The organism is Flavobacterium daemonense, assembly GCF_007341385.1.
In the GTDB taxonomy this organism is placed as follows: Bacteria; Bacteroidota; Bacteroidia; order Flavobacteriales; family Flavobacteriaceae; genus Flavobacterium; species Flavobacterium daemonense.
Map to the genome: position 1 here is coordinate 1 of NZ_VJYD01000012.1, position 57,671 is coordinate 57,671.

The window sequence follows — 57,671 nt, forward strand, 5'->3', positions numbered from 1 at the left end:
ATCGTGTTTTTGCAGTAATAAAAAACCAAACCTTTTATGAAAAAGATTTGGTTTTATCATAGAAATCGGAATGACAATATTGCGATTGCTTATCTAAAATTTGAAAAAAAACTTAGAGTCTTAGCGACTTAGTAGCCAGAATCTTTCGAAGAAAACAAAAACTCAATCACTTTATCATACAATTCATCATCATGCATACCATGACCTAAACCTTTTGTTTCAATAAACTGACTGTTTTTCCAGTTGCTGGCTATTTTTTTTCCTTCTTCAAAAGCAACAATTTTATCTGTAGTGTCATGGGCAATCAAACCTGGAACATTAAATTCGGAAGCAAACTTTTGTCCTGAAAAATCTTCCAGTTTAAAGTTGAAGCGTTCCATGAATTTGCTTTCTAAAAGAGAAAACATTTTAGTGTTCAGACTCAGCATCGAAACATAATTGTCAATCAAGGTTTTTAATTCTGATGGAGCGCCTAAAATGACCATTTTGTTGATACTGGTGTTCGGAAATAAATATTGATGATAAACGCAGGCTGCGCCACCAATTGAATGCCCAATAATAATTTCCGGCTGATATTTTTCGACAGCTTTATTGATGAATTCAGCGTAAAGAGGCACATTGAATTCTTTTCCGCTGCTTTGTCCATGAGCAGGAGCATCGATGGCAATAATCGTACTTCCTGATTTTTGAAGGTGGGGCAGCGTTTTTTTCCAGCGTGCTGCATTGCTTTCCCAGCCGTGAACTAATAAAATTTTGGTTTCATTTCCTTTCCAGATATAAGTCTGAAAATGATGCTCGTTGTGATGAAACGTTTCTGTTTCTGTATTTTTTAAAACTTTTGGAAGTGTTTCTTTTTGCAGTCTGCCAATTCTAGGCTGGCTAAAAAGTGCGTATGAAAGTTCAACAGCTTTTTGTGGACGAACGTAACTCAGAAAGTTAATGTATGATCCGACCGATTTTAATGTAATAAAACGAATTCCTTTTTTAATTCCCAAAACTTAAATTTTTTCTAAAGGTAAAAAATGTTTTGCCACAGATAAAAATGATTTTTACAGATTAGTAAAAATTTTCGCCACGAATTTCACGAATTGCCACTAATTAATTCGTGCTAATTCGTGAAATTCGTGGCGAAAAAATAATTGTGCAAAAAAAAAGTCCCGATTTAATCGGGACTTGATATTTAGAATTTAGAGAACAATTGTTCCATTTTTTCTTTTTCTTCTTCAGCTAATTGAGTGTCAACTAAAATTCTTCCAGAATGCTCATCAGTGATGATTTTCTTTCTTGAAGCGATCTCAACTTGAGTTTGTGGCGGAATAGTGAAGAATGATCCTGCAGAAGCTCCTCTTTCGATAGAAACAACAGCTAAACCATTACGTACACTACTTCTGATTCTGTTGTAAGCAGCTAATAATCTGTCTTCAATTTGTGCAGCAAATTCAGCAGATTTCTCAGACAAGAAGATTTCTTCTTTTTGAGTTTCAGCCATAATTGCATCAAGTTCAGATTTTTTATGTTTTAAATGTGAGCTTTTTGCGTCAAGTTTTTCTTTTAAATTAGAAATAACTTCTTTTTTATGTTCGATAGAAGCTTTCATTTCTTTGATTTGCTTTTCAGCCAATTGAATTTCTAATTCTTGAAATTCAACCTCTTTAGTCAAAGAATTAAATTCTCTGTTATTACGAACTGATTCTTGTTGTTTTGTGTATTTTTTGATAACCTCTTTGTGCTCCTCAATAGCAATTTTCTTTGCTTTGATTTGCTCCTCAATCACTTCAAGTTCACCTTTCAGTTTCTCTGAACGAGTGCTCAAACCTGCAACTTCATCTTCTAAATCTTCAACCTCTAAAGGAAGTTCTCCTCTAACGTTTCTGATTTCGTCAATTCTAGAGTCAATAAGCTGTAAATCGTATATTGCTCTTAACTTGTCCTCAACACTTAATTCTTTCGTATTCGCCATATTCTATAAGTTTCTATAAGTACTTAACTGGATTTGTATTTTCTTCTGATAAAATGATGGCAAAATTAAGGATTTTTTTTCGAAGAAAATCAACAATATAGTTTTTTGTATAGCGTTCGCTCTCAAAATGACCAATATCTGCCAAAAGTAATCGATTTTCGGCTTCATAAAATTGATGATATTTTAAGTCGGCAGTCAAAAACGCATCGGCTCCAGCCTGAATTGCATTTTTTATCGCAAAACTTCCTGAACCGCCCAGAACGGCAACTTTCTTAATTTTTTTTCCTAAAAAAGCAGAATGTCGAATTCCGTCGGCAATCATTTTATTTTTTACGAAGTGAAGAAATTCCTTTTCATCCATTTCATTTTCAAATTCGCCAATCATTCCTAAACCAATATTTTGATGGGAATTTTGAAGATCATAAATTTCATAAGCGACTTCTTCGTAAATATGATTAGAGAATAATGCTTTTAAAATTTTAGATTGTAAATGTTTTTCAAAAGTAACTTCGATTTTTATTTCCTGAGTCTCGGTTAATTCGTGGCGTTCTCCAATAACTGGATTACTTTCGGAATTTCCTTTATAAGTTCCAATTCCATCCGAATTAAAACTGCAGTTGTCATAATTTCCAATCGTTCCCGCGCCAGCATCAAACAATGCCTGACGAACTTTTTGAGCGTTTTCCGGAACGGTATAAGTCACTAATTTTTGAATGAAATTTTGTTTTGGAATCAAGACTTTAGTATTTGTCAATCCCAAAGCATCGCAGAATATTTTATTTACCCCAGCAGAATGATTGTCTAAAGCAGTGTGAACGGCATAAATCGCAATGTCATTTTTAATGGCTTTTAAAATCGCGCGTTCAACATAATTTTTGCCTGTAATTTTTTTAATTCCCGAAAATAAAATAGGATGGAAGCAAACAACCAAATTGCAGTTTTTAGAAATCGCTTCGTCAATTACATTTTCTAAAGCATCGTGACAAACTAAAACTCCGGTACTTTCTGTTTCAGCATTTCCAACTAAAAGCCCAACATTGTCAAAATCTTCGGCGTATGCTAAAGGTGACATTTTTTCTAGAACTGATATTATATGTGCTATTTTCATTGTTTCAAGTTTCAGATTTCAAGTTTCAGGCTTCCAAAACTTGAAACAAATTAACGAAAAAAATTATACTTTCGTAAAATGAACTTACTCCGAAAAATACTTTTCCCATTTGCCATTTTATATGGCTTTATAACTTCAATCCGAAATTTTCTTTTTGATAAAGGAATTTTGAAGTCAACTTCATTTGATATTCCGGTTATTGCAGTTGGGAATTTGAGCGTGGGTGGTACTGGAAAAACACCACAAATTGAATATTTAATCCGATTATTATCAGATCAATATAAAGTAGCAACGTTAAGTCGGGGTTACAAGCGGAAATCAGAAGGCTTTGTTTTAGCTGATGAAACTTCTAATGCTGAAATTCTGGGCGATGAGCCGTTTCAATTCTATCAAAAATTCCCAAATATTCAAGTTGCAGTTGATGCCAACCGAACAAACGGAATTACGCAATTGCTTTCGCAGAAAAATAAACTAGAAGTTATTTTGCTCGACGATGCTTATCAACACCGGAAAGTAAAAGCTGGTTTTTATATTTTATTGTCTTCGTATGATGATTTGTATGCGGATGATTTTATGCTTCCGACAGGAAATTTACGAGAAAGCAGAAGTGGAGCAAACAGAGCAAATATTGTTGTGGTGACAAAATGCCCAAAGAATTTATCAGATGAAAAACAGGCTGAAATAGCATCAAAACTAAAGTTAAAAGCTTCTCAACAATTGTTTTTCACTTTTATAGATTATGATGATGTAATTTTTGGGAAAGAAGAAAAAGTTGTGGTAAGCGAAATAAAATCGGAATCGAAATTGCTTCTTGCAGGAATTGCAAAACCAAAACCTTTTTTCGATTATCTTAAAAATGAAAGCGACGACTGTTTGACTTTTCCAGATCATCACCATTTTTCTGAGGCCGATTTAGATTCGATTCAAAACAAAGCGAGCGGAAAAAAAATCATAACAACAGAGAAAGATTACGTTCGCTTAAAAGATTCAAAATTGGTTTCGCAGCTTTATTATCTTCCTATAAAAAGTACGTTTATCAATAAGCAACAAAATTTTGATGAAACAATTTTAGAGTACGTCAAGAAAAACTTAACAACTTAGTATCTTAGCATTTCAGGACCTTAGTTAATCAAAAAACTTCGCAATTGTGCTGTAAAATTCGTCGGGAACAAATGGTTTTGTAATTACATCGTTCATTCCGAAAGATAAAAGCATATCTCTGTTTTCGTCAAGCGAAATTGCCGTTAGTGCTATAATTGGAGTAGTTTTATCAAATTCACGGATCATTTTTGTGGCTGTTGTTCCGTTAATTCCTGGCAAATGCACATCCATCAAAACCATATCAAAACGATTAATTTTCAAAAGTTCTACAGCTTCTTCGCCATTATCAATTATCTGGCACTGAATTGCTTTGTTTTCAAGCATTTTTCGAGTAATCATCTGATTGATTTTGTTGTCTTCAATCAATAAAATCGATTTGTGTTCCAATTGCTTATCGCTGTATAATTTTGCTGTTTCTTCTACAACTTCTAAAGGTTCTTTATTGATGTTGAAATTCAGCTTAAATGTAAAAGTCGATCCTTTGCCAACTTCGCTTTTTAGTTTTATTTCGCCACCCAAAAGCTCAATTAATTTTTTTACAATCGTAAGTCCAAGTCCTGTACCGCCATATTTTCGGTTTACTTCGATAGAACCTTGCGAAAAACTTTCAAAAACAGATTGCAGTTTATCTTCAGGAATACCAATTCCGGTGTCAACAATTTCAAAATAAACAGTTGCACTTTCTTCTTCAATTGCATACAATTTTGCAATTACATTTACATGTCCGTTTTGGGTAAATTTTAAAGCGTTATTGATCAAATTAAGGATAATCTGAGATAATTTTGTTGGGTCGCCAATTAGATTATCGGGAATCGCTTCGTCAATTTCTAGGTTGAAATAGTTTTTATTGGCTGTAGCCAATTCTTTCAGCGAACTTTGAATATTGAATAAAAGCTCTTTTAAATTGAAACTGATATATTCAACTTCAACTTTTGTGGAATCGATTTTATTGATTTCTAGAATTTCATTGATAAAAGTAGTCAGATAATTTCCTGAAAATTTCAGTGATTCTAAATATTTCAACTGATTTTTTTTTGGATTATCTTCTAAAAGCAAATGCGTAATTCCGTTGATGGCATTCAAAGGCGTTCGAAGTTCATGGCTTACGGTTGATAAAAATTCAGATCTTGCTTTTGATGCTTTTTCGGCCTTGTTTTTGGCGAGAATAAGTTCTTTGTTTTTCTCTCTTAAAAGTAAATTATTCTGATTTCGAATGATATTGTTTTTGTACAGAGCCAAACTCAAAAGAGATAAAATCGAAATTAAGGCAATGGCCAAAATACTTACCAATTTTGAATACCGATACGTTTTTAATTGAATTTTTTGATCGCTTTCGCGTTTCAGCGTATTATTGATTGACTGCGTTTTTTTGAATTTCTCAAATTCATTGAAATCCAATTTCGCATTTTTAAGTTTTAAAATATAATTCTCAATCTGATAATGTTCATCAAGATATGAATAAGCAAGATCAAAGTTTCGGTTCTTTTTGTAATACTGACTTATAGCTAGAATAATTTTCGATTTTTGAAATAAGTCGTTGTTTTTGGCGCTGTAATCCAATGCATTGTCAAAATAAACTAGAGCCGAATCATTTCTTTTTAAAGTAGTCTCGATCAATCCAAGCTGATAATAAGAATCTGCTTTGGTTTTTATAATTTTTGGATTGTTTGGTTTCTTTATTATTTTTTGGAAAGTTTTCGCGGCAAGCGGCAGATTTTTTCCAATTTTAAGCGCTGTCGCTTTTTGGTAATCTAAAATTTCGGCATGATCTACAAGTTTCAGCTGTTTTAAAAGACTGTCTGCTTTTTTATAGTAAATGTTGCCAATTTCAAAGTTTCCCTGTGCCGTATTTGTTGCTCCAATATAGTGTAAAGCCAAAATTTTGGTACAAGTCGGTTTTACTTTATCAAATAAGGAAACACTTTTGTGGAAATTTTTTAAAGCGGCATCATATTTTTGCTGATTGTAGTAAATTTTTCCAAGCTTAAAAGTCTGATTGGCTAAATTTTCAGTTTTGTTGTTGGTCTGGCAAAAATCAATAGATTTTTTGGTAAAAAAAACGGCCTGATTATACTTTTTCTTATCAAGATTTGAGTTCGCTAACTTATTGTAATAGGAAACACTATCTGTATTCTTTTTAGTTTGAGAATACAAAAATGAATTTAAAAAACAAACAAGAATAAGAATGCGGTATTTCATGTATGGCAATGCTTTTACAATGAATTCTATGTTTTTCTTGTCAGTAAAATCAAATCTATTAATCTTGATGAATAACCAATTTCGTTATCGTACCAGCCCACTACTTTTACCATTTTATCAATGACTGAAGTAAGTTGTGCATCAAATAAGCACGAATGCGTATTGCCAATTATATCAACAGAAACGATAGGATCTTCTGTGTAATCTAGTATTCCTTTTAAATTTGTTTTTGAAGCCTGTTCAAATGCTTTATTAATTTCTTCGATAGTAACAGCACGTTTTACATTGAATGTAATGTCTGTTAATGAACCATCAGGAACAGGGACACGAATCCCGCATCCTCCGATTTTTTGATGCAATTTAGGAAAAATTTTTGTTAATGCCTTAGCTGCACCTGTAGTTGTTGGAACAATTGACTGACTTGCGCCTCTCGCCCTGCGTAAATCCTTATGTGGCTGGTCATGAAGACTTTGGTCAGTTGTGTATGAATGTATGGTAGTAATGTATGCTTGCTCGATACCGCACAATTCATCAATGATTTTGATCATTGGTGCGGCATTGTTTGTTGTACAGCTTGCATTTGAAACGATATTTTCAGTTCCGTCTAAAATATTTTCATTAACCCCTAAAACAACCGTTTTAATCGTGTCAACTTCTGACGGAGCTGAAAGAATCACTTTTTTTGCTCCAGCTTCTAAATGCGCATTTAATTCTTCGTGTGTTTTATATTTTCCAGTAGATTCAATTACAAAATCAATATTATGGCTTTTCCAATCTAAATTTGAAATGCTTTTTTCATGAAAAAATAAAAATTTCCTGCCGTCAACAATAATCGATTCTTCGTCATGACTTACTGCATAAGGCAAAACGCCATGAATGCTGTCATATTTTATTAAGTGCGCCATTGTTTTGTTATCGGCAATATCGTTGATGGCAACAACTTCAATTTCTGAATGATTTAAAAGCAAACGGAATAAATTTCTTCCGATTCTTCCAAAACCATTTATAGCAATTCTTGTTTTCAATTATTTGGTTTATTCGTTTAATCGTTGAAATCGTTTAATTGTTTTAAACCGTTTTACTCATCTTTGATTAAACGATTAACCAATTAAACGATTAAACTTTTTTATAAAATATGTTTTTGTGCTTTGTATGAAGAACGAACTAGCGGACCACTTTCAACATGGCGGAAACCTAATTCAAGACCAAATTTTTCATATCTTTCAAACTGCTCAGGAGTAATAAATTCCTTAACAGGCAAGTGTTTTTTACTTGGCTGCAGATATTGTCCAATTGTTACAACATCAACATTTGCATTGCGCAAGTCAGTCATGGTTTGAAAAACTTCCTCTTCAGTTTCGCCAAGGCCAAGCATGATGCCAGATTTAGTTCTGTTGATGCCTTTTTCTTTTAGATAACGCAAAACTTCAAGACTACGGTCATATTTCGCCTGAATACGTACTTCGCGAGTCAAACGGCGAACCGTTTCAACATTGTGCGAAACCACTTCAGGATTTGCTTCAACAATTCGGTCAAGGTTTCTTTTGATTCCCTGAAAATCCGGAATTAAAGTTTCTAAGGTAGTATTTGGGTTCATTCGGCGGATTGCTTTTACTGTTTCTATCCAAATGATAGAACCGCCATCTTTTAAATCATCTCTGTCAACACTTGTAATTACGGCGTGTTTGATGTTCATGATTTTAATAGAACGTGCTACTTTTTCAGGTTCATCCCAATCAACTGTTTCAGGACGGCCAGTTTTTACACCGCAAAAGCCGCAAGAACGCGTGCAGACATTTCCCAAAATCATAAAAGTTGCTGTTCCTTCACCCCAGCATTCCCCCATATTTGGGCAGCTTCCAGAGGTGCAAATAGTATTTAAGCTGTATTTGTCAACTAAACCGCGGAGTTCAGTATATTTTTGTCCAATAGGAAGTTTAACCTTTAACCACTTTGGTTTTCCTGTTGGTATATTCTCAATGACTGTTTCCATATATCAAAATTCAAAACACAAAGATAAGGAATGTAGTTTATTTGGACATTTGTTTCTGGGTTAATTTGATGCAATGGCTTTTTTGTAAAACCAAAGTTTGTTTTATCTATTTTTTACCTGAAATGTTAAAAACGAAGTTTTTCAGAACTGCATCGGTAAAAATTTTTCTATTTTGATTTATTTGGAGACTCAAGACTGATAATTATGCTATCTAATTGGTTTTTAATCTCTTAAATTTTATACCTTTATTTGATATAAAATAGCTTTTTTCAAATTAAAATTAGAAATTTAATGTAGTACATTTGTTGTTAAATTGTAATAAATAAAAACATGAAAAAGAAATTAATAGTTTTTGGAATTTTATTTGCCACATTGGGTTTTACGAAAATGAATGCGCAAATTAATTTAGGTGATAAAGCGATGGGAGCGTTGCAAAAAGGTGTTACTAGTTTTACCTTGACGAGTGCCGATGCTGCGGCCTTATCAAAAGAAGCCGTACGTAAATTAGACTCTACTAATGAAATTGCAGGACCAAATGACGGCTATACTTTGAGATTAAACAGGGTTTTTGGAAAATATACTTCAGGCGAAGGATTTACACTGAATTATAAAGTTTATAAATTGAAAGAAGTAAACGCGTTTGCAACTGCAGATGGAAGTGTTCGTGTGTATTCTGGTTTGATGGATATTATGGATGACAACGAATTACTAGCAGTTATTGGTCACGAAATTGGTCACGTTGCTAATAATGACACAAGAGATGCCATGAGAGCAGCGTATCAAAAAGAAGCCTTGATTGATGGCGTATCTTCACAGTCTGCAAAAATTACTGCTGTTACTGACAGTCAGTTGGGGAAAATTGGAAGCGCCATGGTTGACAGCAAGTTTAGCCGTAAACAAGAAGCTGAAGCCGATTTGTTTTCGTACAATTTCTTGAAGAAAAACGGATACGATGTAAATGCTGAAGAATCTGCATTTAGGATTTTGGCTAAAATGAGTGAAGGAAGTGAAGCTTCTTTCCTTGACAAAATGATGAGTTCGCACCCTGATTCTGCTAAAAGAGCTGATGATGCAAAAAAGAGAGCCGAAAAAGATGGTTTATACAAACCTTATGTACAACAGAAAATTGTAAATACTGCTCCAGTTGCAAAAGCTACAACAACTAAAAAAGCAACGACGACAACCAAGAAAACAACCACAACAGCTAAAAAGAAATAAAAAAAAGCGGCAAATTTAAAATTGCCGCTTTTTTTATTTTAAAGATTATCCTAAAACATGATGTGCCAATACTTTTTGAACATCATAAACATTTACAGATTTGTTGAATTGCTTTACAATACTTGGGTTTATTTCGCTTGAAACCCAAATTTTTAATTCGGCATCCAAATCAAAAGTACCTGCAGTTTCAACGCTGAAACGAGTAATGCTTTTATAAGTGATAGATTTATATTCTGTTTTGCTTCCAGTAATTCCTTGAACATCAACCAGAATTAATCTTTTGTTTGTGAAAATAAAAGTATCGCGAATTAATTTGAAACCCATTTCAATTTGCTCGTTGTCAGTCAAAAGTTGACCGTATTTTTTCAATAAATCATCTTGGCTAACAGTACCTGCGTTGCCTATAAGTGCAGAAAATATTCCCATTTTTTAGTTTTTAATTTTAATAAAATTGTTTTGGTTTTAAGGAGGCGTAAAGGTAGTTAAAATTAAAAAAGAAGCTAAGAAATGCTATTAATGAATTTTAAATTACCGAGCATAAAAAAAGCAGAACCAAAGTTCTGCTTTTTCTTTTTTTTCGATTTATATTTTATTCCGGTTGCGTTTTAATTGTAATCGGAAGATTATATGCTGTTCTAACAGGTTTTCCGTTTAAAATTCCTGGCGTCCATTTTATTTTTAATGATTTCAATACTCTAATGGCTTCTTTGCCCATTCCATAACCAGGATCTTTTTGTACCATGATGTCAGTTATTGATCCGTCTCTTTCAATTACAAAAGAAACATATACTTTAAGAGTCATTTCAGTTTCCAAGTCAGGTCTTTTGAAGTTGTTTCCAACATAGCTGTAAAACTTGTCCATTCCTCCAGGAAAACTAGGCATTTTGTCTAATGCTGCAGCAATTACCGGCTCGTTAGTCGCTACCGGTTCATTGATGGTTTCGTCCCCTGCGCCTCCACTTCCTGGCAACACATTTGATATTGTTCCATCACCAGTTGTAGCATTGTCTACAGTAGCATGGTTTTCAACATTAGTTGCAATATCTGGTGTAGCTTGATCAGCAGATGTAACAACAGGATGTGCTAATTGCGCAGCAGTAATTGGTGCTGCTGCAGGTTGTTTTTGTGCAGGAGGTGCAGTTGGTTTTGGTGTTGTTGGTTTTACAAGATCGGGTACAATGCTAACCGGCGTTATTGGACAAGAAATTATTCCGGGGTCATTATTAACTGGCGTCCTAAATTTATTAATCAGCATCGATACGCTTCCCACAGCGGTTATTAACAATAATGCCATAAATAAGGCAGTAATTGTTGTTTTAGAATTTTCTTGGCGTAATTGATACGCTCCGTACTCTTTGTTTTTGTTTTCGAAAACAAGATCGATCCACTTGTTTTCATAGATGCTTGATTTAGACATGATTTTTGGATTTTAAGGTTAAGTAACTTTAAATCATACGCGATAAAATTGGGTTTTAGCAAACAACGCAGAAGTTGTTGTTTTATTATGTTAGAAAATAGGTTTTTTAAGAAAAAATATGATTATATTTTATTCTTTACCTAAAGATAATGAATTATCTGTTACGTTCTATAATTTCTGCTAATAATTTTTTAGCGCGTAAAAGTTTTACTTTTACATTGCTTAAAGGCTCATCAATCTTGAGAGCAATTTCCTGATAGGTCATTTCCTGAAAATAACGCAGCTGAATAACTTCCTGATAATGGGGTTTCAGTTCTTTGATGCACAAAAGCAAGCGGGATAAATTTTGCTCTTTAATTAAAGCATCTTCAGCAGATGGAGTAGGGTCGGCAATATTATAGGCCTGTTGGTCTTCACTGTCTGTGATTTCGATAAAAAGATTAGTTTTCTTTTTTCGGAGCAAATCAATATAGACATTTTTTGCTATACTGATTAACCATGTATTGAATTTAAATTCGGAGTTGTAAGTAGCGATTTTATCGAAAGCTTTTGAGAAGGTTTCAATGGTAATATCTTCTGCAATTGTTTCGTTTTCTGTGCGTTTCAGCATGAATCCGTAAACTTCATTCCAGTAAAAATCTAATAAAAAAGTAAAGGCGATCTGATCGCCTTTTTTTGCTTTTTCTATTTTAGAATTTATTTCCAATGTACCGGTTTTGAAAAGATATTAGTTATAAAGATATTAATTTGTGTTAATATAAGCACTATCTCTACAATTGGAAACCAAATTTTCAAGTCTTTTTCTTTTAATTTTCCAGCCGAAAATCCCATTACGGTCCACGCAACTGTATAACGCGTTGCTATAATTGCCAGTACAGCAATCCATTGAAATTGGAAAGCTAATAAAAGAATAAAGGATATAAAAAAGAATAATTGGGAAGTGTAGAAAAAGCCCAATTGCATTTTGTCAAAAAATTTATAATATTCTGCCGTCGATACATGTCTTCTTTTTTGGCTGAACCATTCTTTATAAGATTCCTTTGGTTTTGAGTAAGTGAAACTTTCCGGATTATATGAAATTGCAGTATTTGATTTGTTTGCAGCTTGATTTACAAATAAATCATCATCGCCAGAACGCACTTGAATGTGGTCTATAAAACCGTTTACATTAAAAAATTCTTCTTTTTTGTAAGCTAAATTTCTGCCAACTCCCATATATGGAGCGCCAATTTTTGCCCATGAAAAATATTGAACAGCCGTTAAAATAGTTTCAAAACGAATGATTTTATTTAAAATTGAACGGTCAATTTTTTCATATCCGCCATAACCCAAAACGATAGTTTTGTTCATAGTGAATTGTGAAGTCATTGACGTGATCCAGCTTTTAGAAGTAGGATAACAGTCGGCATCGGTAAATAAAAGGTAGTCTTTTTTTGAAGCTTTGATTCCTAAAGTTAGAGCGTATTTTTTATTTCCCCAGAAAGCTTCATTGTTTTGAACTTTTACTAAACGAATATTTGGATACTGATTTTCAAACTCTTCAAAAACTTCTAAAGTTTCGTCGCTTGAAGCATCATCAATCAAAACAATTTCAAAATCAGGATAATCTTGTTCTGCTAAAAGCGGGATAAATTTCTTTACATTTTCTTCTTCATTTTTAGCGCAGACAATTACTGAAACGGGAAGTTTTTTTTGTGTAATCTCTTGAGGTTTAGCAAAAGCGAACTTTCCAAATACGCCTAAGTAATAAAAAAGTTGTACAACAACGATAGCAATAAAAAAGTAAAATAAAATTGTAAGCATCTGATTTTAATATCTTTTAATTTCTGAATCTTGCGAGTGCAAATGTACTTATGAATTCCTAATTTTCAATGTTTAAAAACGATTTACTTTCGGCATTTTGACATTTCTTTTGCAACAGCAATAGCCTGAGGGTTTTCGGTTTTTTCTAACTCCGAAATTATGTTTTTATAATTAAAATCATCACGATTTTGAGATAGTTTTTTAGTTGCTTGAATTTCATTGATTTCAATCTCAAAACCGTAGATTCCTCGGGCTTCGCGCATGGTTTTTTCAGATAAATTTTCTACTCGTACAGGGTTTTCTGAATTCGCTTCGTATTTGTCGACTAATTTTTTTAATTGCTCAACCGAAGTTTCATAATCTACAATCTTGATTTTTCCATAAACATGTACGGCTATATAATTCCAAGTTGGCACATTTTCATGGTCGTACCAAGAAGAAGAAATATAACTGTGCGGACCCGTAAAAACTGCCAAAACTTGATCATTTTCTTTAAAACCTTCTGCTTGCGGATTCAGTTTTGAAATATGCCCTTGTAGGATTTCGTTTCCATCTGCATTGATTTCAAGTTCTATCGGAATGTGGGTTGCGCACAATTTTCCGTTGGTCTGATTGATCAGGATGCCAAAGCTGTTTTCTTTCAAAAAAGCTCTGATTTCCTCCTGATTTTCGTTTCTATATAAATCTGGTGTGTACATTGATGAATTAGCTTGGGATTGCGGTTTTTCTAAAAGTAAATAAATCCGGATTAACGCTTACATATAAAATGGTTAATCCTATAATAGTAAAAATGATTCCTTCAAATAAGCATTGTACTGCAAAATCATCAGAAAATGCTGTTCTCACAGGGCGAAAAAATTGTGATGCAATTTCTCTCCTGAAAAATTTAAATCTTAAAAGTATGTATAGCAATACAGCAATAAAAATACTGTTTAACGGCGAAAGTTTGCTTTTCCAATTCAAATAAACTACGATGAAAATACCCATTACCAATCCAAAGAAAATCCAGATATAGACGCTTGGCCAAAAACTTAAAACTTCTTCTTTATTTGGAAATAATCGATTCCATTGTGATGATTTTTGATCTTCAAAATGATTTTTTGCACAAATAATTTTTTCGGCAACAGTATAAAACCTAAGCTGCAGAATTCCATTAATCAAAAAAATCATTCCGAAGAATTGCAATAAAAGAACTCTGATGTTTAGTTTTTTCATCCAAAAAAAAAATAATTAATGGAAATTAGTGAATTTTTTGTTTCAAATCACATTGACTTCGGCTTCAATTTGAATTCCGAATTTTTCTAAAACAGTTTTTTGAACCTCTTTTGAAACGGCTAAAATTTCCTGACCGGTTGCTTTTCCATAATTTACTAAAACCAAAGCTTGATTTTTATGAACTCCAGCGTCGCCAAAACGTTTTCCTTTAAATCCAGCTTGCTCAATCAGCCATCCTGCGGGAACTTTTACTGCGGTTTCTGAAACTTCGTAAAATTTCATTTCTGGGAATTTTTGATGGATTTTTTCAAAATCAGATTTCAATAAAATCGGATTTTTAAAGAAACTTCCACTGTTTCCTAATTCTTTTGGATCTGGCAATTTGCTTTGTCTGATTGCAATTACAGCATTGCTGACATCTTTTAATGTTGGTTCAGAAATGTTGTTTTTAGCCAATTCAGCCAAAATATCGCCGTATGAAGTATTGATTTTGTGATTGCGTTTGGTCAATTTATAAATCACAGAAGTTATAATAAATTGATCTTTAACTTCATTTTTAAAAATACTTTCGCGGTAGCCAAAATTGCATTCGGCATTTGTGAAAGTTTTCATTTCCTGAGTTGTAATATTCATTGCTTCGCAGGAAACAAAAGTGTCTTTGATTTCAGTTCCGTATGCCCCAATGTTCTGAACTGGTGTTGTTCCAACATTTCCCGGAATCAACGACATGTTTTCTAATCCGCCGAAATTATTTTCAATTGTCCAAAGAACAAAATCGTGCCACGTTTCGCCAGCCTGACTTTCAACCCAGACAAAATCATCATCTTCTTTGATTATTTCTTTGCCTTTTAAATCAATATGAATAACCAGAGCATCAATGTCTTGGGTTAAAAGCATATTGCTTCCGCCACCAAGAATGAATTTTTTCTCGTTTTTGTTTTCTTCTAAGATAGTTTTTAATTCGGCAACAGAATGTACTGCAACAAATTGTTTGGCTTTGGCTTCAATGCCAAAAGTATTGTAGTTTTTTAAAGAAAAATTGGATTGGATTTCCATATATAAAAGGCTTTTTAATCTGAGTTCAAAAGTAAGGATTATAATTTTTGGTTTAACCGCAAAGACGCAAAGTTTTGTGCAAAGTTCGCTAAGATTTTTATTAAAATATAGAATTTTACTTACGATTAGTTCAATTGGGTTTTGGTTTTTTGTATGTTTGATTAATTATAAAGACATAATTATGTTAAAATCTATTCTGAGCTTCAAGATTATTATTTTCTTGTTATTCAATATGTTTCTACCGTTTGTTTCTTATGGTCAAATAAATATGGTAGGAATTTGGGAAACCAAAGAAATAATTGGTCTTAGTAATGTTGCTGAGTATTCTTTAAAAGAACAGAAAAGCCTAGCCTTCGGCCATTATTTAGCACTTAAAAATGACGACACTTTTTCTAGTTATACTTTGGAAGAATGTTTGAGTGGTTGTTCTTTGTCTACTTCTGGTACTTATAAAATAATTGACGATTATCATATCAGTATGAATGTTCAAAAAGTTAGTCGTAGCGGACTTACTTGCGGAATGATGAAAGTTGATGAGTCACAGATTATTAAGGATTTAGGGATTTTTTACATCTATAAGGAAGGAGGTTTGATTCGGCTAATTCCAAGTAATGGTATTTTGCAGGATGATAAAGATAAAATGCTTTATACTCAACTGCTTGATTCTTTTGATAGAGAATGGAAAAAGTATAATTATGTATGGACAGATACTAGTGGAAATTTGCCAGAAGAAATTGTGAAAGATTGTGAGAGCAAAAATAAGTTGATCGATTTATCTGCTTATAAAATTGTTTTTTCCAAAACCGAAGGCTATGGAAGTATCTTTCTTCTTAGGCAGAATGAAGATTTTCATTATGTCCTTTATGATGCTTTTAAGAAAAAGGTTTCTTTGGCTTATCCAAAATAAGGTTTTTCTAACCGCAAGATCGCAAAGTTTTACGCAATGAACGCAAAGCTTAGCGAACTTAGCGCTAAACCTTGCGTCTTTGCGGTTAAATTACTTTTAAGTATCAAGAAGGCTATGATATTTTTCCGAAATAACCTTCATATTAATATTATAATTAGCATTTTCTTCAATAAATTTTCTATTTCGAATAATAGCTTCATTTCTAGATTCAGAATTTTCAAAAGACCACATCAATTCTTCGGCTAGCATTTCGATATTGTCAATTTCAATTAATTGTCCGTTTTCACGATGTTTTATCCAGCTTTGATTTCCCGGAATATCTGAAACTATAGGATAACAATTGCAAGCCATCGCTTCAAATAAAGATGCCGAAACGCCTTCGGTAATTGGCATGCTGATGTAAATATTAGATTGTTGTAATAATTTAGGAAGTTCTGTATTTGGGATTCTTCCGGTGAAAATTACTTTATTTTCGATTTGTAATTCTTTCGCTAAATCTTTTAAAAATTGCAAGCGAGTTCCACCTCCAACGATCGTCAATGAAAAATCAATCCCTTTGTGATTTAAAATTCCAAAGGCTCTCAATATAGAATCATGACGATATTCCGGCTGAAGCGAGCGCGTTACAATCGCTTCAATTTTAGTTAAATTGTTTGTCGATGGAGTAAAAAGTGTCAAATCAATTCCTTTAGGAAGAACCAGAACTTTGTTCATATCAACGCCAATTTCTTTCATGTGGACAGTCATTACAGGTCCCCAAGCATGAATTAAATGCGCTTTTTTGAAGGCATATTTCTGAATGAATTTCTTAAACGGATATAAAACAGAAGTTTCTGGCCATAAATCGGTGCGGCCTTGCTGCGCGATTGCGATGGTTTTTGAGCCTGATAATGCAGCAAGAAATCCGTAACTAGTCGTTCTTTCGGCAATAACCATATCTGGTTTTTCTTTCTGAATTATTTTTCGAATAGAAATAGGAGCGAAGAAATATTCTAAAATACGTTTGAATCTTTTATTATTTGAGGTTTGAAGTTCCCAAGTGATAATGTCAAAATCGCCAAATTCTTTTAGACCTTTCATCCAAGTTATAGCGTCGGCGCGATAGGATTCTCCAAGAAAAAGTATTTTTCTTTTCATTAATTAAATGAGTTTTGTCGCCACGAATTTTACAAATTTCCACTAATTAATTCGTGCTAATTCGTGAAATTCGTGGCAAATAAAAATATCAAAATTCTTCGGTATCTAAAGCACGGTTTATAAATTCGTTTAAAGGTTTTAGAGCGATTAGTTTTTTGCTCATTTTTGAAACAAAATCTTTCTGTGTCACTTCAGAAATATCATATTTTTGAGTTGCAGTGAAACTTTTCAGTTTTAAAAATTCTATCGCCGGATGATCTTTTTCGTAACCGCGTGGCATGCTTTTAAGCGAATTGTTTTCATTGATGTCAAGACTTCCAAACTCTCTTTTAAAATCTTTATTGTTTAAGATTTCTTCTAAATCATCATAAAAAAACGCAATTTCTTTTCTGACTTTCTTTAAATCTTCTGACTCAGGAGAATAAAATCCGCCAGCGATAAAACTAGCGCCTTTTTCAATATGAACATAATATCCTGCACGGTTCAAACCCTTAGTTCCTCCCGAAATCCAAACGCCCAAATGTGCTTTGTATGGGGATTTGTCTTTAGAAAAACGAATATCTCGATTGATTCTGAAAGTACAGTTTTTGACTTCTAATAATTCTAGTGAAGGATCCAGCGGTTTCATAACTTCAAGAAAATCACTCACGAGTTGATGATAATCTTTTTTGAAGATTTCGTATCGTTTTTTATTTTCTTGAAACCATTCTCTATTATTGTTCTTTTTTAAATCGTCTAAAAATTGCAATGATTCTTTCGCTAGCATATTCTATGTTTTTGATTGCAGTTGTTTTTTTAGTTTGCCACTAATTACACGAATTTACACTAATTTTTTAATTGCTTGTTGTTCAACTTTGACAAAGTTCAAAACTTTGTCAAAGTTTTAATTAGTGGAAATTCGTGTAATTAGTGGCAAAAAAAAGCTTTACAAATTAAATATCTTATAACTCTGATGCGTTGATTTTACAATCGCTTCTGTTCGTTCTGGATGTGTATCAGAAATAAAAAGCTGCCCGAAAGTTTCGGTATTTACCATTTCAACAATTTTTGCAACACGGGTTTCGTCGAGTTTGTCAAAAATATCATCAAATAATAAAATAGGTTTTACACCGCTTTTTTTCTTCAAAAATTCAAATTGCGCTAGTTTCAATGCAATCAAAAATGACTTTTGTTGTCCTTGCGATCCGAATTTTTTTATCGGATGCGAATCAATTTCAAAAGACAAATCATCCTTATGGATTCCAGAGGTGGTATACTGCAACGCTCTGTCCTTATTTATGTTTTCTTGCAATAAGCTCAAAAGGTCTTTTTCGAACAACTGACTTTCATAAACCAATTGTACTTTTTCTTCAGATCCCGTTATCGCGTGATGATGTATATTAAATATAGGTATAAACTGTTCCAGAAAATCTTTTCGTTTTTCAAAAATCGATTTTCCAAATTCATTCAGCTGCTCATTATATATAGATAAGGTATCGTTGTCGAAAGTATGGTTGAGCGCAAAATATTTTAAAAGTGCATTTCGCTGTACAATTACTTTTTGGTACTGAATTAACTGATGCAGATAAGTCGAATCTAATTGCGAAATAACGCTGTCCATGAATTTACGTCGCGTTTCGCTTCCTTCTACAATTAAATCTCGGTCGGCTGGCGAAATAATCACAAGCGGAATAAACCCAATATGATCTGAGAATTTATCGTACGCTTTTCCGTTTCTTTTTAAAACCTTTTTTTGCCCTTTTTTTAAACTACAGACAATTTGTTCCGTTCTTTCGTTTTTTTCGATTTCGGCATCAATTACAAAAAACTCTTCTCCGTGTTTTATATTTTGAACCGCCAGCGGATTAAAATAGCTTTTCCCGTAGGCTAAATGATAAATTGCATCTAATACATTGGTTTTGCCAATTCCGTTTTTCCCCACAAAACAGTTGATTTTGATGTCGAAATCAAAACTAGCTTCGGCGAAATTTTTATAATTGAATAAAGAAATTTTGTTTAAATGCATTTTTGAGATTCTAAAAAGAAAATTACCGTTTTGAAAACAGCAAATTGAGATTGTAAAATTATCTAATTTAATCGATATAATTTGGCTTTCGCACCGTTTCAAACTCAATTATTTTCCCGCTTCCGCGAAAGGGCGCGCTTGGCGAAAAATTATTTTTTTTAAAATAGTGATAAAATTGATTTTTTTTGCCTCAGTTTCAAGAAAAATTTTATTTTTGCCGTTCACTAAATTATTTTTAAATGGCAACTTACAATAAAAGAGGATATAAGACACCAAAAGAGAAGGAAGTTAAAGAGGTTAATGAAGAACAACAAGTAATTATTGACGAAAAAGACAGCACAACTGCTGGTGTTTTTTCAAAATTAGATGAGACAGCTTCAAAAACTGAGGATTGGGTGGCTAAAAATCAAAAAATCATTCTTGGTTTAGTTGCAGGTATTGCGGTGGCTACAATTGGTTATTTGGCTTACCAAAAATTTATTGAAACTCCTAAACAAGACGAAGCTGCAAATGAAATGTTTGTTGCACAACAAAACTTTCAAAAAGCAGTTGACGGTGTAGCGAGTGATTCATTATATAAATTAGCATTAAACGGTTCTGAAGGTAAATTTGGATTTGTTAAAATTGCTGACGAATATTCTGGAACAGATGCTGGTAACTTAGCAAACTACTATGCTGGTATGGCATATTTGAATACTGGAAAATTTGATGACGCCATCAAATATCTTGGAGAGTTTAAATCTCAAGATGCAATTCTAGGCGCTTTGGCAACTGGTGCAATTGGAGATGCATATTCTCAAAAAAATAATCAAAAAGAAGCTTTAAGCTATTATGTAAAAGCTGCTGAAACTAACAAAAACGATTTTACTACACCTCGTTTCTTGTTGAAAGCTGCTAAAACTGCAATCGCTTTAGGTCAAAAAGAAGATGCTTTAAAATACTTAAATGATATTAAAGACAACTTCGATGCAACTCCAGAAGCTGCTTCTGTAGATGTATTGATCGGATTAGCACAATAATTTAATTTATAGAGTTCAGATTTTAGATTTTAGATTCGTATTTTAGCAATCTGAAATCTATTCCGTCCCGAAGTTTTCGGGATTAGGACTAAAATCTAAAATTTAAAGATGGCTACTGAAAATAAAAATTTATCAGAATACGATAAAAACACAATCCCAAATGCGAAAGACTTTCGATTTGGGATTGTTGTTTCTGAGTGGAACGACACTATAACAGAAGGACTTTATAATGGTGCTTTTGATGCATTAATTGATTGCGATGTACCAGCACAGCAAATTATTCGCTGGAATGTTCCGGGGAGTTTTGAGCTTATTTATGGCGCAAAAAAAATGCTTCAGACACAAAATGTTGATGCGGTAATTGTAATTGGATGTGTAATTCAAGGAGAAACAAAACATTTTGATTTTGTATGCGAAGGCGTAACGCAAGGAATCAAAGATTTGAATGTTCAAACGGATATTCCTGTTATTTTCTGTGTTTTAACAGATAATAATATGCAACAGTCAATTGACAGAAGCGGCGGTGCTCATGGAAACAAAGGAACTGAAGCAGCGATTGCAGCGATCAAAATGGCGTATATCCGTCAGCAAGCTTCGATTTCGCATCCTTTTAACCAACCATTATTGTCTACAGGCGCGCTTCAAATCGAAGATAAGCCTAGAGAAATCGAGAACGAATAAAACACAATTGTTTTAAAAAATACTAAAACCTATACTGTGTAAAATAGTATAGGTTTTTTGTTTTTTTTATGACGTCAGATGTTCAGAATCACAATCAAAATTCATTAAATTTGTACAGCTTGGTTTTTTAAAATCGGAGCAAACTAACAATATCAATCTTAGATTTTTAAATAAAATCAAAAGAGAAACTTTTAACCCAAATTTTTTAATGTCGAGTATAATTCAATTACTTCCTGATCACGTTGCTAACCAGATTGCTGCCGGAGAAGTGGTTCAAAGACCAGCTTCTGTGGTAAAAGAATTATTAGAAAATGCTGTTGATGCAAAAGCAACCGATATTAAATTGATTATCAAAGATGCGGGCAAATCTTTAGTTCAGGTTATTGACAATGGAGTTGGAATGACGGTTACTGATGCGCGTTTGTGTTTTGCACGTCATGCTACCTCAAAAATTCGTCAGGCCGAAGATTTGTTTTCACTTGGCACAAAGGGTTTTCGTGGAGAAGCGTTGGCTTCAATCGCAGCGATCGCGCACATGGAAATGAAAACCAAGCAAGATCAAGACGAACTTGGAACGCACATTGTTATTGAAGGAAGTAAATTTGTTTCGCAGGAAGTAGCGGTTTTGCCAAAAGGAACTTCATTTGCGGTTAAAAACTTATTTTTTAATATTCCGGCACGTCGTAATTTCTTAAAGTCGGATACGGTTGAGTTTCGTCATGTTATGGATGAATTTCAACGTGTGGCGCTAGCGCATCCTAATATTCATTTTAGTTTTTATCATAACGGAAGCGAATTATATAACCTTCCGTCTGCTGGATATCGCCAGAGAATTGTGGGAATTATGTCGGGTAAAACCAACGAAAAATTAGTTCCTGTAAATGAAGATACAGAGATTATAAATATTCAGGGATTTGTCTGTAAACCAGAATTTGCGAAAAAAAGCAGGGGAGAGCAGTTCTTTTTTGTAAATGATCGTTTTATAAAAAGTGGTTACCTTCATCATGCTGTTATGGCGGCCTATGACGGACTTTTGAAAGATGGTTCACAGCCGAGTTATTTCTTGTATCTGCAAGTGCCACCAAATACAATCGATATTAATATTCATCCAACTAAAACAGAAATTAAGTTTGATGATGAACAGGCGCTTTACGCCATTTTAAGAGCGTCAATTAAACATAGTTTAGGTCAGTTTAATGTGGCTCCAGTTTTAGATTTTGACCGCGATTCAAATTTAGATACGCCTTATCATTACAAAGATGTAGAAGCGGAGATTCCGACAATTCAAGTTGATGGAACATTTAACCCTTTTACAGATGACAAAACGAATCAGCATTATGCAAAATCAGGTTCTGGATCATGTTCAGGTGGTTATAGCTCAGGTTCTTCATCTTCTTCGGGTTCTTCTTATTCCGGATCTTCATATTCGGGATATTCAAAAAGAGTTGAGCCAACGGTAAGTTGGGAAAGCTTGTATGTTGGTTTGGATACAGAAAATCCAGAAACGATTGAGAGTTCGCCTTTTAACTTCGAAAATGAAGAAGTAACTTCTTCATTGTTTAATGACGATGAGGTCGAACAGGTTAGCCAGAAAACGTATCAAATTCATAAAAAATATATTGTTTCGCCAATCAAATCAGGAATGATTATTGTTGATCAGCAACGCGCGCATCAGCGTATTTTGTACGAACAGTTTTTGCTGAATATGACCGTTAATCAGGCTTCAAGCCAGCAATTGCTTTTTCCATTGGATTTGTTTTATTCAGCTGTTGAAATGAAATTGATAGAAGAATTAAAACCTTCGCTTGAAACAACCGGATTTATTTTTGATGCTTCAAAAACGGATCATATCGTAATTTCGGGAATTCCGGTAAATATTACCGAAAGTGAAGTTTCGATAGTTATAGATCAATTGTTGAGTGATTTACAGGACGGAATTCCGGCGAGCAGTTATAGTCAAAATGATACCATTGCAAAATCAATGGCCAAAAGTTTAGCGGTTAAAACAGGATCTTATTTAACCGAGAAAGAGCAGGATAATCTTGTAAGCGGTTTGTTTGCTTGCAAAGATCCAAATATTTCACCTTTTCAAAAACCTACTTTCATCACGATGCGTGTTGAAGATATAGATAAAAAATTTGCCTTATGATGAATGTTACTCCAGTTGTAAAACAGCTGTTAATTATTAATATTATCTTTTTTATTGGTGCTCAACTAGTACCAGTTTCTTATGAATATTTAGCACTTTTTTTTCCTGAAAATCCAGGATTTAAAGTTTGGCAGCCTATTACGCATATGTTTATGCATGGCAGTTTTGCCCACATTGCATTCAATATGTTTGCGCTTTATTCTTTTGGATCAACCTTGGAACATTTTTGGGGCGCGAAGAAATTTTTGTTCTTCTACATTTCCTGCGGATTAGGAGCTGCATTGGTTAATTTTGCTGTTAATTACTATTTCTATCAAGATGCTATGAATATTTTGATGGCAAATGGATTTAGTAAAACCCAAATTTTGCAGGTAATTGATCAAGGTAAAATAATTACAAGTTGGAATGATCTTTTGACTCCGTCGCAAATCAAACACCTTTTTGATGCTTATTTTGGTTCTGTTGTTGGTGCTTCTGGTGCTATTTATGGATTGCTGATTGCTTTTACTTTTATGTTTCCAAATGAAGAACTTGGAATTATGTTTATCCCAATTCCAATAAAAGCGAAGTATTTTGTACCAATTTATATGATTTTGTTTGATGGGCTTTTCGGAATTTTTGGAAATTCTCTAATTGGAATTGACTCAGGAATTGCACATTATGCGCATATTGGCGGTGCACTTTTCGGATTTTTAATAATGTGGTATTGGAAAAAAAATCAGTTTAATAACAATCGTTGGAATTAATTTTTAACTTTAATTTATTAACTTTAAAAAACGAAACGAAGACTTTATGAATATTCTTGATGATTTAAAACTGCAATACAAGCTTGGCGGCATCGCCATGCGAGTTATTTATTGGAATGTTGCATGTTTTTTAATTTCTTTAGTTTTCTATAAGTTTTCAATTGGCCAGTTTGATTTCCCTAATTGGCTTGCATTATCTTCAGATCCTCAGGTTTTTATGTTTAAGCCTTGGACGTTTTTAACATATGCATTTTTTCATTTCGGATTTATGCATTTGTTGTTTAATATGCTCGTTTTGAACTTTGCAAGCAATTTATTCCTGACTTTCTTTTCTCAAAAACAATATCTAGGTCTTTATATTTTAGGCGCTATATTTTCAGGAATTGTATTTGCTTTAAGTTTCTATATTTTAGGTAATTCTGCTTCAATAGTTGGAGCTTCAGCGGCAATCATGGCAATTTTAGTTGCCGCAACAACTTATCAGCCTTTAATGAATGTTAGATTGTTGTTTTTCGGAAATTTAAAACTCTGGCATATTACTGGCGTAATTTTACTTTTAGACTTAATGCAGTTCCGTCTTGAAAATATGGGAGGACATATTTCGCATTTGGCTGGAGCATTCTTCGGATTTATATTTATAAAATTGCTTCAAAACGGTACTGATTTAAGTATCATTGTTTCTAAAGTATTAGACTTTTTTGCTAATTTATTTAGAAAATCCCCAACGACCCCATTTACTAAAGTTCATAAAAATTACAAAAAACCTACGGAAAAAGTGACGACATCAAGAATTGTTACGAAAGACAAAACGCAACAACAAATTGATGAAATCTTGGATAAAATTAGTCAGTCTGGCTATGATTGTCTAACAAAAGAAGAAAAAGAGTTTCTATTTAGAGCTGGAAAATAATCCTTTTAGCAAATAATATGAAAAACCTTTCGTGGTTTAATAAAATAATGTTCTTATTGAATATAGTCCTAACTGTGCTTACATTTAGCGTCTATATTTTGCCATTTTTAGCACCTAAAAGTTTCCCGCTTTTATCGGTGCTTACTTTGTTTATGCCTGCTTTTTTTGTGGCTAATGGATTGTTCTTTGTTTACTGGGCAATTCAGTTTAAAAAACGCATGATTTTATCTGGTCTGGTTTTGTTGATGGGAATTACTTTTATCAGCAAATTTTATAAATTCTCAGCAAAGGAATATGTCAAAGACGAAAGAGACTTCTCTATTATGAGTTATAATGTACGTCTGTTTAATGTTTTTAAATGGCTGGATCGAGATGATATTCCTGAAAATATCAAGGCTTTTATAGATGAAAAAGATCCTGATATTTTATGCATTCAGGAGTATTCAAATTCTGCTCATTTGGATTTAAAAGTGTATCCACACCGCTATATTTTTATCGATGGAAATCAAATAAAGACGGGACAAGCTATTTTCTCTAAATTTCCGATTATTGATGAAGGAAATATCATTTTTCCAAAATCAGATAATAATGTGGTTTATGCTGATATTAAGCGCGGAAAAGATATTATCCGTGTTTATAATATGCATTTACAGTCAATTAAGATTTCTCCCGATGTAAGCAAGATTTCAAATGATATTGATAGTGTAAACCAGAAAAAATCACAGTTAATTTATACTAGAATCAGCAAAGGATTTAGGCAACAGCAAGAACAAGCTGAGATTTTTAAAGAGCATATTAAAAAATGCAAATACCCTATTATTATCTGTGGAGACATGAATAATAGTCCGTTTTCGTATGTTTATCGAAATATCAAAGGAAAACTTAAAGATGCCTTTGAAGAAGCTGGAGAAGGCTTTGGGGCAACTTATAAGTTTAAATATTATCCTGCACGAATCGATTATATTTTTACGGATACTAAAATGAAAGTAAAACAATTTGAAAGTTTTCCTGATTTTGAAAATTCAGATCATTATCCAATAATGACAAGAGTTTCAATAGATCAATTTTAGAGGAAAGTTAGAAGTTGCTTGTTATAAGTTGTGAGTAAATGTTGAAAGTTAAATAAAACTCATAACTTCTAACCTATAACTTAGACTATTTTCTGAGTCTTTAAGTAATCCATTGCAAATTTCCCTTCGTTAAAAAGCAAATCTAAAACACTTAGGTTGTTTATAAAACCATGTTTGTCATCAAAAACCTGAGTATATTTTTCGAAAGAATTGGTGTCTTTTTTGCCGTTTGCCAAATACCTGAAATCTGAAATGTTTTCAACTTCATGAAAGTATTCTGTCGTTTTTCCAAACTCTAATTTCATTCTAAGACATTTTGTAACGATGTCAAAAACTTCTAAGTTCAAATCCATTAAGAAATTATGTTTTTTTTCGAAAATAGGAGTAATGTCATCTTCAAAAAACTCAAAAAATGGCGAACTTCTGTAAGCAGCTTCTAAGGATTTAAAATGCTGTTTTTGCCAATCAAATTCATTTTCGATCAAAACATCTTTGGTTTTTTGATGCGTTGATTTTGAATGTTTGATAGGAATATTTAATAACTGAATTCCGTTTGGACTATAGATATAAGTACGATTTCTATTCGTCTGCTTCTGAAAATTATCTTCCATTTCAAAAGTAACCGTCTTAGATTGAGCCATTACTGCAAAGTGACTGATTGATGGAAAATAGGTAGGAAGTAATAAAGAGTTCATTTTGATTTTAGTTTAATCGGTAAATCGTTTAATCGTCCTTTTTGAGAAACGATTAAACGATTTACCAGTTCAACGAATTAACGTTTTTTATGCTTTATTTTCTTTTCTCTTTCTCCAGAAGTAATCTCCAACGAAATAAAGAGCAAGTAAAATTAAGAAATATTTGAAATAAGATTGTGGTTGTCCTTCGCCATCAACAGTTGTAAAGACTCTGCTCCAACGAATTTTGTTGATGCCTTTTCCGTTTTTATCCCAGCTTAGCCAGATAAACACAGGTTTTCCAACAATGTGGTTTTCTGGAACATAACCCCAATAACGGCTGTCCTCAGAGTTATGACGGTTGTCTCCCATCATCCAATAGTAGTTTTGTTTGAAAGTATAAGTAGTTGCTGGTTTTCCATTGATGAAAAACTTCGAATCTTTAAGCTCTAACGTATTTCCTTCGTAATTTGTGATGATGTCTTTGTAGTATGGCAAAGATTCATTTGTCAAGGCTACAGTTTTTCCAGCTTCAGGAATATAAATAGGTCCCATATTATCTTGGTTCCCTTTATTGATGTGCGGATAAATTGCATTATCATTTCCTGTGTCAATTTTTCTGATAACTGCCGTTACACCTGGAGTATTTCTAAATCTTTCTGCGCCAGCTTCCGTCAAAGCACCTAAAACAAGCGTATCTCTTTTTTCTTCATTTTTGAAATAACCACCATCAGTGATGTCTAATTCTTGTACTAAAGATTGTAAATCAACAGGAGTTTTTCCGTCGAATGCAATAGTATAAGAATATTGTGGTTTTGCGCGTTCTGGAAGAATTAATTTCTTGCCGTTAATAAATACGTAACCGTCTTTAATTGATAAACTGTCGCCAGGAATACCAACACATCTTTTTACGTAATTTGATCTTTTGTCGATCGGTTTTATAACGCCTGGCTGTCCTTTTCTTTCGTAAAAGTAATGTACTGTATCTGCTGGCCAGTTGAAAACAACAATATCCGTTCGCTTTATCTTTTCAAATGCAGGCAATCTAAAATATGGCAATTGAGGCCATTTTAAATATGATTTGCTTTTTGTCATTGGAATAGAGTCGTGGACCATTGGCAAAGCAACAGTCGTCATCGGAACTCTTGGTCCGTAATTTAATTTGCTGACAAACAAAAAGTCGCCAATCAATAATGATTTTTCAAGAGATGATGTAGGAATCGTATAAGGTTGTACAACATAAGTATGTACCAATGTTGCTACGATTATAGCAAAAAGCAATGAACTTACAGTATCTGCAGTTTTGGTTTTTGGAGTTAAATCACGATTTGCATTGTATTCTAATTTCTGTGTGTAGTTTACATAATAGATGTAAAATCCTAAAGTAAAAATTCCCAGAATAGTATCTAAAGTCGATTTTTTTCCGAAAGTTCTCAACGTTTCAACCCAAACAACAGGAAACATTATTAGGTTGATAATTGGAATAAAAAGCAACAGCGTCCACCAAGTTGGACGGCTGATTATTTTCATTAAAACAATTGAGTTGTAAACTGGAATTGCAGCTTCCCAGCTTTTTCTTCCTGCTGTTTGATACAATTTCCATGTTCCAATAAAATGAATCACCTGAACGGCAAGGAAAAAAACAAACCAAAGATATAGTGTCATAGTTTTTATTGTTTTATGTTTCAAATTTCAGGTTATTCCATAAGAAAACCCAAAACTTTAAATCAGTTTATTTTAGGTTTAATACGTCTTTCATAGTGTAAATTCCCGTTTTTCCTGCTAACCATTCAGCAGCAATAACAGCTCCAAGAGCAAAACCTTCGCGATTGTGAGCAGTGTGTTTAATTTCAATGCTGTCAATGGCTGAGTCGTAATTTACGGTGTGAGTACCAGGAACTTCACCAATTCTTTTTGCTTCGATGTGAATTTGATTGTTTTGCGCTTCGTCCATAGTCCACTCTGAATAATTGCTATTTTCAATAACACCTTTTGCTAAAGAAATTGCGGTTCCACTTGGCGCATCAAGTTTGTGAATGTGGTGAATTTCTTCCATTGAAACTTTATAAGAATCAAATTGGTTCATGATTTTTGCCAAATATTCATTTAACCCGAAGAAAATATTTACGCCCAAACTAAAATTTGAACTTGAAATAAATCCTCCTTTTTTCTCGTTGCAAAGTGCAATCATTTCATCATAATGTTCCAGCCATCCTGTTGTTCCAGAAACTACAGGAACATTTGCATGAAAACAGTTTGATATATTGTCAACAGCAGCCGTTGGAACACTGAAATCGATAGCAACATCGGCATTTGATAGTCCTTCGTATGTGTTGTTTTCGTCTTTTTTTAAAACAATTTCATGGCCTCTTTCTAAAGCAATTCTTTCAATTACTTTACCCATTTTGCCATATCCTAAAAGAGCAATTTTCATTTTGTATATTTTTTAAATTTTAAACAACTTTGCAGGCTATTTAAAAGTGTAATTAAGAGTTAGACCAACGTTTGGTTTAAATGTTACATCGGCGGGATAAATTTCTGGACGCATTGATAATCTTTCGTTTACATTGAATTGAATCAAAGCGGCGTCAACATTCGCGTCTATAATATTCAGAACATAAAAACCAACGACAAATAATGCAGATAAATCTCGGTTTCGTTGATAGAATTTTTGACCTGCTATAAGTCGGCTGTCATCTAGAAACTGGTAATTATCATCGTTATAGCCTTCTAGTCTTCGTTTATAGGCATCGCGATAGTCGTGGTATTTTTTATTGTTGTCAATGTAGAAATAAAGACTGGTTCCTATTGCTCCATAAACGAGCGGAATTTTCCAGTATTTTTTGTTGTATGCTTGGCCTAAACCGGGTAAAATTGCCGAATAAAACGCGGCTTTTGCTGGTGTAAGCGGGTCTATTTCTTCCAATTTGGTAGTGTCTTTAGCGACTAAAACCGCATCTGATTTTGCTTGGGCAAAAATAGAAGCGGTTCCTATGAGAAAGAACAATAAACTTATGGGGACAATCTTATTCACTATCCATTTATTAATTTTATAATTCTATTAAAGTCGGCTTCAGAATCAAACGGAATTGTGATTTTTCCTTTTCCATTGCCAGCCACTTTAATATCAACTTTCGAACCAAAATAATCGTTGAAAGTATTTTTTTGTGTTTCTCTAACCACAAACGAAGAGTCGGCTTTTGGCTTTCCTTCTGCTTTTGGTTTCAAGCCTTCGTGATAATTTTTAACTAACGTTTCTGTTTCACGAACTGAAAGATTTTGACTTACGATTTTTTGATAAATATCAGTCTGAACGTCTAAATCTTCAATATTGATGATTGCTCTACCGTGTCCCATACTGATAAAACCGTCACGAATTCCAGTCTGGATAATCGGATCTAATTTTAAAAGACGTAAATAATTGGCAATTGTAGAACGTTTTTTTCCAACGCGTTCGCTCATTTGTTCTTGTGTCAATTGAATTTCGTCAATTAAACGCTGATACGAAAGTGCGATCTCAATTGGATCTAAATCATGACGCTGAATATTCTCTACTAACGCCATTACTAATGATTCATTGTCATTAGCAATACGAATATAAGCAGGAACATGCGTTAAGCCAACCAATGTTGAAGCACGCAAACGACGTTCTCCTGAAATTAACTGGTATTTGTTAAAGTCTAATTTTCGAACAGTAATAGGTTGAATCACACCAAGTTCTTTAATAGAAGTGGCTAATTCACGTAATGATTCTTCATTAAAATTGCTTCTAGGCTGAAACGGATTTATTTCGATAGCACTTATTTCAAGCTCAATAATATTTCCAACAACCTTATCAGCATTTTTGTCATCTACTGATTTAATGTCGTTTTCGGGATCTTTTAATAATGCTGATAATCCTCTTCCTAAGGCTTGTTTTTTAATTGCTTTTGTCATAAAAACTATTTGCTGTTTTTCTTTATAATTTCTTGCGCTAAATGAATGTAGTTTACCGCACCTTTGCTTGTTGCATCATAATTAATGATACTTTCTCCAAAACTTGGTGCTTCACTTAATTTTACATTTCGCTGGATAACAGTTTCAAAAACCATATCATTAAAGTGTTTTTGAACCTCTTCAACAACCTGATTTGATAAACGTAACCTAGAATCATACATTGTAAGCAATAATCCTTCGATATCAAGATCTGGGTTGTGAATTTTTTGAATACTCTTAATAGTGTTCAAAAGTTTTCCTAATCCCTCAAGAGCAAAATACTCGCACTGAATAGGAATAACTACAGAATCTGCTGCTGTTAAAGCATTCAAGGTCAACAAGCCTAGAGATGGTGCGCAGTCAATAATGATATAATCATATTCTTTTTTTGCTTCCTCTAATGCTTTTTTAAGCATATACTCGCGGTTTTCTTTGTCAACCAATTCAATTTCGATGGCAACAAGGTCAATGTGAGCCGGAATCACGTCAACGTTTGGAGCCGTACATTGTAAAATGGCTTCTTTTGGTGTTACAGTATGCTCAAGAATTTGGTAGGTACCAACTTCAACTGATTCTACATCGATTCCAAGACCAGATGTAGCATTGGCCTGAGGATCAGCGTCGATCAATAATACTTTTTTCTCTAAAACACCTAATGAGGCAGCAAGATTTACTGATGTAGTAGTCTTTCCAACGCCTCCTTTTTGATTAGCAATAGCAATGATTTTGCCCATTTATTTTCTGAATTTTGAACCGTAAAAATACAATTATTTATGGTTTTTGAAAATCTATTTTGTTAACATTTGTGAAACGTCGCTTAATCGTGGTTTCACGGGTATTCGGAACAAAATAATTTAAGTTTTGAATAAAATCACCACTTAATATTTGGGTGATTTGGTTTTTATTCCTGCTGTAAAAAGGTAGGAATCGAATTTTGCTTTGAAAAAGGTCTTTTTTTATTTTCGTGAATGACCCAAACTAATTTGTTTTTTTATTTGAAGAAATAGAAAACGCAATTCATTTTTTGAGATTGGTAAAATTTAACATTGAGGATTTAGCATGGCATATAAAATGTATTTGTACCAATAAATGGTGGCTTTGTATAGTTTTTGATAAGAAAATTGGGAGTAAAAATGGACTTTTAGGTTAAGGATTATCGCTATTTTGGAGTCTTTAAAAATTACTATAATTACAAACTATCAAACTACAAAAATGAACATTCTTATGAGTAAAAAATTGATTTCAGTATTTACGGCATTTATGTTTATGCTGATTTTATGCAGTTTCGTGACGCCTTATTCTTTTAATGAAAAAATTCAAGGGAATAAGACTGAACGTAAAATTGTTTATAACAAAAAGAAACACAGTATAACCTTGACATGGTCTGCATTTGGTTCATCTGGAAATTATGTAATTACAAGAGGAGGAAGTCGCTTGGCGACTGATTTTGTGCAAGTTGGTTCTACTTCTAAATTGACATTTACGGATAATAAACCAAATGCAGATAAATACGAGAATTATTATAAAGTTACCCGAAATGATGTAACAATCGTGATTTCGTTAGAAAATCAGATTTTTGGCGATAATATGTATTTCTATGACAGAAAATATGAAAAAGCTGAAACAGCGCGAAATGAAATTAATTCACAATTTAGTACAATTGGTTTAGGGGGAGCAAATGGCGAATGGACTACAAAACGTCAGGCTTATTATTTCAAGGCAAATGTAAAAGGTCAGACCTACGATGTTGGTGGATCAGGATCTGCATCATCGGCGGAAGCGAATTCTATTGAATTAGGGTTTTATTCTCATATTGGTGGTTTAGGCAAAGTGCCGTCAGATGTTAAATTAGGCTCAATATTTACAAGGCCTCACTTGTCTGGTGGTGCAAATGCTACCTGTACATTTTGGCGTTCTGTTGAAAATGTTGAAGTAATGCGTGATTTTTCTTGGACTGTTTCTCAGTCAACTAGCGCACGAAGATTGTTGATTGATAGTACTTCGAAATATATTTCAGATATTGGAAATACTAATTTTTGGGGAAGCGGTGGTTTTATTGCCGATACTCATTACACAACATCAAGACCAAATTGGGCTGGACAACAACAATGGTATACCCGAAATACTATTTTTCCTGCTGGTTCAGGCGCAATGGGTGGTTCTTATAATATGGTTTGGCAAGGTTGTGTAAATCCGCCTCAAGCTGATGAGAAAAATTCTCCAGTTTCTACGACGCCTATTGTTAGAGAAAAGCCGTTTCTGTTTATTGATAAAGATGGTGAATACAAAGTATTTGTGCCTGCTTGGCAAAAGGATAGAGTAGGAGTTTCTTGGACGGCAACAGATATGGGCAAGGGTAAAATTCAAGATTTGATTACAGATTGGTATGTTGCAAAAGAAGGTGTTACCGATGTAGAAATTAATAATGCGCTAAAAGAGGGCAAAAATATATTTTTCACGCCAGGACATTATTCGCTTAATGCTCCAATTCAGGTAAATAGAAAAGATGCAATATTGTTGGGTGCCGGAATAGCATCTGTAACGCTTGAACCTACAGAGAAAAATACTTGGGGTTGCATTTATGCTGATGATAAAGATGGAATTATCATTGCCGGACTTTTAATGGATTCGTTTAATAGTACAACTTATCAAGTCAGAATTGGAAATGAAGATTCAAAAGCAGATCACTCGGCAGATCCTATTTTGTTGACAGATATTACTTGTAGAGTTGGCGGTGTTCAGTCAAAAAATATTCAGATACAGGTTGCAATGCAAATAAATAGCAACAATGTGGTTGGTGATCATTTTTGGTTATGGCGCGCTGATCATGGTTCGCAAAAAGGTGGAGATTTGCGATGGGTGAGAGATAGATGTAAAAACGGACTTATTGTTACTGGTAATGATGTCACACTTTATGGTTTGTTTGTTGAGCATTTTCAAGAGTATGAAGTATTGTGGCTTGGAGAACGCGGCAGAACTTATTTCTTTCAAAACGAACCGCCTTACGATGCTCCAAATCAAGCAGCATGGAGCAGTCAGGGAGGCAAAGTTGATGGTTATGCGGCTTTTAAAGTTGCCAATACGGTAAAAGAACATCACACGATAGGAATGGGGTCGTACGCAGTTTTTACAGGAACTGATGGGAATGTGAATAAGAAAAATGGTTTTGAAGTACCAAACACTCCAAATGTAAAACTTGAAAAAATGTGTATTACGCGTTTTGCTGGCCCAGGAAATATTCAAAATGTTATTAATGGTACTGGTGGAAGTACTGCAACTGGTGCAAAACGCGTGGCGGTTTATAATAATGATTCAGGCACACAGCCTTTTGATGAAGAATTTACTTTGCCTAATAAGGAATCCTATCCCTCTTATGTAAGTATGGAAAAATAGTAAGAACAGTTTTTTTTGCCACGAATTCACGAATTTTCTTTTTAAATACTTTATCTAATATTATTCAAATTAATTCGAATAAATAATCGTGAAGATTTGAAAAAATAATTCGTGAATTCGTGGCGAATACTATTTATTTCGTTTCTAGTATCTTTAGGTAATAGCCAACAAAGGCGAAATTTTTTTATTTGAGTTTATTGCAAAAAAAAGTCTTTCCAAATAAATGAAAAGACTTTTGTCGGGGTGGCAGTCCCGAAACTTCGGGAGAACCTGCGGCCCTCCCGATCTCAATCGGGACGTGATAACCGTTCTTTATAATGATTTCACTTTATTGCAAAAAAAAAAAGTCTTTCCAAATAAATGAAAAGACTTTTGTCGGGGTGGCAGGATTCGAACCTGCGGCCTCCTGCTCCCAAAGCAGGCGCGATAACCGGGCTACGCTACACCCCGAAGATGTATTTGTAATACTGCCCGAAAGCGGATGCAAAGATATAAATAAATTTGATTTGCAAAAGGAAAAAATGAAAATAAATAAAACTTATTTGAACATAGTTATTTCGGATTTATTTTCGCCCGTATTTTTTATAATAAAGTTTACATTTGCATCACAAAAAAACGATACACATTATGTCAGATACAATCGAAAAAATTAAATGCCTTATTATAGGTTCTGGCCCTGCAGGTTATACTGCGGCAATTTACGCAGCTAGAGCAAACATGAATCCTGTTTTATATCAAGGAATGCAGCCTGGCGGTCAATTGACTACAACAAATGAAGTAGAAAATTTTCCAGGTTATGTTGATGGCGTTACTGGACCAGAAATGATGATTCAGCTACAAGAGCAATCAAAACGTTTTGGTGCTGATATTCGTGATGGATGGGCTACAAAAGTTGATTTTTCTGGAGATATTCATAAAGTTTGGATCAATGATTCAATCGAATTGCACTGTGAAACTGTTATTATTTCGACAGGAGCATCGGCTAAATATTTAGGATTGCCATCAGAACAGCATTATTTAAATATGGGTGGAGGAGTTTCTGCCTGTGCAGTTTGTGACGGATTTTTCTACCGTAACCAAGAAGTAGTGATTGTTGGAGCGGGAGATTCTGCTTGTGAAGAAGCACATTACTTATCTAAACTTTGTAAAAAAGTAACGATGTTGGTAAGAAGCGAAAAATTCAGAGCTTCAAAAATCATGGAAGAACGCGTTCGCAAAACAGAAAACATCGAGATTTTAATGAATCATGATACAGTTGAAGTTTTAGGAGATAACAATGTTGTACACGCAATTAAAGCATTAAATAAAACTACCGGAGAAGTTATCGAAATTCCTGCAACTGGATTTTTTGTAGCAATTGGACACAAACCAAATACAGATATTTTTAAAGATTACATCACTCTTGACGAAACTGGATATATTGTAAATACACCAGGGACATCTAAAACAAATGTTAATGGTGTTTTCGTAGCGGGAGATGCTGCAGATCACGTGTACCGCCAAGCAATTACTGCTGCAGGTACTGGTTGTATGGCGGCTTTGGATGCTGAAAGATATTTGGCTTCTAAGGAGTAATTTTAGTTTCAGGTTTTTCTTGTTTCAAGTTTCAAGTTGTTGGAACGCATGAAACTTTGCTATAAAAAAAATCCCAATCTAAATTTAGATTGGGATTTTTTTCGTTTTGTATCCAAATTTTTTTTCAGCTTGAAACCTGAAACCTGAAACAAATTAAAACTTGAAACAAAACTATTTAATCTTCTTAATCAACTTAGCTTCTTCAGAAAAGCGTGTTAATTGAATCGCTGGATTTCCAAATAAAGAAAGTTCTGCTTTATCTCCAACTGCAATTGAAATCGTAGTTTCAGCTAAAACACTTCCAATAGAATAGCTTTCGGCAGTAACATTAGCATCTTTCAAGGTGAATTTTGTTCCGGTGAAAATCGAATTGTTATCTAATCGAATGGTTGCTTTTTCGGCAATTCCTTCAATTGCGGCCGTTGATTTTTGGTACAAATCACAGTTGAATTTTAGTGCAGAAACTAATGATTTCAAACCAGCATTTTTGCTTAGTTGTACAGTTGCTTCATCTGCTTTTAGGTTTATTTCTGATCTTGATTTATCGTCGGCAATTAAACTGAATTTTTTTGCATTTACATTCAGATATAATTTTGAAAAATCAACACTATTAAAAGTAATATCATCTAATTTAAGTTCCTGAATGGCATAAACAACGGCATCGTTTTTTGCAATTACCTTGTTTAATGTTCCTGTGTACGTAACGCGAACAGAAAGCTTTTTGAAAATAGTACTTTCTTTTGAAGTATATAAACGAAGCGTTTTGTCTCTTAAATCCATTGCAACAATATCATGAAGATTATCGTCGGCTTCGATTTTGATTTCATTTTTTTCTCCACGTTCCAAGTAAACTTCTAAATTATCATCTACTTCAAGTCCGTCAAAACTTCCAACTTCTTTAGTAGATGTTGTAACGATTTTAGTTCCTTTTATTTTTTCTCTTCTTTGCGCAAAAGTTAAAGTTGTAACTAATAATAACAGAATCAGGGCACTATTTTTTTTCATTAATTCTTGATTTGATTTTGACAAATATAAAAAAATCATCCACTTTTGATGAATGATTTCTTTTATATTTAACACATAAATAGCATTTATCCCTGACTGATGCTTCCTCCAGAATTTGAACTTTTTTCAATCGTTTTTGGAGTTGAATCGTAGTTGATGCTTCCGCCGCTTGATGCTTCTGCCTTAAGGCTTACAATTGGGTGAACATTTACGCTTCCGCCACTTGAAGCTTCAGCATGAATATCATTTGCTAATAATTTTTGAGCATTGATGCTTGAACCGCTTGATGCTGAAGTTTTGATTTTCAATGCTTTTCCTTCAACAGAAATGGAGCTTCCGCTTCCAGAATCAATAGAAATATTGTCAGATTCTACATTTACCGTCATTGTCGCTGCACTTGATGTCTCTAAGTCAATATCTTGCGCCTGAATAACATTTTTGCTTTGAACAGATGCTGCGCTCGATGCTTCAAGTTTATCGATAACAGGCATTTTTACAGTAACTTTTTTAGTTGTTACATTTCTGAAAGAACTGAATTTACAACTAATTACAAGTGTTCCGTTTTCCACTTTTGTGATGATTTCTTTTTGCAGATTATCATCGGCTTCAACCACAATTTCTGTTGAATCAGACTGAACAATCACTAAATCAATCGCATTGCTTACAGATACTTTTTTGAAATCTCCCTGAACAATTCTTTTTTCAGTAGTTACATTTCCGCTTCCTTCAACTGCATTCATATTAAAGTTGCATGAGGCAAGCAATAATGCGGTAACAGCTGCAATAATAAATTTTGTAATATGGATAATTATTTTGATCATGACTTTTGGTTTTAGTTGATTTTAATTATAACTCCGTTTTTATCTCTGGTTAATCTGCCTTTGGTTTTTTTACCATTTAAAACTTCTTTTCCGTTTATTTTAACAGAAACTTCATTTATAGTGTCATTTGTGCTGCCGTTATTATTTTCATAGTCATTTTCGTAGTCGTTCTCATAATCATTTTCATAATTGTTGTCATTGTCATGATCTGCAGGACAATTCAAACATCTTACTTTTGAACCTTCTACTTTATAACTGTAATTTCCATCACCATTTAAGCTAAAGAAATTGTCATCTGAATTATAGTAATCTCTAACCGAAGAATCTGGTTTAAGCAGTTGTCCTTCTGGTAAATATAGATAGATGTCAACCTCCTGTCCTCTAAACTTGTTTTTAACATCTGTCAGAAAAAAGTTATCCAAAATTAAATGATTTCCATTAATTTCAAACTTGTAATCAATTTTTTCTGCTCTTTTTTTCGCATTGGTGAAAGAGTTTCCTCTAGCGCTTTTTTCAATTTGAATAAACGGAGTTGTTTCATCTGTACGTAAAACATGCAAGCGCACATCATTTGAATAAATCAATTCATTGTTTGCTGAATCTTGAACAAATTCAAACTCTCTGTAGTGGTTCAAACTTTTTGTGTAATATTCACTGTATTTGAATTTTACAAACAAAGTATCTGTTGTTTTGATGTTTAAAGTTTTCTTTTCGATGATTTTATTATCGTGTGAAATCTCAGTTGCCTGTTTAATTCCGATGCTGATCAAGATTGCAATTGCAATGATCCAAACTGCTAAAAGTGTGTATTTTGTAATGTTTCCAATTGATTTTAAGTTTGGAGACAACAATTTAAATCCTAATAGCGTCAAGAAGAAAAACGGAATCCCGACAGCAAAAAGCATTAGTAAACCAAATGACCAGATAGGGTATTCAGTAAAGTTTCCTGCTTCAACGAAATTTTGCCAAGGAAAGTCAACAAAAATATTAGTTCCTAAAGTAAAAACTCCAATTAACAGCATGATCAAAGTTGAAATTCCTGCAATAATTAAGATCACACCTAAAAATTTTGCAAAGATTTTAAAAACCGTCATGATAAAGTCTCCAAATGAACTACTTATTCTCTCAGCTCCCGACTTTACTTGGTTTCCCATTTTGTCATAATCTGCATTTTTGAATTTTTCAGATAATGAATCAATTTCTTCGCGAACTTTTTTTTCGATGTTTGAAATCGTAACTGGTTCACCAGTCATTTCTAGTTTCTCTGAAGTTGTTACCGCTTCAGGAGTTACGATCCAAAGTACGAAGTAAGCTAAGATTCCAGTTCCAAAACCAGCGAAAACAAATATTAAAAATGCAATTTTTATCCAAACGGCATCAATTCCAAAATAATGTCCTAAACCTGTTGCAACACCACCAATCATACCTTTTTCTTTATCACGGTATAATTTTTTATGTTGTCTTCCGTTGAAATTATTGAAAGATTGATTTTGGCTTTCTTCGTCTTCAATTCGGTAATCTTCTGGTTGTCCCATCACCGCAATCACTTCGTCAACGTCTTTTAAACCAACAACATGTTTTTCGCTTTTTTGTTTTTCTGTTAATAATTCAGAAACACGCATTTCGATATCTTTAATGATTTCATCTTGTCCAGACGAATTGTTCAGTGATCGTTTTATAGCGTCAAAATAGCGTGTCAATTTTAAATATGCATCTTCATCGATGTGAAAAAACATACCGCCTAAGTTAATATTTACTGTTTTGTTCATGACTTATTGATTTTGATTGGTGATTAGTTTTACGGCGTCAGATAATTCTGTCCAAGTGCCGCTAAGTTCGTTTAAAAATGTTTGTCCTATCTCGGTTAATCCATAGTATTTTCGTGGTGGCCCTGAGGTCGATTCTTCCCAGCGATAATTGAGCAAACCGTCATTTTTCAGCCTAGTTAAAAGTGGATAAACTGTTCCCTCTACAACTAGTAATTTTGCGTTTTTTAAAGTGTCTAATATTTCAGATGTATATGCGTCTTTTTCTTTTAGTACTGATAAGATGCAAAACTCAAGAACACCTTTGCGCATCTGTGCTTTTGTGTTTTCAATGTTCATAATTTCATTTTGTTTTTTTTAGATTGAACAATTCGTTTTTTGATTGATGATGATGATTGATGATTGATTTCGAATTTATTCTATAAGAATTAGTTCGTATAACTTTTAATCTTTTTGTGTCACACTGAGCGAAGTCGAAGTGTTACTTTATAAAAGGAATCGTTAACGGATACTTGTATAATTCTCCGTTTGAAGCTTTTATCGAAGCATAAATCACTAAAAAGAACTCAACAAATTTTAATAAGCAAAAAAGTAAAACCGCTGTTGCTCCTATAGTCAATAAACCTATGTTTCCTTCGAAATTAAAATTTCTGATTACAAAATCGTGATCGTTAAAAACAGCTTCCATTGGAATATTTTGCAGAATCACCGACACGAAAATCGGGATGGCAATTAAGGCTAAAACCAAAGTATAAAGCAATAAGCTTAATTGAAAATTCAACGTTTGTTTTCCGTGATGATTTACAAATTCAGATTTGTCTTTGTAGCTCGACCAGATGATGATCGGGAAAATATAATTCCCAAACGGAATAATGTACTGGCTTAACGTACTTAAATGTGTAAACGTTGCAGTGTTTCTTTCTGATGTTGTTTCCATGATGAGTGGTGTTGTTGTTTCCATGATTAAAAGTATATAGTAATTTCTTATACAAATATATGGCTAAAAACCAGTATCTTGTTTTGCATAGTACCAAATATTAACAAATTTTTAACAATTACGAAATACAAATCGAGATTATAATTTGCTGAAAATCATTCTGAATGCCCTATTTTATTGATGATTTAGGAAAGTAATACGAATTTATTGTGCGCGCATAGTTTTTTTGTATTTTTACATAAAAAAATAAATACCATGGCAGTTTCAGTTTCTAAACTCAATAAATTTGTATTATTCAAATTACCATCAGCATACTTTTGCGGTGTGCGTGTAAAAGCGATCGACAAAGACAGCTGTACTGTCACAGTCAAACATCGCTGGATAAATCAAAATCCGTTTAACTCTATGTACTTCGCCGTACAGGCAATGGCTGCTGAGTTGACTACAGGCGCTTTAGTTATTTCTCAAATTCAGGAAAGCGGCCGAAAAATCTCAATGTTGGTGGCAAACAACAAAGGGAACTTTACGAAAAAGGCAACAGGAAGAATTACATTTGTCTGCAACGACGGACATTTAATTGCCGAAGCAATTCAAAGAACTATCGAAACAGGCGAGGGGCAAACCTTTTGGATGAAATCAATTGGAACTAATGAAGAAGGCGTTCAAGTTTCGGAAATGGATTTTGAATGGAGCGTTAGATTGAAATAGTTTTTAAATTTTTTTTGCCACGAATTCCACGAATTTTCACGAATTATTTTTTTATTCCTGCATTAAAAATTAGTGCCAATTCGTGGAATTCGTGGCAAAAGAAAACATAGACAAAGACCTGAAGCAATTCAGGTCTTTTTTTTATATAGTTATTTGTAATTCAATGAGTTTTGTTTTTGAATTTGCTTTTTTGAATTTTTTCTTTCGTAATTTTAGTTACTAATAATTATTTCGAAAGAAAGAAAACATTCATTCGGTCTTAATTTAATAGTAATAATTTTACTTAAAATTAGAGTTTGTGTTTACATTTGCTTAAAAAAAAGTAAGAATTTATGGATAATAAAAAACAAATATTTCAGACTGCGACGCAAAAACGCTGGAAAACTTTTCAATGGTCAAGCCGACTTATTTTATTTGTCCTAATTTTAATGATTCCGATTTTCTTTATCACTTTAAAAAGAGGATTGAAACCAGAACTCCCGCTTTTGGCAAGTAATAGCCAGACAGAACATAGTCTTGAAAATCCTGTTACACCAAAAGATTTAAGTTCGAAAGAGTTGAAAAAATTTCGAGGTTTTGATTATTTTCTTCGTGCAAAAACTAAAATAGAGAAATTAAAAAATCAGCCAACTGTGCCCAAAACAGCGTCAGAAGTTCGAGCAGCTTTTTTTGTCGATTGGGATCCTCAGAGTTTGTTTTCTCTCCAAAAAAATATTGACAAACTCAATATGGTAGTTCCAGAATGGTTTTTTATTGATCCAAAAACCGATTTATTGCGAACTGAGATTGATACTGCGGCCTTGAAAGCAATGAAAAAAGGGAAAGTGAAAATTCTTCCCTTGATCAATAATATAAACGAATCAATTGGCGAAGGCGAATTTGACGGAGATCTTATTCACCGTATTCTTCATGATTCTAATAAAAGAGATCGACTTATAAATGATCTTGTAAAAGCATTAAAGAAATATGATTTACAAGGAATAAATATTGATTTTGAGGAATTTAAAGAAAATAGCGATGAGCCAATTATTGCTTTTCAAAAAGCACTTTATCAAAAACTACATCCATTAGGATATCTTGTTTCACAAGATATTATGGCCGGAGACGATGATTTTAATGTAAAAGCATTGTCCCAATACAATGATTATATGTTTTTAATGGCTTATGATGAGCATTATGCAAGCAGTGTTCCAGGTGATATAAGCGGTCAAAAGTGGATTGAACGTATAGTAGATAAAACGGCAAAAGAGATTCCATCAGATAAAATTATTCTCTGTATTGCGGGTTACGGATATGACTGGCAAGAAAAGGAAGAAGGTCAAACCATTACTTATGATGAAGCAATTGCGTTGGCTAAACTCCATAATGCCAAGATAAAGTTTGATAATACCAGCTACAACAACTCCTTTACTTATACAGATAGCAATGGCAAAAAACATGAGGTCGATTTTGAAGATGCTGCAACAAATTTCAATACGATAAGATTTAGCGATGAATACGGTTTGGCAGGAACCGCTTTATGGCGTTTAGGTAGTGAAGATCAGCGTTTATGGACATTTTATCCGCGAAGTTTGACCAACGAAAGCCTCAACAAAAAGCCTTTTGATTTTAAGGTAATGAAACGCGTCAACACACGAATCGAAAGTCCGGCTTATATTGGTGATGGCGAAATATTAAATGTAATTGCTGATCCTGCGCCTGGAAAAATAGATTTGGAAATCGATAAAGATGAAACCATTATCACGGAACAAAAATACGTTGAATTGCCTACAAAATACGTAATCAGCAAATTTGGAAATGTAAATAAGCAAGTCATTTTGACTTTTGATGATGGACCCGATCCAATTTACACGCCTCAGATTTTAGATATTTTAAAGAAAGAAAAAGTGCCAGCCGTATTTTTTGTTATTGGGATTCAGGGAGAAGATAATATTCCGTTGCTGCAAAGAATTTATAGAGAAGGACACGAAATTGGCAATCACACTTTTACGCATCCTAATATTGCTTTGGTCAGTCCAGAAAGAGCATCTGCCGAAATGGAAACGACAAGATTGCTCATAGAAGCCGTTACTGGTAAAAGTACAGTACTTTTTAGAGCACCTTATAATGCCGATGCTGAACCGACTACGGAAGCCGAATTGAAACCAATTGCTTTAAGCAAAGCGCAAAATTATTATACTGTTGGTGAAAGTATCGATCCAAATGATTGGGAAAAAGGCGTTAGTGCCGATTCAGTTTACATTAGAACTATAAAACAATACGAAGCAAATCCTGATAAAGGAATTATTTTGCTGCACGATGCCGGCGGAAATAGAGAAGCAACAGTCAAAGCATTGCCTCGAATTATTAAATATTTTAAAGACAGAAATATTCAATTTACAACGGTTTCACATTTGCTAGGCAAGACCAAAGATGAAATTATGCCAGAAGCAAAAGGCCCTTTTATCTCTCTTGATAATTTTATTTTCGACTTTGGATATTGGTTTGGACATTTTATTACGGCTACATTTTGGGTGGCTATTTTTCTTGGTTTTCTTCGAATTGCGTTGATGGCAATAATGGCTTTTATGAAAAAATGGAGAGATCATAAATATCCGCCAGTTTATAAAGCTGAGGAAGGTTTTTTTCCAAAAGTGAGCATTATTGTTCCGGCTTACAACGAAGAAATAAATGCCGTAAAAACAATCGAAAATTTGTTAGGTCAGGATTATCCTGATTTCGATATTGTTTTTGTCGATGATGGATCAAAAGATAAAACTTTTGCTATGATCAATGAGGCTTTCGCTAATAATCTAAAAGTTAAAGTGAATACGAAACCAAATGGAGGAAAAGCATCAGCATTGAATTATGGAATTGCATTGACAAAAAGCGATTATGTTGTTTGTATCGATGCCGACACACAACTAAAAACCGATGCTATTTCGCAATTGATGAAAGGTTTTAGAATTCAGTTAAAAGATAATGCAGAAATTGGTGCGATTGCTGGAAATGTAAAAGTAGGTAATGAAAATACAATGCTGACCAAATGGCAAAGTATTGAGTATACGACGGCTCAAAATTTTGATCGAAGAGCTTTTGATTTAATAAACGGAATCACAGTTGTTCCTGGAGCAATTGGAGCGTTCAAGAAAGAAGCAATTGAAAAAGCGGGAGGTTTTACAACCGATACCCTTGCAGAAGATTGCGATTTAACGATTCGTATTTTAAGAAACGATTATCATATTATAAACTGCATAGAAGCCGTAGCGATTACTGAAGCTCCAGAAAGTTTGAAAGAATTTATGAAACAGCGTTTTCGCTGGAGTTACGGAATTATGCAGGCTTTCTGGAAAAATAGAGATGCCTGTTTTAATCCAAGATACAAAGGCTTGGGAATGGTCGCTTTGCCAAATATTCTTCTTTTTCAAATCGTTTTGCCAATCTTTGCTCCTTTAGCCGATTTGGTTTTAATTATAAGCTTAATCTGGAATCACAATGATCCAGATAGTCTTCATAAAATATTGATTTACTATATCGCTTTTATGTTGGTAGATATGCTGGTTAGTGTTGTTGCTTTTATTTTCGAAAAAGAAAAGCTCACGAAATTGTTTTGGTTAATTCCGCAGCGATTTGTGTACAGACAATTAATGTATGTTATTTTGTTTAGAGCATTACGAAGAGCCATAAAAGGTGAAAGCCAAAGCTGGGGAGTTTTAACAAGAACCGGAAATGTTGGAACAGTGAAATAGTTTTTTTGCCACGAATTCCACGAATTTTCACGAATTTTTAATGCAGGAATAAAAAAGTAATTCGTGAAAATTCGTGGAATTCGTGGCGGAAAAAACATAAAAAAAGGCCTCAATTATTTGAGGCCTTTTTCTTGAAATAAATTTCAGATTATTTTTTAACGCAGCAAGATTTTTTGTCTTTACTGTCTGTTGATGCTTTTTTGCAGCAAGATTCTTTTTTAGCTTTTTCTTTTTTTGCAGGCGCTGTATCTTGAGCGTTCACGCCAATTGTAAATAAAGCAACGGTAATGATTGTAATAACTTTTGTCATTTTAATTTAATTTATTTTTGTTAGAGAATTGTAATTGGTGAATCAAATATAGCAACATTTCTTAAGGTTGATTCTTACAATTTAGTTAATGTTTTGATAATAAACTGTGAGTGAAAATTAAATAATTCATGCAGTCCCTACGGGACAATTTTAAATGCGGTTTATTTTTTCTACCGATATATTATCTCTACGAGATAACTTTTCAGATACTCCGTTAGGAGTTTAATATTGGTAGAAAAAAAATGAGATCCTTAAGATTGTCCCGTAGGGACTATATATTATTCTGCAAGACTTTTAATAATTCAAATTAACACCAAAACCAATTCCCATATCACTATCATAATGTGTTGTAATTCCGAAGTTTCTTCCGGCAATATATTTTAGGCCCGCCATATATTCTTTGTCTGTATTCCACATTAAATTCATTCGCAAGCGTCGCGAAAGCGGAATATCTTTTCGTTCAAACTGAACTCTCACATTTCCATCTGTAAAGACTTCAAGTTGCGCTTTTACAAGCATTGGCAAAGTATATTCGGCTCCAATGCTGAAGACAGATCGATTATCTTTTGTATTCTTTTGCCCAAAAAGATTTTGTTCCTGTTCGTCCATTCCCATTTTTCGGTAACGCCAATCAAAACCTATAAAGGGCATAAACCATTGCATTTTGCCAATGTATCGTCCAATGTGCGTTTCGGTTTCATAACCATGACTATCGTTGTAACCCAATCTCCATTCGGTTCCAATGCTCCAGCGGGTATTGCTGTACATCGCTTCTCCGTCATTTCCGTTTGTAGCAAAATCATTTTCGGCCATAAAATGAAACATTCGGTCATCCATTTTTAACATTTTATACGCCATTTCAGGGTGATGAATCAACGGATTGGGTGCCGAATTTTCATAACTAAAAATCCTTCCCATTCCCGCCATCATGTGATATAATATATGACAATGAAAAAACCAGTCACCATCTGCATTTGCTGCAAATTCAATCGTGTCAGTTTCCATTGGCATAATGTCAATTACATTTTTAAGTGGAGAATAGTCGCCATGTTCATTTAAAATCCTAAAATCATGCCCGTGCAAATGCATTGGGTGGCGCATCATTGATCCGTTATACAATACAATTCGGACGTTTTCTCCTTTTTTAATTAGAATTTTATCTGTTTCAGAAATTACTTTATTGTCTAAACTCCAAACATACCGATTCATATTTCCTGATAATGTAAAACGTAATTCTTTTACCGGAGCGTCTTTTGGAAGATTTGTCTTAAATGGAGATTTCAACATTCCATAATTCAATGTAATAATTTCGGAAGTTGAGGTAGAATCATTTGACATTTCCATGTTTTCCATATTGTGCATTGAATGATCTTCTGCTTTTGCAGCTTCTTCTTCGCCTGAAATTTCTGGATACATTACGGCATTCATGTCCATTTTGTTCAAAGACATATTCATTCCCATATCATTCATTTCGCCGTTCATCTTCATCATATCGTTCATCATTTTCATTCCTTCAAAATATTTTAATTTCGAAAGATGTTTGACAGGTTGTTTCATTCCTTCGCCTAAAAATAAAGAAGCAGATCCTGTTCTGTCTTCGGCTGTAGCCAAAAATGCAAAGGATTTTTTATCTTCAGGAATCGTAACGACAACATCATAAGTTTCAGAAACGGCAATAATCAAACGATCAACATCTACAGGTTCAACATCATTTCCATCGCTGGCCACAACAGTTATTTTTCCACCGCCGTACGTCAGCCAGAAATAACTGGAAGCACCTCCGTTTGCAATTCGCAATCGGACTTTATCGCCTGCTTTAAATTGCGAAAGCTGGTCTTCATTTTTTCCGTTGATTAAAAACTTTTCGTAATAAACATCACTTACGTCCATGGCACTCATACGTTTCCATTCGTTTGTGACTTTGGTTGAAAATTGCCCTTTTTGAATCGCTTCAGAATAACTTTGTGTTGTCCCTTTTTTTATAGCAAACCAATCATTCGCATTATGAAGCATTCGTTGTACGTTCTCTGGTTTCAAATCGGTCCATTCGCTTAGAATAATTGGAACAGTCGGCAAATCATCAATACCTTTTCTAAAAGTCGAATCGTCTTTCTTTTTATTAATAATGAAAAGTCCGTATAAACCAATTTGTTCCTGCAATCCCGAATGGCTGTGATACCAATAGGTTCCGTTCTGAATTATTGGAAAACTATATTTATGTGTCGTTCCTGGCTTAATAGGCATTTGCGTCAAATATGGAACGCCGTCTTCTTTATTTGGAAGAAATAATCCGTGCCAATGCAAGGCTGTATCTTCGTTTTTAAGTTCGTTGTGTACATAAATTTCGGCAATATCTCCTTCGGTAAAAGTCAAAGTCGGCATCGGAATTTGGCCGTTTACTGCAATTGCCCTTTTTTCTTTTCCCGAAAAATTGACAATTGTATCGCGAACGTATAAATCATAACGAACTACTTTTTGAGCCTTTAACTGAAAAGCGATTAAAAATAAAAGAAGAATATATTTGATTTTCATGATAAATTATAATTTTAAAATAGTTGAGTCAAATTGAACACAGTTTATTTTAACACATAGAAACATAGATTTTTGTGACTAAAAAAGAGCATAAAAGAAACTAGTTTCCACACATAGCTCTATGTGGATTGTAACAAGTGAAACGTCTTTACGCACAATGCAAAACTATGTTTCTATGTGTTGGAAATAATTGCGTCCCAACTTACAATTTTAAATTTCGAAGTCGCAACGCATTCACTATCACAGAAACCGAGCTCAGACTCATTGCCAGCGCGGCCAACATTGGCGAAAGCAAAATCCCAAATACCGGATATAAAATTCCTGCCGCAATTGGTACCCCCAAAGTGTTGTAGATGAAAGCAAAAAACAAATTCTGTTTGATGTTTTTCATTACAGCGTGACTCAGATTTTTAGCTTTAACAATTCCGTTTAAATCGCCTTTTACAAGGGTGATTTTAGCACTTTCGATAGCAACATCAGTTCCAGTTCCCATCGCGATTCCAATATCGGCTTTGGCTAAAGCCGGAGCATCGTTAATTCCATCGCCTGCCATCGCTACAATTTTTCCTTCCGCTTGCAAACGTTCAATTTCTCGCAATTTATCTTCAGGAAGGCAATCGGCTTTAAAAGAACTTAAATGCAATTGATTGGCAACTGCTTTTGCTGTGTTTCCATTATCTCCGGTCATCATTATGACTTCGACGCCTTGATTAATCAAATTTTTAATTGCTTCGACGCTGTTTGTTTTTATCGAATCGGTAATAGTTACGTAACCTGAAACTTTATTATTGACTGCGATGTAGGAAACGGTTTTTCCTAAATTTTGTTCTGCTGTAATTTTGTTTTCGAAATTATCAGAAATTGAAGCATTTATTTGTTCCATTAATTTTTTATTTCCCAATGCAATTTTTGAATTATTTACGGTTCCGAGAACTCCTTTTCCGGCAATTGCTTCAAAATCTAGAACTTCAAGAAGAGTGATATTTTTAGCTTTCGCAAAATTGACAACGGCTTGCGCCAAAGGATGTTCGCTATGCTGATTTAAGGAAGCAATGTTTTGCAACAGAAAATCTTCATCATTATTTATAGCGTAAACTTTTTCTACAGATGGTTTTCCTTCGGTAATGGTTCCGGTTTTATCGGTTATCAAAACATCGATTTTATTCATGTTTTCGAGTGCTTCGGCATTTTTTATCAAGATGCCAAATTGCGCGCCTTTTCCAACGCCAACCATAACCGACATTGGTGTTGCCAATCCTAAAGCACAAGGACAGGCAATAATTAAAACGGCAATGGCATTTATTAAACCATAAGTATAAGAAGGTTCTGGACCGAATTTTGCCCATAAAATAAAAGTCAAAATAGAAATGGCAACAACCGTTGGAACAAAATATTTTGCAACGCGGTCAGCGAGTTTTTGAATTGGCGCTCTGGAACGGCTTGCGTCGCTGACCATTTGAATAATCTGTGAAAGCAATGTTTCTGAACCTACTTTTTCGGCAATCATAACAAATGATTTGGTTCCGTTTATCGTTCCAGAAATTACATTGTCATCTCTTTTTTTATCCACCGGAATGGGTTCTCCGGTAATCATCGATTCATCAATACTGCTTTCTCCATTTGTTATTTTTCCGTCAACGGGAATTTTTTCACCAGGTTTTACGCGCAGTAAATCGCCTTTTTTTATATCGTGAATAGAGATTGTTCGATCATTTCCGTTTTCTACTAAAGTTGCTTCGGTGGGAGCGAGTTTTAATAATTCTTTTATAGCATTGTTGGTTTGTCCGTGTGCTTTTGCTTCTAATAATTGTCCCAATAAAACCAAGGTTATAATAACTGTTGCAGCTTCAAAATAAAGATGAATAGTTCCGTGATGTGATTTGAATTCGGCAGGAAAAATATCAGGAAAAAACATTCCGGCAATACTGAATAAGAAAGCAACACCCGTTCCGATTCCGATTAAGGTAAACATATTGAGGTTCCAAGTAATAATCGATTTGTAAGCACGAACAAAAAACATCCAGCCAGCATAAAACAAAACAGGAATTGAAAATAAAAACTGAACCCAATTCCATTTTTCAACCGACATCAAAGAATAAAGCGGATTATTCGGAATCATTTCTGACATGGAAATAATGAAAATAGGAAGTGTAAAAAATATCGCAATTTTCATTTTTCTCAATAAATCCAAATACGTTTTGTTTTCTTCTTCTGAAGCTTGCACCGGAACCAAATCCACACCACAAATAGGACAGTCGCCTGGTTTATCTGAAACAATTTCAGGATGCATTGGGCAGGTAAATTTTGATGTATTTATGACAGCTTGAGGTACTAAATCCATTCCGCAAACGGGGCAATCTCCAGGTTTGTCGTATGTTTTGTCACCTTCGCAATGCATCGGGCAATAATAAACTCCAGTTGTATTTTGTGGCAGAACAACTTTTTTTTGATGATCATGATGCGAATGCTCTTTTTTAGAGGAACAGCATGATTTTGGTGCTTCTTCCGAGTTTTCAGAAGTTTTCATTTCAATTGTATAGTTTCCTGCAGCGGTTAAAGCCTTCTGAAGTTTTTCTGTTGTAACATGATTGTCCATTGTAATCGTCGCTATTGCAGGATCTAACGTAACTTCTGCGTGAATGCCGTCGACTTCGTTTAGTGTTTTTTCGACTTTGGTTCGGCAACCGTTGCAAGACATTCCTGAAATTATATATTGATGAGTCATTGTTTTATCTTTTAAAGTATCACAATGCAAATTTCCGAAGTAAGGTTTACAACGGTTTGTAGAATTTTGAGAATGATTTGTAAGATTTACTAAAAGCGTTTTTTTAACCGCAAAGGACGCAAGGTTTTTTTATATACTGGGTTTCATAGAAAATGGAAGGTTTGCAAAGCTTTGCCTTACAAACTGTGTGAGTAAATTTTTGTTATTCAAAAAACAGCATGATTTTTGTATCTTTGTAATAATAAAAATAAGATTATGACAACTATAACCATAAACGAGCGAACAAAAGCAGGCAAAACTTTGCTGGAACTTGCAAGGTTGTTAGCAGTTACAAATAAAGGAGTAAAAATTGAGGAAGAAGAAAGTCCATACAATCCTGAATTTGTTGCTGAGATAGAGAAACGATATGCAGATTATAAAAGTGGAAAATCTAAAAGTATAACCGTTGATCCTAGTGATATATGGGGAAGTTTAGGGTTGAAGTAATTCCGGAAGCTAAGGCAGAAATTTCTAAACATTTAAAGTCAGGAAACCAATCCAGTATAAAAAAAATTGCAAAAATTTTAGAAGAACTTAGTGAAACTCCATTTGAAGGCGTAGGAAAGCCTGAAGCACTCAAACATAAATTTTCAGGATTTTGGTCTAGAGAGATAAATAAAAAAGATCGACTTATATATAATGTTGAGGAAGAAATTGTCACAGTTGTTGTGATTTCAGCAATGGGACATTATTCAGATAAATAAAAAAACGTGCTAATAAATTTAGCACGTTTTTATTTTGTAGAAAATTCGGATTACAAATTCTCGATCTGAATTCTGTTTTTATCTTTCAATTGTTTGAAAGAAGTAGGAGTAAAACCCGTAATTTTTTTGAATTGATTGCTTAAATGTGCAACGTTGCTGTAGTTTAAAATATCGGCAATTTCGCTTAATGAAAGTTCATTGTAAATTAAAAGCTCTTTTACTTTTTCTATTTTCTGACTAATGAAGTACTTCTCGATCGTTGTGTTTTCAATTTCCGAAAACAAATTGCTCAGCGAATTATAATCTTGGTTGAGGTTTTCGGCTAAATAATCAGATAAGTTGATTTTAAGTTCGCCGTTTTTATGATGAACCAAATCGACAATAAGATTTTTTATCTTTTCAATTGTCTTGCTTTTTTTGTCATCAATTAAGTCAAAACCAAGATTTTGAAGGTTTTTAAGTAAAATTTCCTTCTGTTCTTCTGAAATATTTTCTTTAAGTTCAACTTCACCTAATTCAACAGAAATAGCATGAAGTCCGAGTTTTTCCAACTCAGACTCCACAACCATTTTGCATCGAGCACACACCATGTTTTTGATGTAGAGCTTCATATTTATTTGATGGTTTCAACCACGTTTCCGCAAGTCAGCATCGAGGAACCGTAGTACGGATTCTTAACTGCTTTTTCTTTGCTTAACCAGTCAGCATCAGCCATTGGACAATATTGTTTGTAAATTGGCTGGTCCGGACTTGATACTTTTATAAGATCATAAGTACTTTTTGAAAGCGATTTGAAAGTCTCACGCTGTTTTTTAAGATCTGTAGTTGCCGAAATACTTTTGGCATCAGAAGAAAGTTTTTTCATCACTTTCATCCAAACTGTATGTTCGTTGCTTTTTAGTTTGTCCATTTTTACTGCTGTGATTGCAGTAACCAAATCTTTGGCTTTCGCCGAAGTCAGTTTACTGTCGCTTTTAATAAGTGCGTCTTTTACATTAAAGTAAGCGTCATAAACAGCTTGAAGCTGTGTAGATTCTGCAATTTCAATTGCGCTTTTTTCCGTTTTTGAAGTATTTGCCTGAATCGCATTTGCAGAAAATAATATTGTGATTACTGCTGCTATAGTTGTTATTGTGTTTTTCATTTTTATAAAATTTTATTTAAAAGGATTTTAGTTTCCTAAATTAATTTTTAGATTTTTCATTGCGGACTTTGCGTAAACCCTTGCGCTCTTTGCGGTTAAATTCGACGCAAATATGACTGTTAGAAATAGAATTACTTTATTTTTGGCGGTGCCCAAATAGAAACAAAACCATCTGAAAGAGTGCTGTTTTTGTAATATGCTATAGGTTCTTTGAAAGTCAAATTAAAAACAGTATTTGTAAATTCAATTTCGCTTTGATTTAAAAGACTAAATTGTAATCCGGAAGTTGTACAGCCCGAATGATCGCATTTTCCACTGCATCCTTTTTTAGAATGTGAGTTTTTTTGGCAACAATCTTTCGTACAAGAATCTTTTTTTGAAGAAGCTTTCTTTTCGCAAGAAACTTTTTCAGACGATTTTTCACACGCATAACTTGCCGTTGACATCAAAGAGAAGCCAAAAGTCAAAATAAGTAGTAATATGTGTATTTTTTTTGTCAACGAAAATCAGTTTATCATACAAATTTAGATAAAAAATCCAAGTCTAAAGTTCTTTTAAGATTTCAATAACTAAAGCTTTTTGAAATCTGTTGGTTTCATATTTTTTCTTTTTTTGAAGTAATTCGACAAATGGCTTTCATCCGTAAAACCAAATTCATAAGCAATTTGTTTGATTGGCAATTGATTGTTTTGAATTCGTTTTTCAATCAAAGTTGTGCGCAAATTATTAATGTAATCGCGATAACTTATAGAAAATGTCCTTTTGAAATAAGCACTGAAATAAGTAGGCGCAATATTAAAATGTTCGGCAATTACTTTAATCTGAATCAGTTTTGGCTGATAAACATTTTGATGAATGTAATTGGCGATTTGCTCATTATCAAGATGGGTTGATTTCAATTGCAGATTCATGCCTCGAATGGTTTCTTTTATCAATCCAAAAATCGAAAGAATCTGATAAAAAACAATTGGCGACGTCGTAACATCAATATATTGATCGTAAGTAAGGATGTTTTCGACTGTATTTTTTAAAATCGTTTTACATGGATCATCAAATTTTAAAACAGTTTCTTTCAGGATTTTGTCGCGCATAAAACTTTCAGGCGTATTTATTAAGAATTCGTCACAGGTAAGATTCTGTTTTGAATTGAAATAATTGTCTGTGAATTTGATATAAACAAAACGGGTGTTTTTTTTGATGTCGAAATAATGTTCATCTTCTGGCGAAATCACAAATAAATCTCCAGTTTTATAAGGAAGAAGATTTTTGTTGAGATTATGAATACCGCTTCCTTTTTTTATGTAGATAATTTCATAATACGTATGCGTGTGCGGCGGAAGATGGAATTTCTCATCTTCAAATTCATGAATGACTAAAGTTTCAAACTGATTTAACTTCGGCATAACTTAAATTTACAATTTTATGTCACAAATATACAATTTATTTTGCGGTTAACGGTGTTAAATTTGCATCATAGAAAATACATTCCTTTCTATTGAAATCAAAATGAAAAAAAGTCTTATAGCCTTGTCTTTAGGAGGCTTAACTATTGGAATAACCGAATTTGTTATGATGGGCCTTTTGCCTGATATTGCTTCAGATATGAAGGTTTCGATTCCCGTTGCAGGATATTTAATTTCATCATATGCGTTGGGCGTTGTTATTGGCGCGCCATTATTAGTAATCTTAGGAAGAAATTTTCCGCCAAAGAAAATGCTTTTATTACTAGCATTGATGCTGACGGTTTTTAATTCGCTTTCCATCATTGCGCCAAGTTATAATTGTTTGTTTGCTTCAAGGTTTCTTTCTGGATTGCCACATGGCGCCTTTTTTGGAGTTGGAGCTGTAGTTGCGAGTCGTTTGGCCGATAAAGGAAAAGAAGCGCAGGCGATCTCGATTATGTTTGCCGGTTTAACATTGGCTAATTTAATTGGTGTGCCAATTGGTACTTATATAGGACACCATTTTATTTGGCGTTATACCTTTATATTAATTGCTTTTGTGGGATTGCTTACTTTTTTGTTCATTTCTTTATGGATGCCAAAATTGGAGAAAACCGGAAATGTGAATATGAAAACGCAACTTTTATTCTTTAAGAAAACCGAAGCTTGGTTGATCATCGGAATCACTGCGATTGGTTTTGGAGGTTTGTTTGCATGGATCAGTTACATTGCGCCGCTATTAATAAATGTTTCTAAGTTTTCGCCAGAAGATGTTTCGTATATTTTAATCCTTGCTGGCCTCGGAATGGTAGTCGGGAATTTTGCAGGCGGTAAATTGGCCGATAAATATTCGCCGGCACCCACTGTTTTGGCTTTATTGTTTATTATGGTGATTGATTTGCTTTTAGTTTACACTTTCTCATTTAATCAATATGTTTCTTTGTTTTTGACCTTTTTAACAGGCGCAATCTCTTTTGCAGTAATTGCACCTATTCAAATGCTGATGATCAAAACCGCGAAAGATGCTGAGATGATTGCATCGGCAGCACTTCAAGGAAGTTTTAATATAGGAAATGCTTTGGGCGCTTTTCTGGGCGGACTCCCTTTGGCGGCTGGTTACGGTTTTGCTTCTCCTAATCTTATAGGTGTTGCTATGGCGGTAACGGGAATGATAATTACGGTAGCTTTAATGCAAAAACACAAATCAAATTTGCAGCTTCAAAAAGCTTAAAAGATAAATCACTTTTTTGTAAACCCTTAAAGTTAATCACTTTAAGGGTTTTTTTGTGTCTTTTTTCGAGCGAAATTCTACTTGTATCAGTTTGTATTGTAGGAATTGATTGGTTTATTCTGAGGTGCTGTATTCTTGGTTAGATATAGAACATCATTTTTTATGGTCTTGCAAAATCGATATTATTTTTTCATGTAATCGATTGTTTTTTTGATAAAATCGAAAGAAATTAATATTTGTCAATAATATAATTAGTATTTATTCATATTATAAATTACATATGTGGTATAAAAAATTGCTTTTATTTTTGATATGTAATTTTTTTTAGCAAATTTTTATGAAAATTAATTTTTTATATAAAAAAAATATCTATGTTTGTGTAATCGATTACATGATTTGATTTTTTTTGATTCCAAATTGTTTTTTTTAAACGAAATCGATTGAAAAACCTTGCTGTTGCTGCGTTTTCATGAATTTTAAAGCCACTTAAACATATATAATTAGAATATCAAAACCACATAAATTACCATTAACCATTTAATAACTTAAACAATAAACCATGAACTTTAAAGAATTATTAAACAAAGGAGCAAACTATTGCTTCACCCTTGTTTTCTTATTGTGCTTGCTTATGAGTAGTCAGGTAAATGCACAGACTGCTACTGTAGAAGGAACCGTTAAGGATGCTGCCGGACTTTCGTTGCCGGGAGTTAATGTACTTGAAAAGGGCACAAAAAACGGTGTTTCTACCGATTTTGACGGACACTACAAGATCAAGTTGACAAAAGCGAATGCTGTCCTTTCTTTTTCATTTATCGGATTTTCATCTAAAGAAGTACCTACAGCAGGAAAAACTAAAGTGGATGTGTCTTTAAGTGAAGATTCTAATAACTTGAATGAAGTTGTTGTAATTGGATATGGTACATCAAAAAAATCTGATTTAACAGGTGCTGTTGCAACATTTTCTGGAAATGAAGTTCGTAAAATCCCTGTTCCTAACGTAGCAGAGGCTTTAACAGGACGTATTGCAGGGGTATCGGTGACATCTTCAGAAGGATCGCCTGATTCGAATATCCAAGTTAGAATTCGTGGAAACGGATCTTTGAGCCAAGATGCATCTCCATTATATATCGTAGATGGATTTCCAGTAAACAGTCTTAATGATATTTCTTCTTCAGATATTGAGACTATGACAGTATTGAAAGATGCTTCATCTACAGCGATTTATGGTTCTAGAGGAGCTTATGGAGTTATTATTGTTACTACTAAAAAAGGTAAAGACGGTAAAATAGCAGTAAACTTCAATATGTTTTACGGAATGAAGCAGATGGCAAATACTATTCCTGTTACATCTCCTGAGGATTATGTGAAATGGCAATATGAATATGCATTGCTTGACCAAACAGACAAAACTATTTTGAGTAATCCAAGTTCTTACACAAAATATTTTGGCAACTGGCAAGATTATGACCAATATAAAGGTATGAAAGGTAACGACTGGCAAAAACAAGTTTTTGGCCGTACAGGCGAAGTTCAAAGTCGTGACTTATCTGTTCGTGGTGGATCTGATAAAATAAACTATAGTTTCAACTATGCTCATTATGATGAGAAAGCAATTATGTTGGGATCAGACTTCAACAGAAATAACTTGTCTCTTGCTTTAAACAGCAAAGCTTCTGATAAAGTTGACTTAAGTTTTACAGTTCGTTACTCAGATACACAAATTAATGGTGCTGGTATGAACGAGCAAAATGAGGTTTCATCAGCAGATTCTCGTTTGAAAAATATTGTTGGATATGCTCCAATTCCGGTTCCAGGTTTAACTACTGACGATACAGATGAAGCTGTTGCGGCAAATTTAACGCACCCTTTTGTTGCTATTACAGATAATAACCGTCAACAATTTAGAAAAAACTTTAATACATTAGGAAGTTTTTCTTGGAAATTGACTTCAGATTTAGTGTTTAAATCAGAGTTCGGTTTAGACAACTATAACTACCAAGATTACCGTTTCTACGGACGTACAACTTATTATGTAAAAAATAATCCAGCGGCAGAAAGACAAAATATGCCTGCTATGATTATGATGGACAGAAAAGATACTCGTTTTAGAAATGCAAATACGTTAAATTATGATTTGAAAAAATTAGTTGGAGAAAATCATAATTTGAAATTCCTTTTTGGAGAAGAAACTATCAACTACAAAAGAAATGACCTTACAAGTACAATTCAAGGTTATCCATTATCTTTTGAATTAGATGAGGCGATAAAATTAACTTCTCAAGGTACGCCAATTTCAGTTGATAATTTTTATTATCCAGATGACAAACTGCTTTCTTTCTTTGGACGTGCAAATTATGACTATAAAGACAAATACCTTCTTACTGCGACTTATCGTGCCGATGGATCAAGTAAATTTTTAGGTAGTAATAAATGGGGATTCTTCCCAGCGGCAGCAGCAGCTTGGAAAATTTCTGGAGAAGAATTTATGAAAGATGCTTCTTGGATCAACTTGCTTAAATTAAGAGTAAGTTATGGTGAGGCTGGAAACAATAATATTCCTCCTGGACAAATGGTTCAGAGCTTCATTTCTTCTACTTCAACTTGGATTAATGGTGTTGATAATTTCTGGGCAGCTTCTAAAACAATGGCGAATCCAGATTTAAAATGGGAAACTACAGTTACACAAAATATCGGTTTAGATTTTGACTTGTTCAAAAACAAAGTAACAGGATCTGTAGAGGTTTATAAAAATAAAACAAAAGATTTATTGATGCTTTTCCCAATTTCTGGAGGTTATGATAACCAATACAGAAATATGGGTGAAATTCAAAACAGCGGGGTTGAGGCAACTTTAAACCTTAATATTATTGAAAGAGAAAAGTACGGTGTAAGCGTATCTTTCAACTCGGCATTTAATACTAACAAAATCAACTCACTTGGAGTAATGAGTAACTTTACTGCGGCATCTGGATGGGCTTCTTCATCAATTACTGGAGATTATTTAGTTAATGTTGGACAGCCATTAGGTATCATGTACGGATATAAGAGCGATGGACGTTATGAAGTAAGTGACTTTGATTATGCTGGTGGAGCTTATACTTTAAAAACTGGAGTGCCAGATGGTTCTACAGTGGTTGGTAAAATGCAGCCAGGTGCTATGAAATTAAAAGATATTAATGGCGACGGAAAAGTAAATGCAAGTGACATGACTGTTATTGGAAATGCAAATCCAAAAAGCACTGGTGGTATGGTGTTGAATGCAAAT

51 protein-coding genes and 1 tRNA gene (1 of these 52 running past the window's edge) are annotated in these 57,671 nt (G+C 33.7%); 17 read left to right on the forward strand and 35 right to left on the reverse strand.

The features are described from left to right. Positions 1-128: 128 nt before the first annotated feature. The 3 genes from FND99_RS14900 to FND99_RS14910 form a co-directional block, all read right to left on the reverse strand. Positions 129-995 (reverse strand): alpha/beta fold hydrolase, encoded by an 867-nt coding sequence (locus tag FND99_RS14900; RefSeq protein WP_144338742.1) that lies wholly within the window; start codon positions 993-995, stop codon positions 129-131. A gap of 185 nt (positions 996-1,180) precedes the next feature. Then, on the reverse strand, positions 1,181-1,960 hold the full coding sequence (locus FND99_RS14905; protein WP_144338743.1) for a zinc ribbon domain-containing protein: 780 nt from the start codon (positions 1,958-1,960) through the stop codon (positions 1,181-1,183). Positions 1,961-1,973: 13 nt separating this feature from the next. After that, positions 1,974-3,068: a Nif3-like dinuclear metal center hexameric protein gene (locus FND99_RS14910; protein ID WP_144338744.1), complete on the reverse strand. Its 1,095-nt coding sequence runs from the start codon at positions 3,066-3,068 to the stop codon at positions 1,974-1,976. Positions 3,069-3,146: 78 nt separating this feature from the next. Between FND99_RS14910 and lpxK the strand changes: the two genes are divergently transcribed. After that, the gene (gene lpxK / locus FND99_RS14915; RefSeq protein WP_144338745.1) at positions 3,147-4,169 is read left to right on the forward strand and encodes a tetraacyldisaccharide 4'-kinase; all 1,023 of its coding nucleotides are present in this window, start codon (positions 3,147-3,149) and stop codon (positions 4,167-4,169) included. Positions 4,170-4,193: 24 nt separating this feature from the next. On the opposite strand, the gene FND99_RS14920 is transcribed toward lpxK, so the two are convergent. From FND99_RS14920 to lipA, 3 genes are all read right to left on the reverse strand, one after another. Beyond that, a complete protein-coding gene (locus FND99_RS14920) occupies positions 4,194-6,368 on the reverse strand; it encodes a tetratricopeptide repeat-containing hybrid sensor histidine kinase/response regulator (RefSeq protein WP_144338746.1) in 2,175 nt (724 codons plus the stop codon). Positions 6,369-6,394: 26 nt separating this feature from the next. Continuing rightward, positions 6,395-7,393, reverse strand: coding sequence for a type I glyceraldehyde-3-phosphate dehydrogenase (gap, locus tag FND99_RS14925; RefSeq protein WP_144338747.1), 999 nt, complete (start codon positions 7,391-7,393; stop codon positions 6,395-6,397). A 101-nt stretch (positions 7,394-7,494) separates the two neighbouring features. Then, a complete protein-coding gene (gene lipA / locus FND99_RS14930; protein WP_144338748.1) occupies positions 7,495-8,361 on the reverse strand; it encodes a lipoyl synthase in 867 nt (288 codons plus the stop codon). 330 nt (positions 8,362-8,691) lie between these two features. Here lipA and FND99_RS14935 point away from each other — a divergent pair, with 330 nt between their 5' ends. Then, complete coding sequence (locus FND99_RS14935; RefSeq protein ID WP_144338749.1) at positions 8,692-9,579, forward strand: M48 family metalloprotease; 888 nt, start codon at positions 8,692-8,694, stop codon at positions 9,577-9,579. A 45-nt stretch (positions 9,580-9,624) separates the two neighbouring features. Here the strand turns inward: FND99_RS14935 and FND99_RS14940 are convergent, their stop codons facing one another. From FND99_RS14940 to murB, 7 genes are all read right to left on the reverse strand, one after another. After that, on the reverse strand, positions 9,625-10,005 hold the full coding sequence (locus tag FND99_RS14940; protein WP_144338750.1) for a PH domain-containing protein: 381 nt from the start codon (positions 10,003-10,005) through the stop codon (positions 9,625-9,627). Positions 10,006-10,168: 163 nt separating this feature from the next. Then, complete coding sequence (locus tag FND99_RS14945; protein ID WP_144338751.1) at positions 10,169-10,996, reverse strand: energy transducer TonB; 828 nt, start codon at positions 10,994-10,996, stop codon at positions 10,169-10,171. Between the two features lie 154 nt (positions 10,997-11,150). Further along, positions 11,151-11,702, reverse strand: coding sequence for an RNA polymerase sigma factor (locus FND99_RS14950; RefSeq protein ID WP_144338752.1), 552 nt, complete (start codon positions 11,700-11,702; stop codon positions 11,151-11,153). Then, positions 11,693-12,799 carry a glycosyltransferase gene (locus FND99_RS14955; protein ID WP_144338753.1) on the reverse strand — a complete coding sequence of 369 codons (1,107 nt, stop codon included), beginning with the start codon at positions 12,797-12,799 and terminating at the stop codon, positions 11,693-11,695. The genes FND99_RS14950 and FND99_RS14955 overlap by 10 nt, the downstream gene beginning before the upstream one ends. Before the next feature lie 83 nt (positions 12,800-12,882). Next, the gene (locus tag FND99_RS14960; RefSeq protein WP_144338754.1) at positions 12,883-13,497 is read right to left on the reverse strand and encodes an FMN-binding negative transcriptional regulator; all 615 of its coding nucleotides are present in this window, start codon (positions 13,495-13,497) and stop codon (positions 12,883-12,885) included. 7 nt (positions 13,498-13,504) lie between these two features. Then, positions 13,505-14,014 carry a hypothetical protein gene (locus tag FND99_RS14965; protein WP_144338755.1) on the reverse strand — a complete coding sequence of 170 codons (510 nt, stop codon included), beginning with the start codon at positions 14,012-14,014 and terminating at the stop codon, positions 13,505-13,507. Between the two features lie 42 nt (positions 14,015-14,056). Continuing rightward, entirely contained in the window at positions 14,057-15,070 is a 1,014-nt protein-coding gene (gene murB / locus FND99_RS14970; protein WP_144338756.1) for a UDP-N-acetylmuramate dehydrogenase, read from the reverse strand. A 232-nt stretch (positions 15,071-15,302) separates the two neighbouring features. Here murB and FND99_RS14975 point away from each other — a divergent pair, with 232 nt between their 5' ends. Further along, on the forward strand, positions 15,303-15,977 hold the full coding sequence (locus FND99_RS14975) for a hypothetical protein (protein ID WP_144338757.1): 675 nt from the start codon (positions 15,303-15,305) through the stop codon (positions 15,975-15,977). A 96-nt stretch (positions 15,978-16,073) separates the two neighbouring features. Here FND99_RS14975 and FND99_RS14980 read toward each other — a convergent pair whose 3' ends face one another. The 3 genes from FND99_RS14980 to recF all read right to left on the reverse strand — a co-directional run bounded on the left by FND99_RS14980 (position 16,074) and on the right by recF (position 19,119). After that, complete coding sequence (locus tag FND99_RS14980; RefSeq protein ID WP_144338758.1) at positions 16,074-17,114, reverse strand: glycosyltransferase; 1,041 nt, start codon at positions 17,112-17,114, stop codon at positions 16,074-16,076. Between the two features lie 88 nt (positions 17,115-17,202). Beyond that, positions 17,203-17,880, reverse strand: coding sequence for a DUF2461 domain-containing protein (locus FND99_RS14985; RefSeq protein WP_144338759.1), 678 nt, complete (start codon positions 17,878-17,880; stop codon positions 17,203-17,205). Positions 17,881-18,039: 159 nt separating this feature from the next. Beyond that, positions 18,040-19,119, reverse strand: coding sequence for a DNA replication/repair protein RecF (gene recF / locus FND99_RS14990; protein ID WP_144338760.1), 1,080 nt, complete (start codon positions 19,117-19,119; stop codon positions 18,040-18,042). A gap of 239 nt (positions 19,120-19,358) precedes the next feature. Between recF and FND99_RS14995 the strand changes: the two genes are divergently transcribed. The 6 genes from FND99_RS14995 to FND99_RS15020 all read left to right on the forward strand — a co-directional run bounded on the left by FND99_RS14995 (position 19,359) and on the right by FND99_RS15020 (position 25,694). Continuing rightward, complete coding sequence (locus tag FND99_RS14995) at positions 19,359-20,138, forward strand: tetratricopeptide repeat protein (protein ID WP_144338761.1); 780 nt, start codon at positions 19,359-19,361, stop codon at positions 20,136-20,138. 108 nt (positions 20,139-20,246) lie between these two features. Continuing rightward, positions 20,247-20,819 (forward strand): 6,7-dimethyl-8-ribityllumazine synthase, encoded by a 573-nt coding sequence (gene ribH, locus FND99_RS15000; protein WP_144338762.1) that lies wholly within the window; start codon positions 20,247-20,249, stop codon positions 20,817-20,819. 208 nt (positions 20,820-21,027) lie between these two features. Next, positions 21,028-22,968 (forward strand): DNA mismatch repair endonuclease MutL, encoded by a 1,941-nt coding sequence (gene mutL / locus FND99_RS15005; protein WP_144338763.1) that lies wholly within the window; start codon positions 21,028-21,030, stop codon positions 22,966-22,968. After that, positions 22,965-23,714 (forward strand): rhomboid family intramembrane serine protease, encoded by a 750-nt coding sequence (locus tag FND99_RS15010; protein ID WP_144338764.1) that lies wholly within the window; start codon positions 22,965-22,967, stop codon positions 23,712-23,714. The genes mutL and FND99_RS15010 overlap by 4 nt, the downstream gene beginning before the upstream one ends. 46 nt (positions 23,715-23,760) lie before the next feature. Further along, complete coding sequence (locus FND99_RS15015; protein ID WP_144338765.1) at positions 23,761-24,624, forward strand: rhomboid family intramembrane serine protease; 864 nt, start codon at positions 23,761-23,763, stop codon at positions 24,622-24,624. 47 nt (positions 24,625-24,671) lie between these two features. After that, positions 24,672-25,694 carry an endonuclease/exonuclease/phosphatase family protein gene (locus FND99_RS15020; protein WP_144338888.1) on the forward strand — a complete coding sequence of 341 codons (1,023 nt, stop codon included), beginning with the start codon at positions 24,672-24,674 and terminating at the stop codon, positions 25,692-25,694. An 80-nt stretch (positions 25,695-25,774) separates the two neighbouring features. Here FND99_RS15020 and FND99_RS15025 read toward each other — a convergent pair whose 3' ends face one another. From FND99_RS15025 to FND99_RS15050, 6 genes are all read right to left on the reverse strand, one after another. After that, complete coding sequence (locus FND99_RS15025) at positions 25,775-26,389, reverse strand: WbqC family protein (protein WP_144338766.1); 615 nt, start codon at positions 26,387-26,389, stop codon at positions 25,775-25,777. Between the two features lie 87 nt (positions 26,390-26,476). After that, entirely contained in the window at positions 26,477-28,033 is a 1,557-nt protein-coding gene (gene lepB, locus FND99_RS15030; RefSeq protein ID WP_144338767.1) for a signal peptidase I, read from the reverse strand. Positions 28,034-28,100: 67 nt separating this feature from the next. Continuing rightward, positions 28,101-28,802 carry a 4-hydroxy-tetrahydrodipicolinate reductase gene (dapB, locus tag FND99_RS15035; RefSeq protein ID WP_144338768.1) on the reverse strand — a complete coding sequence of 234 codons (702 nt, stop codon included), beginning with the start codon at positions 28,800-28,802 and terminating at the stop codon, positions 28,101-28,103. A gap of 36 nt (positions 28,803-28,838) precedes the next feature. Next, a complete protein-coding gene (locus FND99_RS15040) occupies positions 28,839-29,402 on the reverse strand; it encodes a DUF5683 domain-containing protein (RefSeq protein WP_144338769.1) in 564 nt (187 codons plus the stop codon). Continuing rightward, complete coding sequence (locus FND99_RS15045; protein WP_144338770.1) at positions 29,402-30,304, reverse strand: ParB/RepB/Spo0J family partition protein; 903 nt, start codon at positions 30,302-30,304, stop codon at positions 29,402-29,404. Before FND99_RS15045 ends, FND99_RS15040 begins: the two co-directional genes overlap by 1 nt. Before the next feature lie 5 nt (positions 30,305-30,309). Then, the gene (locus FND99_RS15050; RefSeq protein WP_144338771.1) at positions 30,310-31,077 is read right to left on the reverse strand and encodes a ParA family protein; all 768 of its coding nucleotides are present in this window, start codon (positions 31,075-31,077) and stop codon (positions 30,310-30,312) included. 490 nt (positions 31,078-31,567) lie between these two features. Between FND99_RS15050 and FND99_RS15055 the strand changes: the two genes are divergently transcribed. Next, positions 31,568-33,736 carry a hypothetical protein gene (locus tag FND99_RS15055; RefSeq protein WP_144338772.1) on the forward strand — a complete coding sequence of 723 codons (2,169 nt, stop codon included), beginning with the start codon at positions 31,568-31,570 and terminating at the stop codon, positions 33,734-33,736. 375 nt (positions 33,737-34,111) lie between these two features. Here the strand turns inward: FND99_RS15055 and FND99_RS15060 are convergent. After that, positions 34,112-34,186: transfer RNA gene (locus tag FND99_RS15060), tRNA-Pro, on the reverse strand. A gap of 177 nt (positions 34,187-34,363) precedes the next feature. On the opposite strand from FND99_RS15060, the gene trxB reads away from it, so the two are divergent. Beyond that, positions 34,364-35,311, forward strand: coding sequence for a thioredoxin-disulfide reductase (gene trxB, locus FND99_RS15065; RefSeq protein ID WP_144338773.1), 948 nt, complete (start codon positions 34,364-34,366; stop codon positions 35,309-35,311). Between the two features lie 171 nt (positions 35,312-35,482). On the opposite strand, the gene FND99_RS15070 is transcribed toward trxB, so the two are convergent. From FND99_RS15070 to FND99_RS15090, 5 genes are all read right to left on the reverse strand, one after another. Beyond that, positions 35,483-36,316 carry a GIN domain-containing protein gene (locus tag FND99_RS15070; RefSeq protein ID WP_246074225.1) on the reverse strand — a complete coding sequence of 278 codons (834 nt, stop codon included), beginning with the start codon at positions 36,314-36,316 and terminating at the stop codon, positions 35,483-35,485. Positions 36,317-36,402: 86 nt separating this feature from the next. Further along, positions 36,403-37,137 carry a head GIN domain-containing protein gene (locus FND99_RS15075; RefSeq protein WP_144338775.1) on the reverse strand — a complete coding sequence of 245 codons (735 nt, stop codon included), beginning with the start codon at positions 37,135-37,137 and terminating at the stop codon, positions 36,403-36,405. Between the two features lie 11 nt (positions 37,138-37,148). Further along, positions 37,149-38,906, reverse strand: a complete 1,758-nt coding sequence (locus FND99_RS15080) for a PspC domain-containing protein (protein WP_144338776.1) — start codon at positions 38,904-38,906, stop codon at positions 37,149-37,151. 3 nt (positions 38,907-38,909) lie between these two features. Continuing rightward, on the reverse strand, positions 38,910-39,242 hold the full coding sequence (locus tag FND99_RS15085) for a PadR family transcriptional regulator (RefSeq protein WP_017498072.1): 333 nt from the start codon (positions 39,240-39,242) through the stop codon (positions 38,910-38,912). A 142-nt stretch (positions 39,243-39,384) separates the two neighbouring features. Continuing rightward, complete coding sequence (locus tag FND99_RS15090; RefSeq protein ID WP_170245706.1) at positions 39,385-39,840, reverse strand: DUF4870 domain-containing protein; 456 nt, start codon at positions 39,838-39,840, stop codon at positions 39,385-39,387. Positions 39,841-40,095: 255 nt separating this feature from the next. Here FND99_RS15090 and FND99_RS15095 point away from each other — a divergent pair, with 255 nt between their 5' ends. Together FND99_RS15095 and FND99_RS15100 are read left to right on the forward strand one after the other, a co-directional pair. After that, positions 40,096-40,548 (forward strand): DUF4442 domain-containing protein, encoded by a 453-nt coding sequence (locus FND99_RS15095; RefSeq protein ID WP_144338778.1) that lies wholly within the window; start codon positions 40,096-40,098, stop codon positions 40,546-40,548. A gap of 332 nt (positions 40,549-40,880) precedes the next feature. After that, positions 40,881-44,276: a polysaccharide deacetylase family protein gene (locus FND99_RS15100; RefSeq protein WP_144338779.1), complete on the forward strand. Its 3,396-nt coding sequence runs from the start codon at positions 40,881-40,883 to the stop codon at positions 44,274-44,276. Positions 44,277-44,424: 148 nt separating this feature from the next. On the opposite strand, the gene FND99_RS20195 is transcribed toward FND99_RS15100, so the two are convergent. The 3 genes from FND99_RS20195 to FND99_RS15110 form a co-directional block, all read right to left on the reverse strand. After that, complete coding sequence (locus tag FND99_RS20195; protein ID WP_162615563.1) at positions 44,425-44,586, reverse strand: hypothetical protein; 162 nt, start codon at positions 44,584-44,586, stop codon at positions 44,425-44,427. Between the two features lie 294 nt (positions 44,587-44,880). After that, complete coding sequence (locus FND99_RS15105) at positions 44,881-47,118, reverse strand: multicopper oxidase domain-containing protein (RefSeq protein WP_144338780.1); 2,238 nt, start codon at positions 47,116-47,118, stop codon at positions 44,881-44,883. A gap of 202 nt (positions 47,119-47,320) precedes the next feature. Beyond that, the gene (locus FND99_RS15110) at positions 47,321-49,843 is read right to left on the reverse strand and encodes a heavy metal translocating P-type ATPase (RefSeq protein WP_144338781.1); all 2,523 of its coding nucleotides are present in this window, start codon (positions 49,841-49,843) and stop codon (positions 47,321-47,323) included. 255 nt (positions 49,844-50,098) lie between these two features. Between FND99_RS15110 and FND99_RS15115 the strand changes: the two genes are divergently transcribed. Further along, positions 50,099-50,329 carry a DUF2683 family protein gene (locus tag FND99_RS15115; protein WP_144338782.1) on the forward strand — a complete coding sequence of 77 codons (231 nt, stop codon included), beginning with the start codon at positions 50,099-50,101 and terminating at the stop codon, positions 50,327-50,329. Further along, positions 50,305-50,586, forward strand: a complete 282-nt coding sequence (locus FND99_RS15120; RefSeq protein WP_144338783.1) for a Txe/YoeB family addiction module toxin — start codon at positions 50,305-50,307, stop codon at positions 50,584-50,586. Before FND99_RS15115 ends, FND99_RS15120 begins: the two co-directional genes overlap by 25 nt. A gap of 50 nt (positions 50,587-50,636) precedes the next feature. On the opposite strand, the gene FND99_RS15125 is transcribed toward FND99_RS15120, so the two are convergent. From FND99_RS15125 to FND99_RS15140, 4 genes are all read right to left on the reverse strand, one after another. After that, the gene (locus FND99_RS15125; RefSeq protein ID WP_144338784.1) at positions 50,637-51,197 is read right to left on the reverse strand and encodes an AraC family transcriptional regulator; all 561 of its coding nucleotides are present in this window, start codon (positions 51,195-51,197) and stop codon (positions 50,637-50,639) included. Positions 51,198-51,199: 2 nt separating this feature from the next. Next, positions 51,200-51,730, reverse strand: a complete 531-nt coding sequence (locus FND99_RS15130) for a DUF3347 domain-containing protein (protein WP_144338785.1) — start codon at positions 51,728-51,730, stop codon at positions 51,200-51,202. Between the two features lie 131 nt (positions 51,731-51,861). After that, positions 51,862-52,230: a hypothetical protein gene (locus tag FND99_RS15135; RefSeq protein WP_246074226.1), complete on the reverse strand. Its 369-nt coding sequence runs from the start codon at positions 52,228-52,230 to the stop codon at positions 51,862-51,864. 69 nt (positions 52,231-52,299) lie between these two features. Beyond that, on the reverse strand, positions 52,300-53,133 hold the full coding sequence (locus tag FND99_RS15140; protein WP_144338786.1) for an AraC family transcriptional regulator: 834 nt from the start codon (positions 53,131-53,133) through the stop codon (positions 52,300-52,302). Between the two features lie 103 nt (positions 53,134-53,236). Between FND99_RS15140 and FND99_RS15145 the strand changes: the two genes are divergently transcribed. Both FND99_RS15145 and FND99_RS15150 read left to right on the forward strand, forming a co-directional pair. Further along, positions 53,237-54,403: an MFS transporter gene (locus FND99_RS15145; protein WP_144338787.1), complete on the forward strand. Its 1,167-nt coding sequence runs from the start codon at positions 53,237-53,239 to the stop codon at positions 54,401-54,403. A 559-nt stretch (positions 54,404-54,962) separates the two neighbouring features. Beyond that, positions 54,963-57,671, forward strand: partial view of a SusC/RagA family TonB-linked outer membrane protein gene (locus tag FND99_RS15150; protein WP_144338788.1) — the 5' portion only. It continues 519 nt past the right edge of the window; 2,709 of the gene's 3,228 nt are visible here — the first part of the coding sequence; the start codon lies at positions 54,963-54,965; its stop codon lies beyond the right edge, outside the window.

What these genes read in the sequence shown, in the direction of transcription:
- FND99_RS14905 (WP_144338743.1), bottom strand. Translation starts at nt 1,960, where the DNA reads ATGGCGAATACGAAAGAATTAAGTGTTGAGGACAAGTTAAGAGCAATA.
- FND99_RS14910 (WP_144338744.1), bottom strand. Translation starts at nt 3,068, where the DNA reads ATGAAAATAGCACATATAATATCAGTTCTAGAAAAAATGTCACCTTTA.
- lpxK (WP_144338745.1), top strand. Translation starts at nt 3,147, where the DNA reads ATGAACTTACTCCGAAAAATACTTTTCCCATTTGCCATTTTATATGGC.
- FND99_RS14920 (WP_144338746.1), bottom strand. Translation starts at nt 6,368, where the DNA reads ATGAAATACCGCATTCTTATTCTTGTTTGTTTTTTAAATTCATTTTTG.
- lipA (WP_144338748.1), bottom strand. Translation starts at nt 8,361, where the DNA reads ATGGAAACAGTCATTGAGAATATACCAACAGGAAAACCAAAGTGGTTA.
- FND99_RS14935 (WP_144338749.1), top strand. Translation starts at nt 8,692, where the DNA reads ATGAAAAAGAAATTAATAGTTTTTGGAATTTTATTTGCCACATTGGGT.
- FND99_RS14940 (WP_144338750.1), bottom strand. Translation starts at nt 10,005, where the DNA reads ATGGGAATATTTTCTGCACTTATAGGCAACGCAGGTACTGTTAGCCAA.
- FND99_RS14945 (WP_144338751.1), bottom strand. Translation starts at nt 10,996, where the DNA reads ATGTCTAAATCAAGCATCTATGAAAACAAGTGGATCGATCTTGTTTTC.
- FND99_RS14955 (WP_144338753.1), bottom strand. Translation starts at nt 12,799, where the DNA reads ATGCTTACAATTTTATTTTACTTTTTTATTGCTATCGTTGTTGTACAA.
- FND99_RS14960 (WP_144338754.1), bottom strand. Translation starts at nt 13,497, where the DNA reads ATGTACACACCAGATTTATATAGAAACGAAAATCAGGAGGAAATCAGA.
- FND99_RS14965 (WP_144338755.1), bottom strand. Translation starts at nt 14,014, where the DNA reads ATGAAAAAACTAAACATCAGAGTTCTTTTATTGCAATTCTTCGGAATG.
- murB (WP_144338756.1), bottom strand. Translation starts at nt 15,070, where the DNA reads ATGGAAATCCAATCCAATTTTTCTTTAAAAAACTACAATACTTTTGGC.
- FND99_RS14975 (WP_144338757.1), top strand. Translation starts at nt 15,303, where the DNA reads ATGTTTCTACCGTTTGTTTCTTATGGTCAAATAAATATGGTAGGAATT.
- FND99_RS14980 (WP_144338758.1), bottom strand. Translation starts at nt 17,114, where the DNA reads ATGAAAAGAAAAATACTTTTTCTTGGAGAATCCTATCGCGCCGACGCT.
- FND99_RS14985 (WP_144338759.1), bottom strand. Translation starts at nt 17,880, where the DNA reads ATGCTAGCGAAAGAATCATTGCAATTTTTAGACGATTTAAAAAAGAAC.
- recF (WP_144338760.1), bottom strand. Translation starts at nt 19,119, where the DNA reads ATGCATTTAAACAAAATTTCTTTATTCAATTATAAAAATTTCGCCGAA.
- FND99_RS14995 (WP_144338761.1), top strand. Translation starts at nt 19,359, where the DNA reads ATGGCAACTTACAATAAAAGAGGATATAAGACACCAAAAGAGAAGGAA.
- ribH (WP_144338762.1), top strand. Translation starts at nt 20,247, where the DNA reads ATGGCTACTGAAAATAAAAATTTATCAGAATACGATAAAAACACAATC.
- mutL (WP_144338763.1), top strand. Translation starts at nt 21,028, where the DNA reads ATGTCGAGTATAATTCAATTACTTCCTGATCACGTTGCTAACCAGATT.
- FND99_RS15010 (WP_144338764.1), top strand. Translation starts at nt 22,965, where the DNA reads ATGATGAATGTTACTCCAGTTGTAAAACAGCTGTTAATTATTAATATT.
- FND99_RS15015 (WP_144338765.1), top strand. Translation starts at nt 23,761, where the DNA reads ATGAATATTCTTGATGATTTAAAACTGCAATACAAGCTTGGCGGCATC.
- FND99_RS15020 (WP_144338888.1), top strand. Translation starts at nt 24,672, where the DNA reads ATGTTCTTATTGAATATAGTCCTAACTGTGCTTACATTTAGCGTCTAT.
- FND99_RS15025 (WP_144338766.1), bottom strand. Translation starts at nt 26,389, where the DNA reads ATGAACTCTTTATTACTTCCTACCTATTTTCCATCAATCAGTCACTTT.
- lepB (WP_144338767.1), bottom strand. Translation starts at nt 28,033, where the DNA reads ATGACACTATATCTTTGGTTTGTTTTTTTCCTTGCCGTTCAGGTGATT.
- dapB (WP_144338768.1), bottom strand. Translation starts at nt 28,802, where the DNA reads ATGAAAATTGCTCTTTTAGGATATGGCAAAATGGGTAAAGTAATTGAA.
- FND99_RS15045 (WP_144338770.1), bottom strand. Translation starts at nt 30,304, where the DNA reads ATGACAAAAGCAATTAAAAAACAAGCCTTAGGAAGAGGATTATCAGCA.
- FND99_RS15050 (WP_144338771.1), bottom strand. Translation starts at nt 31,077, where the DNA reads ATGGGCAAAATCATTGCTATTGCTAATCAAAAAGGAGGCGTTGGAAAG.
- FND99_RS15055 (WP_144338772.1), top strand. Translation starts at nt 31,568, where the DNA reads ATGAGTAAAAAATTGATTTCAGTATTTACGGCATTTATGTTTATGCTG.
- trxB (WP_144338773.1), top strand. Translation starts at nt 34,364, where the DNA reads ATGTCAGATACAATCGAAAAAATTAAATGCCTTATTATAGGTTCTGGC.
- FND99_RS15070 (WP_246074225.1), bottom strand. Translation starts at nt 36,316, where the DNA reads ATGAAAAAAAATAGTGCCCTGATTCTGTTATTATTAGTTACAACTTTA.
- FND99_RS15075 (WP_144338775.1), bottom strand. Translation starts at nt 37,137, where the DNA reads ATGATCAAAATAATTATCCATATTACAAAATTTATTATTGCAGCTGTT.
- FND99_RS15080 (WP_144338776.1), bottom strand. Translation starts at nt 38,906, where the DNA reads ATGAACAAAACAGTAAATATTAACTTAGGCGGTATGTTTTTTCACATC.
- FND99_RS15085 (WP_017498072.1), bottom strand. Translation starts at nt 39,242, where the DNA reads ATGAACATTGAAAACACAAAAGCACAGATGCGCAAAGGTGTTCTTGAG.
- FND99_RS15090 (WP_170245706.1), bottom strand. Translation starts at nt 39,840, where the DNA reads ATGGAAACAACATCAGAAAGAAACACTGCAACGTTTACACATTTAAGT.
- FND99_RS15095 (WP_144338778.1), top strand. Translation starts at nt 40,096, where the DNA reads ATGGCAGTTTCAGTTTCTAAACTCAATAAATTTGTATTATTCAAATTA.
- FND99_RS15100 (WP_144338779.1), top strand. Translation starts at nt 40,881, where the DNA reads ATGGATAATAAAAAACAAATATTTCAGACTGCGACGCAAAAACGCTGG.
- FND99_RS20195 (WP_162615563.1), bottom strand. Translation starts at nt 44,586, where the DNA reads ATGACAAAAGTTATTACAATCATTACCGTTGCTTTATTTACAATTGGC.
- FND99_RS15105 (WP_144338780.1), bottom strand. Translation starts at nt 47,118, where the DNA reads ATGAAAATCAAATATATTCTTCTTTTATTTTTAATCGCTTTTCAGTTA.
- FND99_RS15110 (WP_144338781.1), bottom strand. Translation starts at nt 49,843, where the DNA reads ATGACTCATCAATATATAATTTCAGGAATGTCTTGCAACGGTTGCCGA.
- FND99_RS15115 (WP_144338782.1), top strand. Translation starts at nt 50,099, where the DNA reads ATGACAACTATAACCATAAACGAGCGAACAAAAGCAGGCAAAACTTTG.
- FND99_RS15120 (WP_144338783.1), top strand. Translation starts at nt 50,305, where the DNA reads ATGGGGAAGTTTAGGGTTGAAGTAATTCCGGAAGCTAAGGCAGAAATT.
- FND99_RS15125 (WP_144338784.1), bottom strand. Translation starts at nt 51,197, where the DNA reads ATGAAGCTCTACATCAAAAACATGGTGTGTGCTCGATGCAAAATGGTT.
- FND99_RS15130 (WP_144338785.1), bottom strand. Translation starts at nt 51,730, where the DNA reads ATGAAAAACACAATAACAACTATAGCAGCAGTAATCACAATATTATTT.
- FND99_RS15140 (WP_144338786.1), bottom strand. Translation starts at nt 53,133, where the DNA reads ATGCCGAAGTTAAATCAGTTTGAAACTTTAGTCATTCATGAATTTGAA.
- FND99_RS15145 (WP_144338787.1), top strand. Translation starts at nt 53,237, where the DNA reads ATGAAAAAAAGTCTTATAGCCTTGTCTTTAGGAGGCTTAACTATTGGA.